The organism is Mesorhizobium sp. RSR380A, from assembly GCF_054719385.1.
In genome coordinates, this window is sequence record NZ_JBTTIB010000001.1 from 5,462,818 (window position 1) to 5,516,351 (window position 53,534).

The 53,534-nt window shown below is 63.2% G+C and carries 60 protein-coding genes (1 of these 60 running past the window's edge); 29 read left to right on the top strand and 31 right to left on the bottom strand.

Features of this window, described 5'->3' with window-relative positions; all coding sequences use genetic code 11:
* The first annotated feature begins 67 nt into the window (after positions 1-67).
* Positions 68-1,171, top strand: coding sequence for a recombinase RecA (recA, locus tag ACYG9Z_RS26485; protein ID WP_023669117.1), 1,104 nt, complete (start codon positions 68-70; stop codon positions 1,169-1,171).
* Between the two features lie 270 nt (positions 1,172-1,441).
* Positions 1,442-4,111: an alanine--tRNA ligase gene (gene alaS / locus ACYG9Z_RS26490; protein ID WP_460222862.1), complete on the top strand. Its 2,670-nt coding sequence runs from the start codon at positions 1,442-1,444 to the stop codon at positions 4,109-4,111.
* A 113-nt stretch (positions 4,112-4,224) separates the two neighbouring features.
* On the opposite strand, the gene ACYG9Z_RS26495 is transcribed toward alaS, so the two are convergent.
* Genes ACYG9Z_RS26495 through ACYG9Z_RS26505 form a run of 3 tightly spaced genes read right to left on the bottom strand, consistent with a single transcriptional unit; the run spans position 4,225 to position 6,660 of the window.
* Positions 4,225-4,809 (bottom strand): demethoxyubiquinone hydroxylase family protein, encoded by a 585-nt coding sequence (locus ACYG9Z_RS26495; RefSeq protein WP_023751447.1) that lies wholly within the window; start codon positions 4,807-4,809, stop codon positions 4,225-4,227.
* Positions 4,810-4,823: 14 nt separating this feature from the next.
* Positions 4,824-5,438 (bottom strand): glutathione S-transferase family protein, encoded by a 615-nt coding sequence (locus tag ACYG9Z_RS26500; RefSeq protein WP_023751448.1) that lies wholly within the window; start codon positions 5,436-5,438, stop codon positions 4,824-4,826.
* 10 nt (positions 5,439-5,448) lie between these two features.
* A complete protein-coding gene (locus tag ACYG9Z_RS26505; protein WP_023669114.1) occupies positions 5,449-6,660 on the bottom strand; it encodes an NADP-dependent isocitrate dehydrogenase in 1,212 nt (403 codons plus the stop codon).
* Between the two features lie 217 nt (positions 6,661-6,877).
* Between ACYG9Z_RS26505 and ACYG9Z_RS26510 the strand changes: the two genes are divergently transcribed.
* The 3 genes from ACYG9Z_RS26510 to murI all read left to right on the top strand — a co-directional run bounded on the left by ACYG9Z_RS26510 (position 6,878) and on the right by murI (position 9,350).
* Positions 6,878-7,726 (top strand): RNA methyltransferase, encoded by an 849-nt coding sequence (locus ACYG9Z_RS26510; RefSeq protein ID WP_023751449.1) that lies wholly within the window; start codon positions 6,878-6,880, stop codon positions 7,724-7,726.
* Between the two features lie 81 nt (positions 7,727-7,807).
* On the top strand, positions 7,808-8,416 hold the full coding sequence (locus ACYG9Z_RS26515) for a DUF805 domain-containing protein (RefSeq protein ID WP_023700860.1): 609 nt from the start codon (positions 7,808-7,810) through the stop codon (positions 8,414-8,416).
* A 145-nt stretch (positions 8,417-8,561) separates the two neighbouring features.
* Positions 8,562-9,350: a glutamate racemase gene (gene murI, locus ACYG9Z_RS26520; RefSeq protein WP_023700859.1), complete on the top strand. Its 789-nt coding sequence runs from the start codon at positions 8,562-8,564 to the stop codon at positions 9,348-9,350.
* An 88-nt stretch (positions 9,351-9,438) separates the two neighbouring features.
* Here murI and ACYG9Z_RS26525 read toward each other — a convergent pair whose 3' ends face one another.
* A complete protein-coding gene (locus ACYG9Z_RS26525; protein WP_023751450.1) occupies positions 9,439-10,821 on the bottom strand; it encodes an RNB domain-containing ribonuclease in 1,383 nt (460 codons plus the stop codon).
* Positions 10,822-10,983: 162 nt separating this feature from the next.
* Here ACYG9Z_RS26525 and ACYG9Z_RS26530 point away from each other — a divergent pair, with 162 nt between their 5' ends.
* On the top strand, positions 10,984-11,172 hold the full coding sequence (locus ACYG9Z_RS26530) for a DUF3008 family protein (RefSeq protein WP_023751451.1): 189 nt from the start codon (positions 10,984-10,986) through the stop codon (positions 11,170-11,172).
* An 83-nt stretch (positions 11,173-11,255) separates the two neighbouring features.
* On the opposite strand, the gene ACYG9Z_RS26535 is transcribed toward ACYG9Z_RS26530, so the two are convergent.
* A complete protein-coding gene (locus ACYG9Z_RS26535; protein WP_023690200.1) occupies positions 11,256-11,456 on the bottom strand; it encodes a hypothetical protein in 201 nt (66 codons plus the stop codon).
* 386 nt (positions 11,457-11,842) lie between these two features.
* Between ACYG9Z_RS26535 and rpsD the strand changes: the two genes are divergently transcribed.
* From rpsD to ACYG9Z_RS26555, 4 genes are all read left to right on the top strand, one after another.
* Positions 11,843-12,460, top strand: a complete 618-nt coding sequence (rpsD, locus tag ACYG9Z_RS26540) for a 30S ribosomal protein S4 (protein WP_023669107.1) — start codon at positions 11,843-11,845, stop codon at positions 12,458-12,460.
* Positions 12,461-12,567: 107 nt separating this feature from the next.
* On the top strand, positions 12,568-13,455 hold the full coding sequence (gene ttcA, locus ACYG9Z_RS26545; RefSeq protein ID WP_023669106.1) for a tRNA 2-thiocytidine(32) synthetase TtcA: 888 nt from the start codon (positions 12,568-12,570) through the stop codon (positions 13,453-13,455).
* Positions 13,445-14,272 carry an inositol monophosphatase family protein gene (locus ACYG9Z_RS26550; protein WP_023700854.1) on the top strand — a complete coding sequence of 276 codons (828 nt, stop codon included), beginning with the start codon at positions 13,445-13,447 and terminating at the stop codon, positions 14,270-14,272. Before ttcA ends, ACYG9Z_RS26550 begins: the two co-directional genes overlap by 11 nt.
* Before the next feature lie 262 nt (positions 14,273-14,534).
* Positions 14,535-14,768 carry a hypothetical protein gene (locus tag ACYG9Z_RS26555; protein WP_245259853.1) on the top strand — a complete coding sequence of 78 codons (234 nt, stop codon included), beginning with the start codon at positions 14,535-14,537 and terminating at the stop codon, positions 14,766-14,768.
* A 57-nt stretch (positions 14,769-14,825) separates the two neighbouring features.
* On the opposite strand, the gene ACYG9Z_RS26560 is transcribed toward ACYG9Z_RS26555, so the two are convergent.
* Together ACYG9Z_RS26560 and grxD are read right to left on the bottom strand one after the other, a co-directional pair.
* Entirely contained in the window at positions 14,826-16,094 is a 1,269-nt protein-coding gene (locus ACYG9Z_RS26560) for a multidrug effflux MFS transporter (protein ID WP_023743137.1), read from the bottom strand.
* A gap of 118 nt (positions 16,095-16,212) precedes the next feature.
* On the bottom strand, positions 16,213-16,548 hold the full coding sequence (gene grxD, locus ACYG9Z_RS26565; RefSeq protein WP_023669102.1) for a Grx4 family monothiol glutaredoxin: 336 nt from the start codon (positions 16,546-16,548) through the stop codon (positions 16,213-16,215).
* A 163-nt stretch (positions 16,549-16,711) separates the two neighbouring features.
* Between grxD and ACYG9Z_RS26570 the strand changes: the two genes are divergently transcribed.
* Positions 16,712-17,542: a phosphodiester glycosidase family protein gene (locus ACYG9Z_RS26570; RefSeq protein ID WP_023751452.1), complete on the top strand. Its 831-nt coding sequence runs from the start codon at positions 16,712-16,714 to the stop codon at positions 17,540-17,542.
* Between the two features lie 12 nt (positions 17,543-17,554).
* Here the strand turns inward: ACYG9Z_RS26570 and ACYG9Z_RS26575 are convergent, their stop codons facing one another.
* The 3 genes from ACYG9Z_RS26575 to purL all read right to left on the bottom strand — a co-directional run bounded on the left by ACYG9Z_RS26575 (position 17,555) and on the right by purL (position 20,640).
* Positions 17,555-17,788, bottom strand: a complete 234-nt coding sequence (locus ACYG9Z_RS26575; RefSeq protein WP_023751453.1) for a BolA/IbaG family iron-sulfur metabolism protein — start codon at positions 17,786-17,788, stop codon at positions 17,555-17,557.
* Positions 17,789-17,887: 99 nt separating this feature from the next.
* A complete protein-coding gene (locus tag ACYG9Z_RS26580) occupies positions 17,888-18,412 on the bottom strand; it encodes a hypothetical protein (RefSeq protein ID WP_023751454.1) in 525 nt (174 codons plus the stop codon).
* Positions 18,409-20,640 carry a phosphoribosylformylglycinamidine synthase subunit PurL gene (gene purL / locus ACYG9Z_RS26585; RefSeq protein WP_023751455.1) on the bottom strand — a complete coding sequence of 744 codons (2,232 nt, stop codon included), beginning with the start codon at positions 20,638-20,640 and terminating at the stop codon, positions 18,409-18,411. Before purL ends, ACYG9Z_RS26580 begins: the two co-directional genes overlap by 4 nt.
* Before the next feature lie 189 nt (positions 20,641-20,829).
* Between purL and ACYG9Z_RS26590 the strand changes: the two genes are divergently transcribed.
* Complete coding sequence (locus ACYG9Z_RS26590) at positions 20,830-20,994, top strand: hypothetical protein (RefSeq protein WP_023669098.1); 165 nt, start codon at positions 20,830-20,832, stop codon at positions 20,992-20,994.
* 29 nt (positions 20,995-21,023) lie between these two features.
* Here ACYG9Z_RS26590 and ACYG9Z_RS26595 read toward each other — a convergent pair whose 3' ends face one another.
* On the bottom strand, positions 21,024-22,436 hold the full coding sequence (locus ACYG9Z_RS26595; RefSeq protein WP_023751456.1) for an aminotransferase-like domain-containing protein: 1,413 nt from the start codon (positions 22,434-22,436) through the stop codon (positions 21,024-21,026).
* Between the two features lie 93 nt (positions 22,437-22,529).
* Here ACYG9Z_RS26595 and ACYG9Z_RS26600 point away from each other — a divergent pair, with 93 nt between their 5' ends.
* On the top strand, positions 22,530-22,769 hold the full coding sequence (locus tag ACYG9Z_RS26600) for a DUF1127 domain-containing protein (protein ID WP_023751457.1): 240 nt from the start codon (positions 22,530-22,532) through the stop codon (positions 22,767-22,769).
* Between the two features lie 12 nt (positions 22,770-22,781).
* On the opposite strand, the gene ACYG9Z_RS26605 is transcribed toward ACYG9Z_RS26600, so the two are convergent.
* The 6 genes from ACYG9Z_RS26605 to ACYG9Z_RS26630 form a co-directional block, all read right to left on the bottom strand.
* On the bottom strand, positions 22,782-23,426 hold the full coding sequence (locus ACYG9Z_RS26605; protein WP_023684887.1) for a Pr6Pr family membrane protein: 645 nt from the start codon (positions 23,424-23,426) through the stop codon (positions 22,782-22,784).
* Positions 23,427-23,430: 4 nt separating this feature from the next.
* On the bottom strand, positions 23,431-23,841 hold the full coding sequence (locus ACYG9Z_RS26610) for a hypothetical protein (RefSeq protein ID WP_023669094.1): 411 nt from the start codon (positions 23,839-23,841) through the stop codon (positions 23,431-23,433).
* Between the two features lie 41 nt (positions 23,842-23,882).
* Positions 23,883-24,551 (bottom strand): phosphoribosylformylglycinamidine synthase subunit PurQ, encoded by a 669-nt coding sequence (gene purQ, locus ACYG9Z_RS26615; protein ID WP_023684888.1) that lies wholly within the window; start codon positions 24,549-24,551, stop codon positions 23,883-23,885.
* Between the two features lies 1 nt (position 24,552).
* Complete coding sequence (purS, locus tag ACYG9Z_RS26620) at positions 24,553-24,795, bottom strand: phosphoribosylformylglycinamidine synthase subunit PurS (protein ID WP_023669092.1); 243 nt, start codon at positions 24,793-24,795, stop codon at positions 24,553-24,555.
* A gap of 88 nt (positions 24,796-24,883) precedes the next feature.
* Entirely contained in the window at positions 24,884-25,678 is a 795-nt protein-coding gene (purC, locus tag ACYG9Z_RS26625; RefSeq protein WP_013532127.1) for a phosphoribosylaminoimidazolesuccinocarboxamide synthase, read from the bottom strand.
* 105 nt (positions 25,679-25,783) lie between these two features.
* The gene (locus tag ACYG9Z_RS26630; protein ID WP_280790911.1) at positions 25,784-25,906 is read right to left on the bottom strand and encodes a hypothetical protein; all 123 of its coding nucleotides are present in this window, start codon (positions 25,904-25,906) and stop codon (positions 25,784-25,786) included.
* Between the two features lie 47 nt (positions 25,907-25,953).
* Between ACYG9Z_RS26630 and ACYG9Z_RS26635 the strand changes: the two genes are divergently transcribed.
* Positions 25,954-26,274, top strand: a complete 321-nt coding sequence (locus ACYG9Z_RS26635; protein WP_023669091.1) for a DUF1476 domain-containing protein — start codon at positions 25,954-25,956, stop codon at positions 26,272-26,274.
* A 127-nt stretch (positions 26,275-26,401) separates the two neighbouring features.
* Entirely contained in the window at positions 26,402-27,175 is a 774-nt protein-coding gene (locus ACYG9Z_RS26640; RefSeq protein ID WP_023669090.1) for an HpcH/HpaI aldolase family protein, read from the top strand.
* 19 nt (positions 27,176-27,194) lie between these two features.
* On the opposite strand, the gene ACYG9Z_RS26645 is transcribed toward ACYG9Z_RS26640, so the two are convergent.
* On the bottom strand, positions 27,195-27,749 hold the full coding sequence (locus ACYG9Z_RS26645) for an RBBP9/YdeN family alpha/beta hydrolase (protein ID WP_023694132.1): 555 nt from the start codon (positions 27,747-27,749) through the stop codon (positions 27,195-27,197).
* A gap of 194 nt (positions 27,750-27,943) precedes the next feature.
* Between ACYG9Z_RS26645 and ACYG9Z_RS26650 the strand changes: the two genes are divergently transcribed.
* Positions 27,944-28,759 carry a VOC family protein gene (locus tag ACYG9Z_RS26650; RefSeq protein WP_023694133.1) on the top strand — a complete coding sequence of 272 codons (816 nt, stop codon included), beginning with the start codon at positions 27,944-27,946 and terminating at the stop codon, positions 28,757-28,759.
* Between the two features lie 15 nt (positions 28,760-28,774).
* Here the strand turns inward: ACYG9Z_RS26650 and ACYG9Z_RS26655 are convergent, their stop codons facing one another.
* From ACYG9Z_RS26655 to ACYG9Z_RS26670, 4 genes are all read right to left on the bottom strand, one after another.
* Positions 28,775-29,503, bottom strand: a complete 729-nt coding sequence (locus ACYG9Z_RS26655; protein ID WP_023694134.1) for a metallophosphoesterase family protein — start codon at positions 29,501-29,503, stop codon at positions 28,775-28,777.
* Positions 29,504-29,511: 8 nt separating this feature from the next.
* Positions 29,512-30,813, bottom strand: coding sequence for an adenylosuccinate lyase (gene purB / locus ACYG9Z_RS26660; protein ID WP_023694135.1), 1,302 nt, complete (start codon positions 30,811-30,813; stop codon positions 29,512-29,514).
* A 59-nt stretch (positions 30,814-30,872) separates the two neighbouring features.
* Positions 30,873-31,292: a hypothetical protein gene (locus ACYG9Z_RS26665; protein WP_245259864.1), complete on the bottom strand. Its 420-nt coding sequence runs from the start codon at positions 31,290-31,292 to the stop codon at positions 30,873-30,875.
* A gap of 101 nt (positions 31,293-31,393) precedes the next feature.
* Complete coding sequence (locus ACYG9Z_RS26670) at positions 31,394-32,119, bottom strand: DUF2259 domain-containing protein (protein ID WP_023751459.1); 726 nt, start codon at positions 32,117-32,119, stop codon at positions 31,394-31,396.
* A gap of 137 nt (positions 32,120-32,256) precedes the next feature.
* Here ACYG9Z_RS26670 and ACYG9Z_RS26675 point away from each other — a divergent pair, with 137 nt between their 5' ends.
* A complete protein-coding gene (locus tag ACYG9Z_RS26675) occupies positions 32,257-32,511 on the top strand; it encodes a DUF2171 domain-containing protein (protein WP_023751460.1) in 255 nt (84 codons plus the stop codon).
* Positions 32,512-32,518: 7 nt separating this feature from the next.
* Here the strand turns inward: ACYG9Z_RS26675 and ACYG9Z_RS26680 are convergent, their stop codons facing one another.
* Positions 32,519-33,538, bottom strand: coding sequence for a P1 family peptidase (locus ACYG9Z_RS26680; RefSeq protein WP_023751461.1), 1,020 nt, complete (start codon positions 33,536-33,538; stop codon positions 32,519-32,521).
* Positions 33,538-34,608, bottom strand: a complete 1,071-nt coding sequence (locus tag ACYG9Z_RS26685; protein ID WP_023751462.1) for a branched-chain amino acid ABC transporter substrate-binding protein — start codon at positions 34,606-34,608, stop codon at positions 33,538-33,540. The genes ACYG9Z_RS26680 and ACYG9Z_RS26685 overlap by 1 nt, the downstream gene beginning before the upstream one ends.
* Positions 34,609-34,790: 182 nt before the next feature.
* Between ACYG9Z_RS26685 and ACYG9Z_RS26690 the strand changes: the two genes are divergently transcribed.
* The 8 genes from ACYG9Z_RS26690 to ACYG9Z_RS26725 all read left to right on the top strand — a co-directional run bounded on the left by ACYG9Z_RS26690 (position 34,791) and on the right by ACYG9Z_RS26725 (position 42,602).
* Entirely contained in the window at positions 34,791-35,318 is a 528-nt protein-coding gene (locus tag ACYG9Z_RS26690; RefSeq protein WP_023751463.1) for a flavin reductase, read from the top strand.
* Positions 35,315-36,244: an AAA family ATPase gene (locus ACYG9Z_RS26695; protein WP_023700847.1), complete on the top strand. Its 930-nt coding sequence runs from the start codon at positions 35,315-35,317 to the stop codon at positions 36,242-36,244. The genes ACYG9Z_RS26690 and ACYG9Z_RS26695 overlap by 4 nt, the downstream gene beginning before the upstream one ends.
* A 4-nt stretch (positions 36,245-36,248) precedes the next feature.
* The gene (locus ACYG9Z_RS26700) at positions 36,249-37,514 is read left to right on the top strand and encodes a vWA domain-containing protein (protein ID WP_023748572.1); all 1,266 of its coding nucleotides are present in this window, start codon (positions 36,249-36,251) and stop codon (positions 37,512-37,514) included.
* Between the two features lie 57 nt (positions 37,515-37,571).
* Positions 37,572-37,910, top strand: a complete 339-nt coding sequence (locus ACYG9Z_RS26705; RefSeq protein ID WP_023700845.1) for an XdhC family protein — start codon at positions 37,572-37,574, stop codon at positions 37,908-37,910.
* Positions 37,911-37,912: 2 nt separating this feature from the next.
* On the top strand, positions 37,913-38,617 hold the full coding sequence (locus ACYG9Z_RS26710; protein ID WP_023748573.1) for an XdhC family protein: 705 nt from the start codon (positions 37,913-37,915) through the stop codon (positions 38,615-38,617).
* On the top strand, positions 38,614-40,224 hold the full coding sequence (locus ACYG9Z_RS26715) for an NTP transferase domain-containing protein (RefSeq protein ID WP_023748574.1): 1,611 nt from the start codon (positions 38,614-38,616) through the stop codon (positions 40,222-40,224). The genes ACYG9Z_RS26710 and ACYG9Z_RS26715 overlap by 4 nt, the downstream gene beginning before the upstream one ends.
* Before the next feature lie 186 nt (positions 40,225-40,410).
* Complete coding sequence (locus ACYG9Z_RS26720) at positions 40,411-41,322, top strand: alpha/beta hydrolase family protein (protein WP_245259854.1); 912 nt, start codon at positions 40,411-40,413, stop codon at positions 41,320-41,322.
* Positions 41,323-41,396: 74 nt separating this feature from the next.
* Positions 41,397-42,602 carry an epoxide hydrolase family protein gene (locus ACYG9Z_RS26725; protein WP_245259855.1) on the top strand — a complete coding sequence of 402 codons (1,206 nt, stop codon included), beginning with the start codon at positions 41,397-41,399 and terminating at the stop codon, positions 42,600-42,602.
* Between the two features lie 36 nt (positions 42,603-42,638).
* On the opposite strand, the gene ACYG9Z_RS26730 is transcribed toward ACYG9Z_RS26725, so the two are convergent.
* Positions 42,639-43,697 (bottom strand): DUF1176 domain-containing protein, encoded by a 1,059-nt coding sequence (locus ACYG9Z_RS26730; RefSeq protein ID WP_023706481.1) that lies wholly within the window; start codon positions 43,695-43,697, stop codon positions 42,639-42,641.
* Positions 43,698-43,821: 124 nt separating this feature from the next.
* Between ACYG9Z_RS26730 and ACYG9Z_RS26735 the strand changes: the two genes are divergently transcribed.
* Positions 43,822-44,328, top strand: coding sequence for a DUF1993 domain-containing protein (locus ACYG9Z_RS26735; protein ID WP_023709324.1), 507 nt, complete (start codon positions 43,822-43,824; stop codon positions 44,326-44,328).
* Positions 44,329-44,386: 58 nt separating this feature from the next.
* Here ACYG9Z_RS26735 and ACYG9Z_RS26740 read toward each other — a convergent pair whose 3' ends face one another.
* Positions 44,387-44,551 (bottom strand): hypothetical protein, encoded by a 165-nt coding sequence (locus tag ACYG9Z_RS26740; RefSeq protein ID WP_023706483.1) that lies wholly within the window; start codon positions 44,549-44,551, stop codon positions 44,387-44,389.
* Between the two features lie 405 nt (positions 44,552-44,956).
* On the opposite strand from ACYG9Z_RS26740, the gene ACYG9Z_RS26745 reads away from it, so the two are divergent.
* The 3 genes from ACYG9Z_RS26745 (at position 44,957) to ACYG9Z_RS26755 (ending at position 47,925) form a co-directional block, all read left to right on the top strand.
* Positions 44,957-45,424, top strand: a complete 468-nt coding sequence (locus ACYG9Z_RS26745; RefSeq protein ID WP_023697588.1) for a hypothetical protein — start codon at positions 44,957-44,959, stop codon at positions 45,422-45,424.
* 118 nt (positions 45,425-45,542) lie between these two features.
* On the top strand, positions 45,543-46,610 hold the full coding sequence (locus tag ACYG9Z_RS26750; protein ID WP_023751464.1) for an aldo/keto reductase: 1,068 nt from the start codon (positions 45,543-45,545) through the stop codon (positions 46,608-46,610).
* Positions 46,611-46,662: 52 nt separating this feature from the next.
* The gene (locus tag ACYG9Z_RS26755) at positions 46,663-47,925 is read left to right on the top strand and encodes a cysteine desulfurase-like protein (protein ID WP_023690167.1); all 1,263 of its coding nucleotides are present in this window, start codon (positions 46,663-46,665) and stop codon (positions 47,923-47,925) included.
* A gap of 4 nt (positions 47,926-47,929) precedes the next feature.
* Here the strand turns inward: ACYG9Z_RS26755 and ACYG9Z_RS26760 are convergent, their stop codons facing one another.
* From ACYG9Z_RS26760 to ACYG9Z_RS26780, 5 genes are all read right to left on the bottom strand, one after another.
* Positions 47,930-48,958 (bottom strand): histone deacetylase family protein, encoded by a 1,029-nt coding sequence (locus ACYG9Z_RS26760; RefSeq protein ID WP_023708623.1) that lies wholly within the window; start codon positions 48,956-48,958, stop codon positions 47,930-47,932.
* Positions 48,955-49,458: a GNAT family N-acetyltransferase gene (locus tag ACYG9Z_RS26765; RefSeq protein ID WP_031193711.1), complete on the bottom strand. Its 504-nt coding sequence runs from the start codon at positions 49,456-49,458 to the stop codon at positions 48,955-48,957. The genes ACYG9Z_RS26760 and ACYG9Z_RS26765 overlap by 4 nt, the downstream gene beginning before the upstream one ends.
* 209 nt (positions 49,459-49,667) lie before the next feature.
* Complete coding sequence (locus ACYG9Z_RS26770; protein ID WP_023706488.1) at positions 49,668-50,597, bottom strand: beta-keto acid cleavage family enzyme; 930 nt, start codon at positions 50,595-50,597, stop codon at positions 49,668-49,670.
* A gap of 10 nt (positions 50,598-50,607) precedes the next feature.
* On the bottom strand, positions 50,608-51,981 hold the full coding sequence (locus tag ACYG9Z_RS26775; protein ID WP_023690163.1) for an aminotransferase family protein: 1,374 nt from the start codon (positions 51,979-51,981) through the stop codon (positions 50,608-50,610).
* A gap of 1 nt (position 51,982) precedes the next feature.
* Positions 51,983-53,534, bottom strand: partial view of a N,N-dimethylformamidase beta subunit family domain-containing protein gene (locus tag ACYG9Z_RS26780; protein ID WP_023690162.1) — the 3' portion only. Its footprint extends 86 nt past the window's final position; the window shows 1,552 of its 1,638 coding nt (coding positions 87-1,638); its start codon lies off the right edge, out of view — the gene reads right to left on this strand; it ends in the stop codon at positions 51,983-51,985.

Consider the following 53,534-nt stretch of genomic DNA (forward strand, 5'->3'; position numbering starts at 1 on the left):
AGTAGTACAAAATGGGCAGGGATTACGGATTGTCCGGCCTTCATTGACGACCAAGGGGTGATGTATCATGGCTCAGAATTCTTTGCGGCTTGTAGAGGACAAAGCGGTGGACAAATCAAAGGCTCTGGACGCGGCGCTGTCGCAAATCGAGCGCGCCTTCGGCAAGGGCTCGATCATGCGGCTTGGCGCCAACGAGCAGGTCGTCGAGATCGAAACCGTGCCGACCGGATCGCTGGGCCTCGACATCGCGCTTGGCGTCGGCGGCCTGCCGCGCGGCCGCATCGTCGAGATCTACGGGCCGGAAAGCTCGGGCAAGACGACACTGGCGCTGCACACAGTTGCCGAAGCCCAGAAGAAAGGCGGTATCTGCGCCTTCGTCGATGCCGAGCACGCACTCGATCCGGTCTATGCCCGCAAGCTCGGCGTCGATCTGGAAAACCTCTTGATCTCGCAGCCGGACACCGGCGAGCAGGCGCTGGAAATATGCGACACGCTGGTGCGTTCAGGCGCCATCGACGTGCTGGTCGTCGATTCGGTGGCGGCGCTGACGCCGCGCGCCGAAATCGAAGGCGAGATGGGCGATTCTCTGCCCGGTCTCCAGGCGCGTCTGATGAGCCAGGCGCTGCGCAAGCTGACCGCCTCGATCTCGCGCTCCAACACCATGGTCATCTTCATCAACCAGATCCGCATGAAGATCGGCGTCATGTTCGGTTCGCCCGAAACCACGACCGGCGGCAACGCGCTGAAATTCTACGCTTCGGTGCGCCTCGACATCCGCCGCATCGGCTCGGTCAAGGACCGCGACGAGGTCGTCGGCAACCAGACCCGGGTCAAGGTGGTCAAGAACAAGCTGGCGCCGCCCTTCAAGGTGGTCGAGTTCGACATCATGTATGGCGAGGGCGTCTCCAAGACCGGCGAACTGGTCGACCTCGGCGTCAAGGCCGGCGTGGTCGAGAAGTCGGGCGCCTGGTTCTCCTACAATTCGCAGCGTCTCGGCCAAGGTCGCGAAAACGCCAAACTGTTCCTGCGCGACAATCCCGACACGGCGCGTGAGATCGAACTGGCACTCAGGCAGAATGCCGGGCTGATCGCCGAGAAGTTTCTCGAAAATGGCGGCCCCGAGCGCGGTGAAAGCGACGACGGCTTCGAGGAAGAATCCGGCGCCATGTAGGGTACGGCCAGAGTTCGGCCATAAATCCGGTCTATTATCCGATGCTTAAGTAACCGAGTTCTTTAGTATTGCGTTTCAAACCGCTGGCCTTCGCGCCGGCGGTTTTCGTTTTTGGGCAGCGTGAAGCCGGCTTGGCAGTTGCCGGATTGGCCCAATTCCGTGTTTCTGGACAGGGTGGGGCGTGCCCGCTAAAAGGCCAAGTCGATCTTCTAAAAGCAGAGACCAGTGTCCGCCGGCCGCGCCGGCGGTTTTCGCGAAAAGGCAGCAGTCATGAGTGGCGTGAACGAGATCCGGTCGACATTCCTCGACTATTTCCGCAAGGAGGGCCACGAGGTCGTCGCGTCGAGCCCGCTCGTGCCGCGCAACGACCCGACGCTGATGTTCACCAATGCCGGCATGGTGCAGTTCAAGAACGTCTTCACCGGCCTGGAGAAGCGGTCCTATTCGCGCGCCACGACCGCTCAGAAGAGCGTGCGCGCCGGCGGCAAGCACAACGACCTCGACAATGTCGGCTACACTGCGCGCCACCTGACTTTTTTCGAAATGCTCGGCAATTTCTCCTTCGGCGACTATTTCAAGGAGCGCGCCATCGAGCTGGCCTGGAACCTGATTACCAAGGAGTTCGGGCTGAACAAGGACAAGCTGCTGGTCACCGTCTATCACACCGATGACGAGGCGGCCGGCTTCTGGAAGAAGATCGCCGGTTTCTCCGATGACCGCATCATCCGCATCCCGACCTCCGACAATTTCTGGGCGATGGGCGACACCGGACCGTGCGGGCCATGCTCGGAAATCTTCATCGACCGTGGCGAGCACATCTGGGGCGGCCCTCCCGGCAGCCCGGAGGAGGACGGCGACCGCTTCCTTGAATTCTGGAACCTGGTGTTCATGCAATATGAGCAGGTCACCAAGGATGAGCGCATCGACCTGCCGCGGCCGTCGATCGACACCGGCATGGGCCTCGAGCGCATGGCGTCCATCCTGCAAGGGGTGGAGAGCGTCTTCGAGACCGACCTGTTCCGCCACCTGATCGATGCGGCGTCATCGGCGCTCGGGCAGGGCCCGGACAAGGAGACGGTCGCCTCCTTCCGCGTCATTGCCGACCATCTGCGCTCGTCCTCCTTCCTGGTTGCCGACGGCGTGCTGCCGTCGAACGAAGGCCGCGGCTATGTGCTGCGCCGCATCATGCGCCGCGCCATGCGCCATGCGCAGTTGCTCGGCGCCAAGGAGCCGTTGATGTGGAAACTGGTGCCTGCGCTGGTGCGCGAGATGGGCCAGGCCTATCCCGAACTGCTGCGCGGCGAACAGTTGATCACGGAAACGCTGAAGCTCGAGGAGACACGCTTCCGCAAGACGCTGGTGCGCGGCCTTGGCCTGCTCTCGGAGGCGACGGAGACGCTTCATGCCGGTGACATGCTGGACGGCGAGACGGCGTTCAAGCTCTATGACACGTACGGCTTCCCGCTCGATCTGACGCAGGACGCACTGCGCCAGCGCAACATCTCGGTCGACCTTGCCGGCTTCACCCATGCGATGGAGCAGCAGAAGGCCGAAGCGCGCAAGCATTGGGCTGGCTCCGGCGACGCGGCCACCGAGACCATCTGGTTTTCGGTGCGCGAGAAGGCCGGCGCCACCGAATTCCTCGGCTACGAGACTGAAGCTGCGGAAGGCATTGTTCAGGCTATAGTTAGCTATGGCAAGGTTGTGGACAGCGCCAGCGTAGGCGAGCCGGGCATATCGGTCATTGTGAACCAGACGCCTTTTTATGCCGAGTCCGGTGGGCAACAAGGAGATCAGGGCATCATCATAGGCGATGGTGTCGTGTTCAAAGTCCTCGATACGCAAAAGAAGGCCGACGGTCTGTTTGTGCATTATGGAATCGTCGAAAAAGGTATCCTCAAGACGGGCGCAGCAGTCGAACTTAAGGTCGACCATGCGCGCCGCACCCGGCTGCGTGCCAACCATTCGGCAACGCATTTGATCCACGAGGCGCTGCGCGAGGTGCTGGGCACCCATGTCGCGCAGAAGGGCTCGCTTGTCGCGCCCGAGCGCCTGCGCTTCGACATCTCGCACAACAAGCCGATCTCGGCTGAAGACCTCGAAGAGGTCGAGCGCATGGCCAACGAAATCGTCGTCCAGAACAGCCCGGTGACGACGCGGCTGATGTCGGTCGATGACGCCATTGCCGAGGGCGCCATGGCGCTGTTCGGCGAGAAATATGGTGACGAGGTGCGTGTCGTTTCGATGGGCACCGGCGTGCATGGCGCCAAGGCCAACCGGCCCTATTCGGTCGAGCTCTGCGGTGGCACCCATGTCCGGGCGACCGGCGATATTGGTCTGGTCCGTGTCGTCTCCGACAGCGCGGTCGCCGCCGGCGTGCGCCGCATCGAGGCGCTGACCGGCGAAGCCGCACGAAAATATCTCGACGAGCAGGACAGACGCCTGAAGGCGACGGCGGCTGTGCTGAAGATCTCGCCGGCCGACGTGCCGGCGCGTGTCGAGACGCTGCTCGAGGAGCGCAAGAAGCTCGAGAAGGAGCTGAGCGAAGCGCGCAAGAAACTCGCGCTGGGCGGTGGTGCCGCGGCCGATGCTCCGGCCACCACCGAAACCGTCGCCGGTATCGGCTTCCTCGGCAAAGCGGTTTCCGGCGTGTCGCCGAAGGATTTGAAGCCGCTGGCCGATGCCGGCAAGACTTCGCTCGGCTCAGGCGTCGTCGTCTTCGTCGGTGCGGGCGAAGACAACAAGGCAAGCGTCGTGGTCGCAGTGACGGACGATCTCGTCGGCCGCTTCAGCGCTGTCGATCTTGTGCGCGTTGCCTCGGCCGCATTGGGCGGGCAGGGCGGTGGCGGACGGCCCGACATGGCGCAAGCCGGCGGCCCGGACGCCTCGAAGGCCAATGATGCGATCGCCGCGGTGAGGGCGGCGCTGGAGGCAGCCTGAAAGCCACCCTATGCCTTATCTGGTTTTGTGTGCGGCTTTCCGGCCTTCGCCGCCGTGCTTGCCATTCTGTGGCTGATAGTGGCAAGCCGGCAATCAGCTCTTAGACGGTCCGTCTAGCTAGTTCTTTTCGCCGCCTTCAGGGCGCGCGTCATTCTGCTGGAATCGCCCCAGGTGGACAGCCAGATCAGCACGTCCGTGGCGATCGAAATCAGCGACCGTAAAAAGTTCAGCGCCGGGCCGGGCGATTTCAGCTGCTCTTCGGCGTGATGGAGATGGGCGAGCTCTTCCTCGCGGATCGCCAGGATGATGCCGTGCAAGTCGTGGTCGCGATTGGCGAGGAAAAACAGCTGATCGTCCAGATGGCGATGCACCGCCGCTTCAACCGCCGCCGTGCAGGCCCAGATGCCTTGCGGACCAATCAGGGCGGTCACAAAACCCAGCAGCCAGCCACCCCAGCTCCAGAATTGCATCACCCGGCACGGTCGCGCCTTCCGCGCCGGCATGGCGGCACGGAAGGCGGCGCAATGCCTGCGCTCGTGCCCGAGCATCTCCGACAAGGATGGCACGCAATCCGGCCAGAAGCGTTTGGCGACAAGAATCTGCGCCGAATAGATCCTGATCGCACCGAACTCACCGGCGTGGTTGACCCTGACAATTCTGGCGATGGTGAGCGCGTCCTGGCGAGATGGGTCAGCCATGGCCCGAACCCATATCAGCCCGCCGCCAGGCTCGGACGTTTTGCGATGCCCTCCCACCAGGCCTGGATGTCTGCGAACGCCGCAAGCAGCTTTTGCCCGTCGGCGACCTTGACGAAATAGGCGATGATGGATGCCGCATGCAGGTCGGCCAGCGTCAGCTGGTCGCCGAGCAGCCACGGCCCGGGAGGCTTGAGTGCGGTGAGCACCCGCAGCACCGTTTCCGCCTGGCGCAGCCCGTTGGCGACCAGTGCCTCGTCTGGCGCTTCCTTCTCAAGCCGCTCGACGGCGACGTCCCAGACCATCGATCTGTAGGCATAGGCGTCGAGCATGCCGATGATCTGGTTCATCGTTGCGCGGGTGCGGGCGTCTTTTGGCTGCAGTGCCGGGCCGTCGAACGCCTCGTCGACATAGCGGGCGATTGCGCTGGTTTCGAACAGGCGAAACCCGTCATGCTCGAAGGCCGGAATGCGGCCGAAAGGGTGATGCTCGAAGTACCAGGCGGGAGCGCCCTCGGCGGCAAAGACATCGACCGGCACAAGGTCGTAGTCGATGCCTTTTTCCGCCAGCACGAGGCGGACGATGCGCACATATACGCTGTAGTCCGCCCCGTAGACGACCGGCTTGGCCATGGCTGCCGGCTTACGCCATCGCCTTCTGCAAATTCTCGTCGATCTTGTCGAGGAAGCCGGTGGTCGACAGCCATGGTTGGTCGGGACCGATCAAGAGCGACAGGTCCTTGGTCATGAAGCCGCTCTCAACCGTCTGGATGCAGACCTTCTCCAGCGTGTCGGCAAACCGCTTCAACTCGGCATTGTCGTCGAGCTTGGCGCGGTGGGCGAGGCCACGCGTCCAGGCGAAGATCGAGGCGATCGAATTGGTCGAGGTTTCCTCGCCCTTCTGGTGCTGGCGATAGTGGCGCGTCACGGTGCCGTGCGCGGCCTCCGCTTCCACCGTCTTGCCGTCCGGCGTCATCAGCACGGAGGTCATCAGGCCGAGCGAGCCAAAACCTTGCGCCACCGTGTCGGACTGGACGTCGCCGTCATAATTCTTGCAGGCCCAGACATAGCCGCCGGACCATTTCAGGGCGGAGGCCACCATGTCGTCGATCAGCCGGTGCTCGTACCACAGCTTCTTCGCCTTGAACTCGGCCTCGAATTCAGCCTCGTAGACCTCCTGGAAAATGTCCTTGAAGCGGCCGTCATAGGCTTTGAGGATGGTGTTCTTGGTCGAGAGATAAACCGGATAATTGCGCAGCAGGCCGTAATTCAGCGAGGCGCGGGCGAATTCGCGGATGGAGTCGTCGAGATTGTACATCGCCATGGCAACACCGGCGCCGGGTGCGTCGTACACGTCGTGCTCGATCACCTTGCCGTCCTCGCCGACGAACTTGATGGTCAGCTTGCCCTTGCCGGGGAAGCGGAAGTCGGTGGCGCGATACTGGTCGCCGAAGGCATGACGGCCGACGATGATCGGCTTGGTCCATCCCGGCACGAGACGCGGCACGTTCTTCATGATGATCGGTTCGCGGAAAATGGTACCGCCGAGAATGTTACGGATGGTGCCGTTGGGCGACTTCCACATCTTCTTCAGCTTGAATTCCTCGACGCGCTGCTCGTCGGGCGTGATCGTCGCGCATTTCACACCGACGCCCCATTTCTTGATGGCATTGGCCGAATCGATGGTCACCTGGTCGTTGGTGGCGTCGCGGTGCTCGACGCCGAGGTCGTAATATTCGAGCTTCAGGTCGAGATAAGGGTGAATCAGCTTGTCCTTGATGAACTGCCAGATGATGCGGGTCATCTCGTCGCCGTCGAGCTCGACGACCGGGTTCGCCACCTTGATCTTCGCCATGAAAAGAATGCCTCGCTTTTGGGGAACTAAACGGCCTTGCCCGCATGGCTTCGGCCGGGGATGCGGAGCGTATATCAAAGCCTATTTGGCCGCGCAAACGCCGATCCGTGCAGAATGGGTCGTCTGTGCCGCGACCGGTGTTTTGCAAAAGCTTCATTTTGCCGAGCGGATGTGGCAGGGAACGCTGAAATGCCGCAAACAGCAGTTCATTGAGATCATGTCCGCCGTCGATCATCCTGAAATCGCATCCGCCGCCGGGCCGGCGATCATCCTGGTCGAGCCGCAGCTCGGCGAGAATATCGGCATGGTTGCGCGCGCCATGGCCAATTTCGGCCTTGCCGAACTGAGACTGGTCAACCCGCGTGACGGCTGGCCGAGCGAGAAGGCGCGCGCCGCCGCCAGCCGCGCCGACCATGTCATCGATGCCGTAACAGTGTTCGGCGACCTGGCGTCCGCCGTCGCCGACCTCAACTTCGTCTTCGCCACCACGGCGCGGGAGCGCGACGGCTTCAAACCCGTGCGTGGTCCGGTCGAAGCGGGCAGGGCGCTGAGGGCGCGTCAGATGGCCGGCCTGCGCACCGGCATCTTGTTCGGCCGCGAGCGTTTTGGGCTCTACAATGACGAGGTCGGGCTGGCCGACGAGATCGTCACCTTCCCGGTCGATCCCGGCTTTTCGTCGCTCAACATCGCCCAGGCCGTGCTGTTGATGTCCTATGAATGGATGAAATCCGGCCTGAAGGACGAGACGGCGACCAATTTCTCCAGCCCTGAAATGAAGCCGGCAAGCAAGGAAGAGTTGCACGGGCTGTTTGCCTATCTCGAAGGCGCGCTCGAAGCGCGCGGTTATTTCCGCCCGGCGCCCAAGAAACCCAAGATGGTCGACAATCTGCGCGCCGTCTTGACGCGCGCCGGTTTCGCCGAGCCGGAACTGAAAGTGCTGCGTGGCATCATCTCGTCGCTCGACCGGTTTTCGCCGGCCATGCCGCGCGGTGACGGCTCGCCGGGAGACGATCCAAGGCGTTTGCCGGCCGCTGCGCGAAAACCCCAGGCAGACAAAGAAGATTAGAAATCGCTAAGCTTCGAACGGCTGAAGTAACCGAATTTTATTTGCCTCTCGTCCATTGTTGTCAAAACGGTGGGGTGGCAAATGTTCACGTCCAAAATCGGCCGTATGCGCTTCTTCTTCTATTCGCTCGGCGTAGCCCTGCTCGAGGCCGTTCTTGCCGTGCTGTGCATCGTTGGCACGATCGGCTTTGAGGGGCTGGTCAACTCGGCGCCCGGTCCATCGCGGCAAGGGATGGCAGGCGCGGTTCTGGTCGTTTCCCTCCTGGCCGTGGTCATGCGTGCCAACATCGCCTGGCGACGCAGCCGCGACGCCAACGGCAAAGCGTGGATCCTGTGGTCCTACATCGTGTTCTGCGCCATCTACGCCTTTCTGCAGGCAGGCACGCTGCTGGTCATCGATTTCAACAATCCGGAAAGCACGTCCAGCGGTCTCAACCTGCTTGCGCTGTCGATCTTTGGCCTTTGGTGCACGATCCTGGTGGCTAAGCCGGTGGCGGGCATCAATATCGACGAACTGACATCGGTTTTCGATTTCGATGGCGATACGCCCATGCCTGCGGGATCCGGCCGGATGGCCAGCAGCACGGCACAGTCTTCCATGCGCAACGCCACACCGGCCACGCGCTCGGTGCCGTCCGCCCAGCCTATGGGCCGCCCGCGGCCCGCCGGCTTCGGCAAGCGCGGGCTCTAGACCGAGGCAAGGTCGTCTTCGCCGGCTTTGCATAGAACTTGCTGACATTCGCCACTTCAAGACCATGATGGTTGCAGATAGAAGAACGGCATTGGCCAATGACCGCCAAGCCTTCTGATCCAGCCTCTTTCATGGTCCGATATCAATGAGCCACCGTCCGATCCTGATGTTCGATTCCGGCGTTGGCGGATTGACCGTGCTGCGCGAAGCGCGCGTGCTGATGCCCGACCGGCGCTTCGTCTACGTCGCCGATGACAAGGCCTTTCCCTACGGCGCCTGGGAAGAGCCGGCGCTGCAGGCCCATATAGTCGAGCTCTTCGCCAAGCTGCTCGACCGTTTTGATCCGGAAATTTCGGTCGTCGCCTGCAATACCGCTTCGACGCTGGTGATCGATGCGTTGCGGGAAGAATTCCCTGGCCATCCCTTTGTCGGCACGGTGCCGGCAATCAAGCCGGCTGCCGAGCGCACCCGGTCCGGGCTGGTCTCGGTGCTGGCGACGCCGGGCACGGTGAAGCGCCAGTACACGCGCGACCTGATCGGCAAATGGGCGCAGAAATGCCATGTCCGGCTGGTCGGCAGCAACAATCTCGCCGGACTGGCCGAGGCCTACATGCGCGAGGGCTTTGTCGACGAGGAGGCCGTGCGTGCCGAGATCGCACCGTGTTTTGTCCAGCATGACGATTTGCGCACGGACATCGTCGTGCTCGCCTGCACGCACTATCCGTTCCTGGCCAATCGCATGCGCAAGACCGCGCCCTGGCCGGTCGACTGGATCGACCCGGCCGAGGCGATTGCGCGGCGCGCTCTGTCGCTGCTTCCGGCTGTCGACGGGCCATTGCCGCAAAGCGAGCCCGACATCGCCGTCTTTACCTCGGGAAAGGCGGACTTCGCCATCAGCCGGCTGATGCAAGGTTTTGGATTGAGCGCGCGCTAGACTAATGCATGTCGCCCAAAAGTGCGCAGCGGTTTTGGGACAACGACATGCATAAAACGAAAAAACTAAAGCGCGTCGCCGACGCGCTTTAGGCAGGCTCGAAGACAATGACGCGCCGATCCGGATCGGCCGAAACAAGCCTTAGCGTCAGGCCATCGCCCTGCCTGAACCCTGAGGCCTTCACATTAGCAACGACAGGCATGTCCGAGAGCTGAACGCGCACACGCTGATCACCGACGTCGGTGACGACGGCCTTGAATGTTTCACCCATGCGCCCCCTCAGCATCACCGCCTCGGCAAGGTCGATGGCCGCGTGGTTGATCTGCGAGGCGCGGGCGCCTGCGCGGCCCATCACCTTCGGCAGTCTGGAAAACGCCTCGGTAACGGCTTGCGGCACCGGCTGGCCGTTGGCGATGGCCAGCACGCAGCGCACGACGTAGCGATCGGCCAGCCGCCTCAGGGGCGCGGTGGCGTGGGCATAGGTCGCGGCCATCGCCTCGTGCCAGGGGACAACGCCTTCTTCATAGGGTTGGTAGGACGCACCGGAGCCGGCGCGGCGGATTTCCAGCATCAGCGCTGCCTGTTGCATGTTGGTCGGATCGAGGGTTCGCTGATAGTCGGACAGGCTGGTCGAAGGAGGCCAGGACAGGCCTAAGGCCCGTGCCGCGCTGCGCAGTCTTTGTACTTTGGAAGCATCGGGCGGCGCCATCACCCGGAACAAGCCGGTCCGGTGTGCCAGCATGGCGTCGGCAATCGCCATGTTGGCGGCCAGCGAAAGTGCTGCGTTGTCTTGCTCGGATTGCAGCAGCGGTCTGAACGCAAGCTGGAACGTGCCATCGGCAAGCTGTTCCACCTCCTGCTCGGGCGGGTCGACGCGCGAAGCGCCGCGACGGTCTTCGGCCGCCGCCATGCGTCGCGCGATTTCGGCGAAGCCGACTGGGACGTCGGCGGCCTGCACGCTGTCATAGGCGAGCTTGGCGCGGCTTTGAATGATTGCCCGCTCCGCGCCATCCAGCCTTACCGCTCCGTCCTCGGCAATCCGGACCGTGAAGATGACAGCCGGACGCGGAGCGCCGGGCAGCAAGCTCGCGGCGCCCTCGGCAATGACCCGGGGATAGAGCCCGGCCTTGCCGTCCGGCAAATATAGGGTTTCGCCCCGCGCCCAGGCTTCGCGATCCACCGCGTCGCCGTCCGCGACGAACCAGGCTACGTCGGCAATCGCATAGTGCAACAGAAGGTCGCTACCGCTCGCTTCGATCGAAAACGCTTGGTCAAGATCGGTGGAAGCCGCGGGATCGAGCGTCACGAAAGGCATCGCCGTGCGGTCGGCATGCTGGTCGGGCACGCGCCTGGCCGCCGTCTGTGCCATGGCCATTACATCAGGGGGAAATCCCTCCGGCACATGGAACTCGGTGCGGATTTTCGCGAGGCCGGTAGCGAGTGCCTGCGAGGGATCGTTCAACGATTTCATGGCGCCGTCCTACACCGGCGTTGCGGGCACGGGAAGGTGGTTTTGCCGGCAGTGCCGGCCGACCATGGGCTGGTATGAGCGCGGAACGGAAGTTGACCGCCAGCGCTGGAACCGTCGCCGGAGCGCAACGTTTCTTCCTCTGGCAGCAAAGGAGGAGCCGATATGCCTGCAACCTCAAAAGCACAGCAAAAGGCCGCTGGCGCAGCCCTGTCGGCCAAGCGCGACGAGACCAGGAAGAGCGAGCTTCAAGGCGCGTCGAAGTCGATGTACAATTCGATGAGCGAAAAACAGCTCGAGGAATTCGCAGAGACCAAGCGCAAAGGCCTGCCGGAGAAGAAATCGGCAGACTGAAACCTTGAACCGAGTTGATAAACAAAGCCCGTGGCCGAAACCACGGGCTTCTTCGGTTCAGGCCAAGCCCGAAACCCCTGACGTCACCAGCAGCGCTTCACCTTGTAGCGGATGACCTTCTTGTGGCCATGCCGCCAGATGACCTTCTTCTTCACCACGACATGGCAGGTCTGACGATGCTTGTGGCCCTGCCAATGCTTGGCCATCGCTGGCTCGGGCACGGCGATCGACATCGTCCCGGCCAGGACGGCTGCACCGACCAACGAGAGGAAAAACTTCTTCATGCGACTTCGGGCTCCTTTGGCTCCAGTCCCTTCCTAAATGCCGTCGGCGCAACAACCTCCCGCCGCATCCGGCACGGCACTCAACGCCAAAGACGTGATATGGTTGCCGGGCCCAGCGCCAGCGACGCGCTTGACTCTGCTCAAATCTCCGTTTAACGAGCGCACCAACACCGGGCCGCAATGCCCGGTTGTTTCTTTTGCATGGCAAGCCCGGGAAAGCAGGTTTATCGTTTCCTGGGTTTTGTCTAGACTGACGTGTCCCGTGGGTTTTCCGCCGCGTTGCGTGGGAAAACCCTGTCAGGCCTCGAAAACGGAGGCCAGAGGAGGGCGCGTTTCCTTCACCCGGACCATGAGGCTCCGGGTGGTTTGTTTTGAAAGGGAATGCGATGAGCAAGCGCGAATCCGCGAAGTACAAGATCGACCGCCGTCTCGGCGAAAACATCTGGGGCCGCCCGAAGTCCCCGGTCAACAAGCGTGAATACGGCCCCGGCCAGCACGGCCAGCGCCGCAAGGGCAAGCTTTCCGATTTCGGCCTGCAGCTGCGCGCCAAGCAGAAGCTGAAGGGTCACTATGGTGATGTCTCCGAAAAGCAGTTCCGCAAAGTCTATGAAGAGGCTGATCGCCGCAAGGGCGACACCTCCGAGAACCTGATCGGCCTGCTCGAGTCGCGTCTCGACGCGGTCGTCTACCGCTCCAAGTTCGTGCCCACCATTTTCGCGGCTCGCCAGTTCGTCAACCACGGCCACGTCAACGTCAACGGCAAGCGCGTCAACATCGGCTCGTACCGTTGCAAGCCGGGCGATGTCGTCGAAGTGCGGGAAAAGTCGAAGCAGCTGGTCATCGTGCTGGAAGCGGTCGGCCTCGCCGAGCGCGACGTGCCGGACTATATCGAAGTCGATCACAACAAGATGGTCGCGACCTTCTCGCGCATCCCCGGCCTGGCCGATGTTCCGTTCGCCGTGCAGATGGAGCCGAACCTGGTCGTCGAATTCTATTCGCGCTAAGCGATCGCTTTTCTGCGATACTGGAAAGGGCCGCCCGTCGAGGCGGCCTTTTCTTTGTCGGCCATGTCCGCTAATCCGGCACTCTCGGCTATGGAAAGCGACAAGCCATGAACATGCTGGCAGACATCGAAACAGTTGAACCGATTGCTGAAGGCGGCTTCCATCCGCTGTTTGCCGACGTGCCGTCTTCCGTCGAGTTCAACAAACTGCGTAAGCGGCTGTTGCGGTTAACCCGTCAGGCGGTCGAGGATTTCGCCATGGCGAGGCCCGGCGACCGCTGGCTGGTGGCCTTGTCCGGCGGCAAGGATTCCTACGGGCTGCTGGCCGTGCTGCTCGATCTCAAATGGCGCGGGCTGCTGCCGGTCGAGCTGCTGGCCTGCAATCTCGACCAGGGCCAGCCGAATTTTCCGAAGCACATTTTGCCCGACTACCTCGATGCGCATGGCATTGCCCATCGCATCGAGTATCAGGACACCTATTCGGTGGTCACCGACAAGCTGCCTCAGGGCAGCACCTATTGTTCGCTGTGCTCGCGGCTGCGGCGCGGCCATCTCTATCGCATCGCGCGCGAGGAGGGCTGTTCGGCGCTGGTGCTCGGCCACCACCGCGAGGACATTCTCGAAACCTTCTTCATGAATCTGTTCCATGGCGGCCGCCTTGCCGCCATGCCGCCAAAGCTGCTCAATGACGACGGCGACGTCATGGTGCTGCGGCCGCTGAGCTACTGCGCCGAGGTCGATCTGGAAAAATTCGCCGCCGCGATGAAATTCCCGATCATTCCCTGCGATCTCTGCGGCAGCCAGGAAGGCCTGCAGCGCAACGCCATGAAGGCGATGCTGGACGATATGGAAAAGCGCATGCCGGGCCGCAAGGATACGATGCTGCGCGCGCTGTCCAACACCAGGCCGTCGCATCTGCTCGACAGAAAGCTGTTCGACTTTGCCGCCCTCAATGGCAGCCTCAGCACAGGACAAGACATTTCCGATGATATTTGACGACCAAGCGATCGACTGGCTGGCCGAGCTTCTCGCCGATGCAGCCAGGGCCGAAATCATGCCACGCTTTCGCCGGCTGGGCGAGGGCGACATCAGACAGAAGACCTCGGCTGCCGACCTGGTGACCGAGGCCGACATCAACGCCGAGCGGCTGATCACGGCCAGGCTGCGCGAGCGCTATCCCACGGCGATGATCGTCGGCGAGGAAGCCTGTTCCGACAATCCGGCGCTGCTTCAGGGGCTCGGCGATGCCGACCTCGCCTTCGTCGTCGACCCGGTCGACGGCACCTTCAACTTCGCCTCCGGCGTGCCGCTCTTCGGCGTCATGCTGAGCGTCGTCGTCAAGGGCGAAACCGTCGCCGGTATCATCCATGACCCCGTAGGCCGGGACTGGCTGATCGGCGCCAAGGGCGCCGGCAGCCATATCCGCCATGCGCATGGCGCGCTGGAGACGGTGCATGTCGCCGATGCCGTGCCGATCTCGCAGATGACCGGCTCCGTCTCCTGGCAATATCTGGCGGAACCGCAACGCTCGCTCCTGGCGCGCAACCAGACCAAGACCCTGTCGCAGTTCGGCTATCGCTGCGCGGCACATGAATACCGTCTTCTGGCCAGCGGCCATGCCCATTTCGTCGTCTACAACAAACTGATGCCGTGGGACCATCTGGTCGGTGTGCTGATCCACGCCGAGGCCGGCGGCTACACCGCGCGGATCGACGGCAGCGCCTATCTGCCCTCGCATGTCGACGGCGGCATTCTTGTCGCCCCGGACAAGGAAAGCTGGCAGGAGTTGCGCAGGGAACTCTGGGCGCAATAATCGGTCCAACTGCTGGTAGAGGCTTTCGTCAAGTATATTGGCTCTGTTATAGTGTCCAATCTCTCGCGAAGTCGGAAGCTGCGAAATGAAACATCGGTCCGCAATTGTTGCAACAGCGCTTGCACTTGCCTTGGCCGCCGCTGGCGCCACTGAGGCAAGATCGCAGGAACGGGCGTGCGGCAGTCGCGATCCCGTCGATACCATAGACGAGATGTTTTCCGCGATCTTTGCCTGTTGGCAGCCGCCGCCTGGAAGTGCTGGCATGACCCTGACGCTGAGTTTCTCAATTCGCAAAAACGGCACGCTGATGGGCAAACCGCGCGCCACTTTCTCCCATATGGGAGATGATGCCTCGCTCAACCGGGTCTTTGTGTCATCCGTGCTCGAAGCTCTCGACAAGGCTCTGCCGATGCCTCTTTCGGACAGCATGGGTGGCGCCATCGCAGGGCGCCCGCTGTTCCCTCGTTTCACGGCAGTGATTGGCGGCGCATCCTGAAACGCGTCGCATAAAGGTGGATGCGGTTTTGAGACCAACAATCTCAAGGCGCGTCGCTCAATGCAGGTCGGTGACGTGCCCTGAAATGGGTGGGTTGTGCGGCTGGAACATCTTGCCGCGCTCGGCGATCAGGATCATCAGCAGGGCCGCAACCGAGACGCTGCAGAACCCTGCGGCCAGCGGTGTCACCGTGCCATTGAAGGCCTGGCCGATCTGCGCGCCGATGATGGCGCCGAGAAAGGTCTGCATGAAGCCCAGAATGGATGCGGCGGTGCCGGCGAGCTCGCCGAGCGGCTCCATCGCGAGCGCGTTGAAATTCGCGCCGAGCCCGCCGAAAGGCAGCATCGCAGAGGCAAAGAAGGTGATGAACAGCCAGAGCGGCATGTTCATTTCGAGCGAGACGACCAGCCAGGCAAGGCTGATGCACAGGAACAGAAGCAGCGCGCCTTGCGACAGCCGGCGCATGCCGACCCGTCCGACCAGCCGCGAGTTGAGGTAGTTCGAGAAGGCCAGCACGCCCGCAACGCCGGCGAAGATGACCGGGAATAGCTCGCCGACGTGGAAGATGTCGATATAGATCTGCTGCGCGGAGATGATGAAGCCGAACATGGCGGCGAAGATGAAGGTGCTGGCGAAAGCATAGCAGAGCGTGAGGCGGTTTGTGAGCACGATGCGGAAGCCGTCGATCACCGAAGAGACAGTCAACGGCCGGCGATGTTCGGGATGAAGAGTCTCCGGCAGGCGCAGCAGCGACCACGCCGACACGATCAGCGCCCCGACCGCCATGGTGACGAAGATCCAGTGCCAGGTTGCGAACAGCATGATGACCTGGCCGATCCCGGGCGCGATCACCGGGATGGCCATGAACACCATGAAGATCAGCGACATCACCTCGGCCATGCGCCTGCCGTCGAACGTATCGCGCACGATCGAGACGGCGATGACGCGTGTGGCGGCAGCACCGATACCTTGCACAAGCCGGCACAGCAACAGGATGGCGAAGGACGGGGCGATGGCCGCGGCCGCAGCCGCCACGACATAGATCGCCAGCCCGGCGACCAATGGCGCGCGGCGCCCGAACCGGTCCGAAATCGGCCCGAAGAAAAGCTGTCCGCCGCCGAAGCCGAGCATATAGGCGGTGATCACATATTGGCGGTGGTTTTCATTTTCGACGCCGAGCGTGGCGCCGATTTGCTGCAGTGCCGGCAGCATGATGTCGATGGCCAGCGAGTTCAACGCCATCAGTGCCGCGCACAGCGCGATGAATTCCCAGCGCGGAATAGGCAATTTGCGTGCCTGTTGCGGCGCTTTTGCTGGCTGGTCCACGGCGGGTCCGATCTTCAAAACGAATATGCGCCGGCATGCCGGCGCATAAGTTCGTCCTCACTCCGATAGGGGGAGGTAACATTTTGCCGGGGCGGGGCTGCCCCGTCTCAACTCAGAATCAGGCTGTCGCTTTGACGCTGACGCCCTTGTCGACGAGCAACGTCTGCAACTCGCCCGCCTGGAACATTTCGCGGATGATGTCGCAGCCGCCAACGAATTCGCCCTTGACGTAGAGCTGGGGGATCGTCGGCCAGTTCGAATATTCCTTGATGCCCTGGCGCAGTTCGGCCGAGGTCAGCACGTCGACGCCCTTATAGTCGGCGCCGATGTAATCGAGGATCTGGACGACCTGGCCGGAAAAGCCGCACTGCGGAAAACCGGGCGTGCCCTTCATGAAAAGGACGACGTCGTTGCCCTTCACTTCGCTGTCGATGTAGTCGTTGATGCCGCTCATGAGATATCCTTTCACGCCTGTGGGAGTCAGGCTCGAAGCATAGCCATCAAATAAACCCATAGATGGGCCGAAACAAGATGTTTGCGCCGCCGTCGCGGAAATGGCGCAAAGGATCGCCTGTCTTGGGCCAAGCATCCGAGCCGATTGCAACCTTCGGAACATGATGAAAAGACGATATGGTGCCGCCCTTCCGATCGCCATCCTGCTGGCGGCGATTGCCGTTGTCTGGTGGCCGAGACGCCCGGAGCCGCCGCCGCTGGTCATTGGCGGTGACCTGCCCGCGCCTTGCCGGAATGTCGCCTTCGAGGCGGTGACCTATGTCGTCTGCGAGACCGATCTTCGCGCCGACAGCATCGGTGTTTTCCACGCCGGCGCCGATGGCAAGCCTTTTGGTTCGCTCGAAGCCTTCGACAAGGCGGTTGCGGGCGAGGGGAGGCCGGTGCAGCTCGCCATGAATGGCGGCATGTATCACGAGGATTTGTCGCCGGTCGGCCTGCTGGTCGAGAACGGCAGCGAAAAGTCACGGCTCAATCTTGCCGACGGCGAAGGCAATTTCTTCCTGAAACCGAACGGCGTCTTTCTGGTGGGCAATGACGGCAAGGCGGCTGTCATGGAAAGCAACGCCTATGCCGTCGCCAAACCCGATGTCGCCTTCGCCACGCAGTCGGGCCCGATGCTGGTGATCGACGGCCAGATTCATCCACGCTTCGAGCGGAACGGAACCTCGCGCTACATCCGCAACGGTGTCGGCGTGCGCGATGAAAACACCGTTGTGCTGGCGATCTCGCGGTCTGAGGTCAGTTTCGGCAGCTTTGCGCGGCTGTTTCGCGACGCGCTACAATGCCGCAACGCGCTGTTCCTCGACGGCGCGGTCTCCGCGCTGTCGGATGGGAAAAGAATGATCGTCGGCGGAAAATACCCGGCGGGCCCGATCATCTCAGTGTCGGCGAAGCCGATCACGTCAGTGTCGGCGAAGCAGCCGCAGAAACAGTAGGCCAGTCTGGCTTCACTCCGGCACGCTGGTCTGCAGGGCCAGCGCGTGCAGCACGCCGCCCATATTGCCCTTCAGCGCATCATAGACCATTTGGTGCTGCTGGACGCGGCTCTTTCCGCGGAAGCTTTCGGCCACCACTTCGGCTGCATAGTGATCGCCGTCACCGGCGAGGTCGCGGATCGTCACCTTGGCGTCCGGAATCCCGTCCTTGATCAGTTTTTCGATGTCGTGGGCATCCATTGCCATGGCAAAATCCTGTTCTGGGCGGCTAGGCACGAGTGACTCGCACGGCAGCCTAAAGCCTTTCTGGTTCGGGTTGAAGCCGTTCTGTCGGCGACGCAGTGTCTAAGGGCCATCCTGCCGCGGGTGAACCACACCATCTTCGGTAATGTCGTCGCGGGTCGAGAACCCCCGGCCAAGGCTGAACACCAGGACATAGAGCGGGATGTTGAGCGCCAGGTTGATAATCGGGAGATAGCTGGTCATCTGCCACAAGGGCGAAAAGAATGGTTGGCCATAGCCGTCGCAGATCAGCGATGACCCGTATTCCCACAGCGCGCCGGTAATGACCGCAATCGCAAAGAGCTTGATGCAGGTGGCGACATGCCTTGCGCGCGCCGGGTTCGGCAAAAGGCGGCTCCACAGCACCAGGCAGACGATGGGGATCGCATAGATCAGACTTTGCAAGGCCAGCATCTGCAGTGTGCCATTGGCCGCCTCAAGGAACTGGTCACGCCTTTCCAGCAGCGGACAGACCTCGCTCGAGGTCGTCGACAGCAGGAAAAAGACGAACGGCCCAAGGAACCAGAAGAAGAACAGCGACGGCCAGAAGACGACTGCGATCAGCGTCCGGGCTGCCAGGCTGGTCAACTGGACTTGTCCATGAAGTTCGGGAACCAGCCTTCGTGGGTGGCGGTCAATTCGCTGACCGGGATCGCCCTGGCATCGCCGAGCTTCAGTTCGTTTCCACCGGTCGAGCCGATCCATGGCGCAAAGATGCCGAGCTTGCTCTGTTCCTCGCGGATGGCGTCCCATTCCTTGCTCTGCGGATCGACGGACAGCGTCAGGAGGTAGCGGCCCTGGTCTTCGCCGAACCAGACCGGGATCGGGTCGGTGCCGGCGAGCCCCGGAATGGTGGCGCCGATGCCGGACGCGATCGCCATTTCGGCTAGGGCCACGGCAAGGCCGCCATCGGAAAGGTCATGGGCCGCGGTCACGACGCCCGACGCGATCAGCGCGCGCACATGGTCGCCGACGCGCTTTTCGTGGGCGAGGTCGACGGGTGGCGGCGGCCCGTCGGTACGGCAATGAATGTCCCTGAAATAGGCGGACTGGCCGAGATGGCTGCCCCAGCTTGCGGGTGCGCCCACCAGCAGGATCATCTGGCCCTCGGCGGCGAAGCCGATACGGGTCATCTTCGACCAGTCGGCGATCAGCCCGACGCCGCCGATGGTCGGCGTCGGCAGGATGCCTTGGCCATTGGTTTCATTGTAGAGCGAGACATTGCCCGACACGATCGGGAAGCCGAGCGCCCGGCAGGCATCGCCAATGCCTTTCACCGCGCCGACCAGCTGGCCCATGATCTCAGGCCGTTCCGGATTGCCGAAATTGAGGTTGTCGGTGGCCGCCAGCGGCAGCGCGCCGGTGGCGGTCAGGTTGCGCCAGCATTCGGCCACCGCCTGCTTGCCGCCTTCGTACGGGTCGGCCTCGCAATAGCGCGGCGTCACGTCGGAGGAGAAGGCGAGCGCCTTGGTCGGATGGCCTTCGACGCGCACCACGCCGGCGTCGCCGCCCGGAAGCTGCAGCGAATTGCCCTGGATCAGCGTGTCGTACTGCTCCCACACCCAGCGGCGCGACGACAGGTCCGGCCCGCCGAGCAGTTTCAACAGCGCGTCGGCGACATCGGCCTTCGGCGCATCGCCGGCGGCAAGCGCCGCAGGTTTCTTCGGCTCGACCCAGGGGCGGTCATATTCCGGCGCCTTGTCGCCAAGGTCCTTGATCGGCAGGTTGGCGACCTCGTCACCCTGGTGAATGACGCGGAAGCGCAGATCGTCGGTGGTCTTGCCGACAATGGCGAAGTCGAGGCCCCATTTGTGGAAGATCGCCTCGGCTTCCTTTTCCTTCTCGGGGCGCAGCACCATCAGCATGCGCTCCTGGCTCTCCGACAGCATCATCTCATAGGCGCTCATGCGCTCTTCGCGCACCGGCACCTGGTCGAGGTGAAGCTCGATGCCGAGGTCGCCCTTGGCGCCCATCTCGACCGCCGAACAGGTGAGGCCGGCCGCACCCATGTCCTGGATGGCGATGACGGCGCCGGACGCCATCAGCTCAAGGCAGGCTTCGAGCAGGCATTTTTCGGTGAAGGGATCGCCGACCTGCACGGTCGGGCGCTTCTCGTCGATCTTGTCGTCGAACTCGGCCGAGGCCATCGTGGCGCCGCCGACGCCGTCGCGGCCGGTCTTGGCGCCGAGATAGACGACCGGCAGGCCGACGCCCTTGGCTTCCGACAGGAAGATCGCATCGGTCTTGGCGAGGCCCGCGGCAAAGGCGTTGACCAGGATGTTGCCATTGTAGCGGGCGTCGAAATTGACCTCGCCGCCGACCGTCGGCACGCCGAACGCATTGCCGTAGCCGCCAACGCCGGAAACCACGCCGCTGACAAGGTGCCTGGTCTTGGGATGGTCGGGTGCGCCGAAGCGCAGCGCGTTCATCGCCGCAATCGGCCGCGCGCCCATGGTGAAGACATCGCGCAATATGCCGCCGACGCCGGTCGCCGCACCCTGGTAAGGCTCGATGTAGGAGGGATGGTTGTGGCTCTCCATCTTGAAGACGACGCAGTCGCCGTCGCCGATGTCGACCACGCCGGCATTCTCGCCCGGACCCTGGATGACCTGCGGCCCTGTGGTCGGCAGCGTGCGCAACCATTTCTTCGAGGATTTGTAAGAGCAGTGCTCATTCCACATCGCCGAGAAGATGCCGAGTTCGGTAAAGCTCGGTTCGCGCCCGACCAGGTCGAGGATGCGCTGGTATTCGTCGGGCTTGAGCCCGTGGGCGGCAATGAGTTGGGGAGTGATCGGCACGGAATTGGAAATGGTCATGGGCGGCGATTTGTGTCCATGGGGAGAGGGGAATTTGAGTCCCCTCATATCGCAAGCTTTGGCGTGATACACCCCATTGGATGACGAAAAACGCCGGAAAACCACAGGGCGACGATGGTAGCGGGGAGCCGCTGGGGAACGCTATGGCATCCCGGCCGTTAGGCCTCAAAGCAATCAGGAGATTTCGACATGGCCACCAAGCAAGGCAAGAAAGACAATCGCCTCTCCGACAAGGAGGCCATGCATATTGCCGAGACCACCGACGTTTCGCCCAAGCAGGCCAAGGACCTGGCCGAGAAGCACGGCAAGGACAAGGGCGCGAAGGAAGCCAAAAACTTCAAGGCAGAGGGCTGAACCTGAGATCGGGATACAGGAGGACCGAGTCAGGACGAACTGTCGTAGCCGGCGCGGCCTTCCTCCAGCAGCCGCCGGATCACCGCGACGCCACCGGTGATGTCCTCGCGCCGCCTTGGCTGCGAGACGCCGAAACGCACGCCGTGAAAAACCTGCTCGGAACGCCCCGCCTTGAACTCGTCCTCGTCGTCGAGGAGCACGCCATTTTCGAGGCATGCGCTCCTGAACGTGCCGGACAGCCAGGGATCGGGCAGCATCAGCCAGACGAAGGGCACGCTGCCGTGTGACTTGAAGGCGAAACCCGCCAGTGTCTCGCGCACGATGGCGATGCGGGCGGCAATTTCGGCAATGCTGCGTTTGCGGATATCGCCAGCCTGCCCAGACAGCACCAGCCGCGCATTCACCTCCGCCAGCAGGAACGGCATCCCGCCGGTCATCATCTTGTGGGCGACGCGGATGCGATGGCGATAGGCGGGCGGGCAGGAGAGCCAGCCGCCGCGAACACCTGCCGCGACCGATTTCGACAGACCGCCGGCGACAATGGTGCGCTCGGGCGCATATTCGGCAATGAGCGGCGTCGGATCTTCGGTCAGGCCGCCATAGAGATCGTCCTCGATGACGATGACATTGTACGCGCGCGCGACCCGGGCGATCGCCTCGCGGCGCGAAACCGACAGGATCGCCAGGGTCGGGTTCTGCACCGTCGGCATCAGGAAGATCATCTTCGGGTGCTTTTGCGCGCAGACGCGTTCGAAATCCTCAGGATCGAGGCCTTCTTCGTCCGATGCCACCAGTGCTATGCGCCGCCCGATCAGCCCGGCGCTGCGGGCGATCTGCGAATAGGTGAGGTGCTCGAAGACGACATAGTCGCCCGGCGTGGTCAGCGCCGCGATCGCCGCCATCACCGCGGCATGGGTGCCCAGCGTGGGAACGATGGTCTCGGCGGCAGGGCGGAACGAATTGCGCGATAGCCAGCGGGCGCCGGCCTCGAACCAGCGCTCCGGAAAATCCCTGGTGTAGCTCGAAATCTCGTGCGGATGATCCTGAACCGTGCGAAGCAACATGTCGGCAACAATGGCGCCCTGGCCGATGTCGGGCGCGGCAGTGCTGTCGAAGCGCAGCTTGCCCGGCGGTGCATCGACATAGCGCGTGCCTTGCACGGCGGGCTCGGCGAATTCGGGTGACGCCGCTTCCGATTGCTGCGCCAGCACATAGGTCCCGCGTCCGACTTCGCCGCTCACCAGCCCGCGTTCGCGCAGCAGCTGATAGGCCCGGCCGATCGTGCCGACCGTCGTGCCAATGTCATAGGCGAGATCGCGCTGCGGCGGCAATTTTGCCCCGGCATCGATAACGCCCTTGTCGATGTCCGACTCGATGCTGTCGGCAAGGCGCTGGTAAAGCGGGCCGGAACCGGTGGTGAGGTCAGGGAGCCAATTTGTCATGGTGACAATTCTGTATATTGCACCAGATCGGGTGTCAATGCATATCAGAACCGTACCAAGATGGGTACAATTTGCAAGGTTGGCAGAAAGACAATGGATACAATCGAGACAATCCGCTGCGCGGGCATTGAATTGGTCGGGCCGTCCAGCCGGCGAGGCTTTGTCGGCCGGATTGTGCATGTAGTCAGATCGCTGGCGCGATGGATCGACGTGCTGATCGAGCGCCGTCGCGGCCGCCTGGCTTTGCTCGAAATGACCGACGAGCAGCTCAGGGACATCGGTGTGTCGCGTGACGACGCTCACCGCGAAGGCATCAGGCGATTCTGGGACTAACTTGTAGTCTGGTCAGCGGCGTGTGCCCGGAGCCCTGAGGCGTGAGACGCCCTTATCGGCAAGCACGGCGAGGATGCACAGCACCAGGAAAACACCGGTGACGGCCAGCGCCGCAAGGGCGACGTTGGCCGCGCCGTTTTTCGCAACGTCGAGGAACGGGTAGGGCACTTCGCCTGCGATCGGTGCGCGCGCCAGCGCATAGGCGAGATAGGCGATCGGATAGGCCATCCACCACGAAATGTCGCTCCAGCGTGTCCTGCCGTCAGCGCCTGCAACAAGCCACCACAGCACGAACAGCACCGGCGTCACATAGTGCAGCAGCACGTCACAGAGCAGGAACAGCCCCTGCGGCTGCCAGAGCTGCGCCAGAACCGTCGCGTAGACGATGAAGACCAGGGCGATGGAAGCCGCCACGCCCGCCCGCATCCGCGGCCCGGCAAAGGCCGGCAGCCAGGCGTAGCCCGAAGGCGACAGCAGCGAGACATGGACCAGCACTGCACCGATGTTGGTCAGGATGGTGAAGAAGCTGAACAGAAAGACGATGGAGCCGAGAAAACTGCGGCCGGCTTCCATCGATGCCGGGATGGTGATGCACGCTTGCAGGACAAGCCCGGCCAGACCGATGATCAATCCCGCAAACTGCAGGAAGCGGCCCATGGCGTCAGGCGGCCGCGTTGCAGGAGGGGTTGCCCGTTTGCCAGCGCGCAATGTCGGATCCGATGCGCGCGCCGAGCGGATCGTCCATCAGCGGACCGAACACGTCGACGCGGCTGGAATTGCCTTGCGCCTGGACGACCAGCAGCGGCTTGCCGCCATAATGCTTGGCCGGCACCAGCAGGAAGCGGGGCGTGCCGCTGAACGAATTCAGCTCATTGGCCATCTGATAGGATTTGAAGGCGGGATCCTTGCTGGCGATCCAGCATTTGTGGGCCGATATCGCTACCTGTTCCATGGCCAGCAGCGAAGCGCTCTTGCCCGTGGGGACCGGCGCGCTCTTCGGGCTGGACTGGCAGGACGCCAACGCCAAGCCGGCAGCAGCCAGGGGACCTAGGCGAACAATCGTCAGTCTCATGGTCAACCGCCCCCGCGTTTTGAAAGGAATTCGAAGAGATATCAGGCGGCGATGCCGAGTGCGCCTTCGAACAGCGCCCGGCCGTCACTGCCGCCATGCGCGGCCTCGATCAGGTTTTCCGGATGCGGCATCAGGCCGAGCACATTGCCCTTCTCGCTGATGATGCCGGCAATGTCGTTGATCGAGCCATTGGGATTGGTGCCTTCGGCATAGCGGAACACAACCTGTCCTTCGCCCTCGAGGCGCGCAAGCGTGTCGGCATCGGCGAAATAATTGCCGTCATGATGCGCAACCGGCGTGCGGATGATTTGGCCCGGCTGATAGCGGCGGGTGAACATGGTGTTGGCGTTGGCGATCTGCAGCTTCACCTCACGGCAAACGAATTTCAGCGAAGCATTGCGCATCAGCGCGCCGGGCAGCAGGCCGGCCTCGACCAGAATCTGGAACCCGTTGCAGACGCCAATGACCATGACGCCCTTGGCGGCCTTTTCAGCGACTGCCCGCATCACCGGCATCCGCGCGGCAATGGCGCCGCAGCGCAGATAATCGCCGAAGGAGAAGCCGCCGGGAATGGCGATCAGGTCGACATCGGGGATTTCAGTGTCGGTCTGCCAGACGGTCGCCGGCGCCTGCCCGGAAATCTTGGTCAGCGCCGCAATCATGTCGCGGTCGCGGTTGAGGCCGGGGAGAAGAACGACAGCTGATTTCATATCAAGCGATCTCCACCGCGTAATTCTCGATCACCGTATTCGCCAGCAGCTTGTCGCACATGGCTTTCAGATCGGCTTCAGCCTTGGCCTTGTCGGTCTCCGAGAGCTCGAGGTCGAAGACCTTGCCCTGCCGCACCTGGCCGACGCCGCCGAACCCCAGTCCGGACAGAGCGTGCTCTATGGCTTTTCCCTGCGGGTCGAGCACGCCGTTCTTGAGGGTGACGGTGATGCGGGCCTTGATCATGCTGGACAGGTTCCTGTTCGAAGACTTAGCAATTCCAGGAAAAGTGTGAAGCGGTTTTCCGTCCGGAATTGCGTCAAGAAATGAAGACTTAATGCGGCTTGCCTTTGAGGCCATCGGTCGAGGCGACGAGCACCGGGCCGGTCGGGCGCGGCGGCTCGTTCTCGTTCATGATGCCAAGGCGGCGGGCAACTTCCTGATAGGCTTCGACGAGGCCGCCCATATCGCGGCGGAAACGGTCCTTGTCGAGCTTGTCCTGCGTTGCCACGTCCCACAGCCGGCACGAATCCGGCGAGATCTCGTCGGCAACGACGATGCGCATCATGTCGCCCTCGAACAGGCGGCCGCATTCGATCTTGAAATCCACGAGCTGGATGCCGACACCCATGAACAGGCCGGAGAGGAAGTCGTTGACGCGGATGGCCAGCGCCATGACGTCGTCGATCTCCTGCGGGCTTGCCCAGCCGAAAGCGGTGATGTGCTCTTCCGACACCATCGGATCGTCGAGCGCATCGGCCTTGTAATAGAATTCGATGATCGAACGCGGCAGAACGGTGCCTTCCTCGATGCCGAGGCGCTTGGACAGCGAGCCGGCGGCGACATTGCGCACCACCACTTCGAGCGGAATGATCTCGACTTCCTTGATCAGCTGCTCGCGCATGTTGAGCCGGCGGATGAAGTGGGTCGGAATGCCCATGCGGTTCAGATGGTTGAAGATGTACTCGGAAATGCGGTTGTTGAGCACACCCTTGCCGTCGATGACCTCATGTTTCTTCTTGTTGAATGCGGTCGCATCATCTTTGAAGAACTGGATAAGCGTGCCCGGTTCCGGTCCCTCATAGAGGATCTTGGCCTTGCCTTCATAAATGCGGCGGCGATTTTTCATCTGATTTTTCTCTGGATTTGCGGGCAGGCGGCAAGCGACCAGTTCCTGTCCGTCTGCCTAAATTGGTGCGGCGACGGGTGGGGTTCAATGCCGGGTCTATCCCAATCACAGCGTTTGCTCAATCGGCAAATCCTTTCCATCGACCGCTTTCAGGAATGAAATGCCGCAGCGCAGCAAGTGATGTAGCATATTGACCGGCCCGCGCCCTTTTGGTTTGTGCTGCGGCAACACACATATCCATCGCCAACGCGAATCGATTTCATCGGAGGGAAGCCATGAGCAGCATGAAAGACCGCGAAGAGGGTTTTGAGCGCAAATTCGCCTTCGACGAAGAACTTCGCTTCAAGGCTTCCGCACGCCGCAACAAGGCGCTCGGTCTGTGGGCCGCCGAAAAGCTGGGCAAATCCGGCACTGACGCCGACGCCTATGCCAAGGAAGTTGTGGTTTCCGATATCGAGGAAGCCGGCGATCACGACGTATTCCGCAAGATCCGCAAGGATTTCGACGCCGCCGGCGTCGACCAGTCGGATCACCAGATCCGCCGCACCATGGACGAACTGATGGCGCAGGCGATCGAGCAGATCAAGAACACCTAGAGCGAGTAGCGCTGGACCAATCGACCGCCCGGTCCAGCCGGGCGGTTTTTCTTTGCCTTTTCAGCCTTTTCCGGCTGAAACTGTGCGTAGGCCTGTTACAAGGCTCTACCCAACGAGGAAAGCACCCATGTCCCTGAAGTCACGCCTGGCGGCGGATGAAACGCTGTTCACCGCCTGGTCCGGCGTTCCGGACGCTTTGACGGTCGAAATCATCGCCAAGCAGGGTTTTGACGCCGTCACCCTCGATATGCAGCATGGCGGACACCACGAAGACTCGGTCTTGCGCGGCCTGGTGCCGGTGCTGGCCGCCAACAAGCCGGCGCTGGTGCGCATTCCGGTCGGCCGCTTCGACATGGCCAGCCGCGCCCTCGATTTCGGTGCCGAGGCGGTGATTGCACCGATGGTGAATTCGGTGGCCGATGCAAAACTCTTTGCCGCGGCGATGAAATATCCGCCGATGGGCGAGCGCTCCTGGGGCCCGACCTATGCTTTTCCGCGCCATGGCAAAGGCGACCACGCCGAATGGCTGCGCGACACCAATCAACGCACCATGGCCTTTGCCATGGTCGAAACGCGCGCCGCACTCGATGCGCTGGACGGCATCCTCGACACGCCGGGCATTGACGGCATCTTCCTCGGCCCATCGGATTTCTCCATCGCCTGGTCGAATGGCGCCACCGTCAATTCGACGCTGGAAAGCATGATGGAAACCGTCGCCTCCATCGCCGAGCGGACGCGCAAGGCGGGCAAGCATGCGGCAATCTACGTCGTTGAGCCGGCGATTGCCGGCCGCGTCGTGGCGATGGGCTACCGGCTGCTGGCGATGGGCTCGGACCATGCGCTGATTTCGCTCGGCGCAAAGATACTCATCAAAAGCATGAACGATTCGATCAAGGGCTGAGGCGTGGTGCCTTGCCCGGTCAGGCCTTGAGGTCGGTCAGGAACTTGGCGAAGGTCATCGACCCTTCCGGCCACGGGCCGAAGCCGGCATCCTCATTGAGGTGACCGGTTTCGCCGGCATCGATGAACAGCGAACCCCAGGCGCCGGCAATGTCCTCGGCAACCTCGAAGGCGCAGAACGGATCGTTGCGGCTGGCGATGACGATGGACGGGAAGGGCAGCGGTTCGCGTGCATAGGGGCCAAAGGTCATCAGGTGACGCGGCCTTATCTCCGGGTTGGCGACGTCGGGCGGCGCGACAAAGAACGCACCGGCGACCGGCTTCCTGAACTGCGGAATGGCCTGCACCGCGGCCGCCACGCCCAGGGAATGGGCAACGATCACCACCGGCCGCTCGGCCTCGTTGACAGCGTTCGCCACGCTCGCCGTCCAGTCCTCGCGCACCGGCTTCGACCACTCCGCCTGCTCGACCCGGCGCGCCGTCGACAGTTTCGACTGCCAGCGTGTCTGCCAGTGTTGGGGGCCGGAATTGGTGTAGCCCGGCACGATCAGAATATCTGCGTCTTTGACTTTCATGGCGCTGAGATAGCGAGCGGCCGTGTCTCGTGCAACCCGCGCTGACGCATGCGGTGCATCACAATCGTGAACAACCTGTTCGATTCTTTCCATCTTGTGTGAACGATCAGGATCGACGATTTGAGGCAGGAAGAGATGGACAACAGAATAGACTGGTGGCGCGGCCTGGGATAACGCGCTGAACGGAGAGTTTTATGAGCGAACTGCCTTTTGCCGCGACGACCCCCGTCAGCGTGTCACGCGTGGGCCTGAAGGCGCGCGACGCCGAAGGACTTGCCGATTACTACCGGGCTGTTGTCGGCCTGCAGGAATTGAGCCGCGCCGATGGCGCCATCACGCTGGGCGCTGCCGAGCGCCCGCTGCTGGTCATCGAGCCTGACGCAGCGGCCAAGCCCGACGATCCGCGCAGCGCCGGCCTTTTCCACACCGCTTTCCTTCTGCCCAGCCGCGCCGATCTCGGCCGTTGGATAAACCATGCCGCCGCCAACAAGATCCGCATCGAGGGCGCCTCCGACCATCTGGTCAGCGAGGCTTTGTACCTGACCGACCCCGAAGGCAACGGCATTGAAGTCTATAGGGACCGTCTGCCGCAGGAGTGGAAGTGGAACGGCGACAAGATCGCCATGGCGACCGAGCGGCTGAATCTGGCCGCCGTGGTTGGCAGCGTGCCGGCCGGTGACGCCGGCTGGCAGGGCGCGCCGCAAAACAGCATTATCGGCCATGTCCATCTGCGCGTCGGCCGGCCGGAAGATGCCGAGGCCTGGTGGCACGACGAATTTGGCTTCGACACGGTCGCTAAGTATGGAGGGCAGGCGGTGTTCCTGTCGTCGGGAGGCTACCACCATCATATCGGTGGCAATTCGTGGCACAGCGCCGGCGCCGGCCGCCGCGATCCGTCCCGCTCGGGTCTGGCCTGGGTCGAGATGCGGTCGGACAAGACAACCGCTGAAACCACGCGGGAAGATCCGTGGGGCACGGTTATCCGCACCGTGCCGGGCGCCGCCGGCTGAGCGCCCGCTCGGTTCTTACAAGGAAGTGGCGGCGTAGCCCGTCAGCAGCCCATGCGCCCAGCTGTCGAAGCCGGTGGCTGTCGCGCGGGTGGACGCCTCGGTCCAGTCATAGCTGACCGTATGATGGCTGAACGACCATTGTCTGTCCTTGCGCGTGGCAAGGGCATAGCGGGCATCCGGACTGCCGGTCACAGTCAAACCTGGGAATGCCTGGACGCCGACACTGCCGGGATTGAGGATTGTCCGGTTGTCCGACAAGCGCACAACGCGCGGCGTATGTGTATGGCCGCACAAGGTCAGCCCGGCGCCGGCGCTGCCCAGCTTGTGCCTGATCTGCTTTTCATTGGACGGGTGGAAGTGGCTGCCTCCGTCTTCCTCGAGCAGGAACACGTCGTCGTCACTGGGGCTGCCATGGCAAAGCAGGATGTCCTGGGCAGGCGACAGGGTGACCGGCAATGCGGAGAGCCAGGTCAATGACGCCTGGGACAGGCATTGGTGGGTGAAAGCATCGACGTCTTCCAACCCGGAAGCAGGCGGCTCGACCAGCACACGGTCGTGATTGCCGCGCACGGTCGGCCAATTCTGTGCCATCAGATATTGCGCGGTTTCTTCAGGCCATAGCGGCCCGGAGAGACAATCGCCCAGATTGACGATGATGTCGGGAGAAGCGTCTTTGATCTGCGCATGAACCGCCTCAAGCGCGCGCAGATTCCCATGGATGTCGGAAAGGACAGCCAGCCGCATGGAAGATCCTATCCGAAAACCCGCTTGAAGATCGTGTCGACATGCTTGGTGTGATAGCCCAGGTCGAATTTCTCGCGGATCTCGGCTTCGGGCAGCGCTGCGGTGACTTCCTTGTCGGCCAACAATTCCTCAAGGAAATCAGCGCCATGTTCCCATACCTTCATGGCGTTGCGCTGCACCAGGCGGTAGGCATCCTCGCGGCTGACGCCGGCTTGCGTCAGCGCCAAAAGCACGCGCTGCGAATGCACAAGGCCACGGAACTTGTTCATGTTCTTCAGCATGTTGTCGGGATAGACCAGCAATTTGTCGACGACGCCGGTGAGCCGCGACAGCGCGAAATCCAGCGTTACCGTGGCGTCCGGCCCTATCATGCGCTCGACCGAGGAATGCGAGATGTCGCGCTCGTGCCAGAGCGCCACATTCTCCATCGCCGGCAGCGCCATGGAGCGCACCATGCGGGCAAGGCCGGTGAGGTTTTCGGTCAGCACCGGGTTGCGCTTGTGCGGCATTGCCGACGAGCCCTTCTGGCCCGGCGAAAAATACTCTTCCGCTTCCAGCACCTCGGTGCGCTGCAGATGGCGGATCTCGGTCGCCAGCCGCTCGACCGACGAGGCGATGACGCCGAGCGTGGCAAAGAACATGGCATGGCGGTCGCGAGGGATGACCTGCGTCGACACCGGCTCCGGCTTCAGCCCAAGCTTTTTCGCCACATGCTCTTCGACATAGGGATCGATGTTGGCGAAGGTGCCGATCGCGCCCGATATGGCGCAGGTGGCAATATCCTCCCGTGCGTGCACCAGCCGCTCGCGGCAGCGTGAGAACTCGGCATAGGCCTGCGCCAGCTTGACGCCGAACGTGGTCGGCTCGGCATGAATGCCGTGGCTGCGGCCGATGGTGACGGTGTCCTTGTGCTCGAAGGCCCGGCGCTTCAGCGCGGCGAGCAGGCCGTCGAGGTCGGCCAGCAGGATATCGCTGGCGCGGCCGAGCTGCACCGCAAGGCAGGTGTCGAGAACATCCGATGAGGTCATGCCCTGGTGGATGAAACGCGCATCCGGCCCGACGAATTCGGCGAGATGGGTGAGGAAGGCGATGACGTCGTGCTTGGTGACGGCCTCGATCTCGTCGATCTTGCCGACGTCGAATTGGGCGGCGCCGCCTTTTTCCCAGATGGTCTTGGCGGCTTCTCTGGGGATGACGCCGAGCTCGGCCAGCGCATCGCAGGCATGGGCCTCGATCTCGAACCAGATGCGGAAGCGGGTTTCCGGCGACCAGATGGCGACCATTTCCGGCCGGGAATAGCGAGGGATCATCCGTCAGTCCTGATATGTCGGTGGTTAAGTGCGCCTCCTATCAGAGGCGGACCGAATGCTCAACGCTGCCGGCGTGCAAACCACACGCTGGCGGCGGCAAGCGCGATGAATCCGAGCGGAAAATAGAGCCTGATACCCAGCACCACGAACTGGTAGAGCGCCGTCAGCGAGGTGAAGACCAGTTCGAACGCCCACCGGGCGGTGAAGGCCTCCGCGTGCCATTCGGCATAGTAGGAGCGGTATTGCAGCGCAAACAACCCGCCGGTGAAGGCGAGCGTCGTGGCAAGCAGGCAGACGAAGGCGGCGGCGAACGCCACCTCCCAATGCCGGTCGAGCGAGACCAGCCGCGCCGCGAACAACCCGACGGGAAAGGCCAATGCCGCGCCGGTCGCAAACAGCAGGACGACGAAGCGGATCTTTTCCGGGGTCTCCCAATTGTCGAGCCAAAGACCGGTCAGCGCGCTGGCGCCCATGGCCATCGCCCACAGCAAGGCGCCGACAAGCGCCGTGCCCGTCGCTGGTACGGCGCGGCTGACGCGATTTCCGGCGCGCTTGCGCCAACTGGATTGATCGAGCGATGTCACAGGCGTCCGGTCACGGCGATCCAGCGAAAATCCGGTCCTTCGAAGCCGTATTGGCGCACTGCGATCAGCACCGCATAGGCGCTGATGCTGTCCATCGAGAACGTCTGCACCGCGCCGATCCTGTAGCCGTTCGGGCAGCCACGGCTTTTCGGGATCGATTTATCCTCATGCAGCAGATGGGTCTGGCCGCCATCCCTGGCCTCGATCCGCAGCAGGCGAAAACCGTTGACCTCGCCCTGGCTCTGGCAGCTTTCGGTGTCATTCATGCCGATCTCGTCCAGCCGGAATTCCAGCGGCGGGTCGACCGGCGAAAAGATCGGCCGTGGGTTCACCACCATGCGGAACGGGTCGGCCGACAATTCGGTCACCGGGTTGAAGCCGGCGGTGATGCCGCGGTTTGCGGTGAGTTCGGCCTGCACAACGACGGCTTCCCCCTTCTGCCTGGTCTGCTGACGGGCCGTCTCGAGCGAGGCGGTCTCATCCTCCAGCCGGACCCGGATTGGCGTGCCCTTCAGGAACGTGTCGTCGGCGGTGTTGATGTAGTAGCGATTGGCATAGGGAAAGCCCGAACCGTCTGCCACACCATATTCCTCGAAGGCGAAGACGCTGCCATCCTTGCTGAAGCCGAGGATTTCAAGCTCGGCGACATCGCCCGCTCGGGCGGCCATGGCGGATGCCAGATGGACCAGCAGGCAAACGCCAATCAGGACGAGATTTCGCATCGGGGTTCCGCTCCGCCTGCCGTGGTTCGATCGTTCCCTATCACGAGACAGTCAAAACATCGTGCTATTCAAAAGGCGATGCATCCAATTTCGCCTCTGTTTGTTATCGTCGATCGTTTTCAAAAGGAGAACACCCCATGACTGAGGCCAGCAAGATTCGCGAGCATATGGAAGTGGTCGGCGCCGACGGCGTTCACATCGGCACCGTCGACAGGGTCGATGGCGAGCGGATCAAGTTGACCAAGGCCGACAGCGGCGAGGGCGCCCATCAGGGGCATCACCACTACATTCCCTTGAGCCTGCTTGCCGAGATCGAGGGCCAGAAAGTCTGGCTGTCGGCGAATTCGGATGTCGCGGTCAGCTTCGAGGAAGAGGAGTCCGACCCGACCTGACTGAAAGTCAGCGCGACGACCACACCGGAAACAGATCGCCATCGGCCGGCGTCGCGGCATGGATGCCGCGGCTGATGGCGCGCGCCATGGTGGCGCCGGCGGCGGCAAAGAAATCGACGGCATCGTCGGCGCTGAGTTCTATGCCGCTCTTCCCCGTCGCCAGCGCGAACACCAGATCGCCGTCGGCCGGCGTGTGCACCGGCCAGATGGCGCGCACGAAGCCGTCATGCGCTGAAATGGCCAGCCGCTTGGCTGCCGCCTTGGTCAGCACGGCATCGGTGGCGATGACGGCGATGGTGGTGTTGCCACCGGCCTCGGCTTGTCCACCGACACGCTTGTCGCGGTGTTTCAATAGGATCCGCCTGGCGTCGTCCGGCATCGGCGAGGGATAGCCGAGGCCTCCGAATTCATCGCCGATCTCGAAGGGTGCTGCCCAGAAATAGCGGGTCCGCGCGATCGTTACCGAGCCGGTCGGGTTGGCGGCGGCGAGTGCGCCGATGGTGACGCCGCTGTCGAGCACAGTCGAGGCAGAGCCAAGGCCGCCCTTCAGCCCGGAACTCAGCGCCCCGGTGCCGGCGCCGATTGTGCCGAGCGGAAAGTCGACTGTTGCCGCCTGAGCTGCTTCGTAGCCGAGGTCGCGGTAGGGAGGATAACGGCCCCAATCCTTGTCGCCGCCATTGCGCAGGTCAAACAGGATCGCCGCCGGCACGATCGGCACCCGAAAGCCGCCAACATCGATGCCAACGCCTTTTTCACGCAACGCCGCCTGCACGCCCGATGCGGCGTCGAGGCCGAAGGCCGAGCCGCCCGAAAGCACGACGGCGTGAACCGCCTCGATGGAATTGTGCGGTTCGAGCAAATCGGTCTCGCGCGTGCCCGGCGCGCCGCCGAGGATCTGCACGCCACCGACCGCCGGTTCGTCGCACAATACGGTGGTGACGCCCGATTTCAGCTTGGCGTCCGACGCGTTGCCGACGCGCAGGCCGGCGACATCGGTGATCAGATTGCGCGGCCCGGTGCGAAACATCAGTTCGTCTCCGCCGGCACGAAACGCGTCCCGTCGAAGCGGAAGGCGCGATAGAGGTTTTGGCTCAGATCGCCTTTGTCGTCGAACCGCAGCGGGCCGATCGCGGTGGTGAAATCGTGCCCGGTTAGCGCGTCGGCCAGCCCCTTGCCGGAGCCCTCGGACACCGCCGAGGCCGTCTTGGCGATCTCCACCGCCGCATAGGCAGGCAAGGAATAGCCATCAGGCGCGATGTTTTTGGCCGTAAACGCCGCCAGCACCTTGGGATCGGCGACATCGGCCCATTCCGGCGGCGCGATCATCAGCGTGCCGACGGCGTAAGGCACATCGCCGGGTGGCGTGCGCAAATTCTCGCCGCCGGCAAAGACAATGCCGGCCTCGAGCTGGCCGGCGTCGCGGCCCATAATGGCGATGTCGTCGCCGTCGCCACCGGCAAAGACATGCGTGGCGCCCGCCTTCTTCAGCCGGCCGATCAGCCCGATCTGGTTGTCGAGCTGGGGCCGGAACGTGTCTGTGAAGACCGGCTTCAGCGCCGCCTGTTCGGCCGCGGCGCGCAGCGTCTCGGCGATTTCGCGGCCATAGATGGTGCCGTCATCGACGATGGCGAACAATTCGCTCTGCCACAGCCGGGTCAGGATGCCGGCCACGGCATTGCGCTCGTCGTCGCCGCGCGGCCCCAGCCGATAGACCGGCCAGCCGGTCTTGGCGCGGCGGTCGGTCAGGCTTTCGGTGCGCACGCCAACGGTGATGACCGGTATGTTGGCATCCTTCAGGATCGGCAGCGCCGCCTGGATCGCCTCGGTGCAGAGGAAGCCGACGACGATATCGACCTTCGCAGCCGCGAATTCCCTGGCGGCGGCAGCCCCGCCATCGGCGGTGCAGGCATCGTCGACCGTCCTGATCTCGGCGCCGTTGGCTTCTGCTGCCAGGGCAGCACCCGCCTCGATCTGCTTGCCCAGGATCGCCGACGGACCGGACAGGGGTGCGGCGACGCCGACAAGCAAAGTCTGCGCGCCGGCGCTTGCCGGCAGCAGCCAGAGCAGTGCCGCTATTACAGCTGTTGGGGGTCGCATTCTGACGACGAATTCCTCCGTGCCGGTCGCATGCTTCCAGCGTCTCTTCCGCCAAGACCTAAAGGCTGCCCGCCCCAGGCGCAACACGGGAATTTGCGGATTGGCGTCAACCACTTCGCTTGTGGCCTATTGTGTGCCGCCATATATATAACGCTTGGATTCCCGCTTATGGAAAATCATCGGTGTTGAAGTTGAACGACATAGGGCCTCAGGCCTATCGCGACGCGATGGCGCATTTTGCCGGCCACGTCCATGTGGTGACCACCGACGGGCCCGCCGGCAAACGCGGCACGACGGTGATTGCCGCCTGTTCGGTGTCGGACACGCCGCCGACGGTTCTCGTCTGTCTCAACCGCGAGAATGCCAAGAACGAGCTGTTCATGCAAAACGGCCGGTTTGCGCTGAACACGCTGGCTTCGCACCAGCAGCCCCTATCGGTGGCGTTTTCAGGCCTGACCGGGCTGTCGGCCGATGAGCGTTTCGCGCTTGGCGAGTGGGATGTCATAACGACGGGCGCGCCTACCCTGAAGGGCGCTCTTGCGGTTTTCGACTGCGAATTGATCGACACCAAGGATCTCGCCACCCATCGTGTGCTTTTTGGCAAGGTGACAGGCCTGCGCATGGGCGATAATTTGCGGCCGCTGATCTACCACGCCCGCGACTACCACGTGCTGCAGAGCGGAGCAGAGGCGGCAACGGAGAAAGAATGACCGAGCTGAAACCGCGCCCCGCGCCGCGGACGATCGACGAAACGCTCGATCTCCTGACCGGCGCGGACTATGTCGCGGACCGCTCGCTCGCAACGGTGCTGTTCCTGTCGCTGCGCATGCAGCGGCCGCTGTTCCTTGAAGGGGAGGCCGGCGTCGGCAAGACCGAGATCGCCAAGGTGCTGGCGCAGGCACTCGGCCGCCGGCTGATCCGCCTGCAATGCTATGAAGGGCTCGACGTCTCGTCCGCTGTCTATGAGTGGAATTACGCCGCGCAGATGATAGAGATCCGCATGGAGGAGGCGGCAGGCTCGGTCGACCGCTCCGACATGGAGCGCAATGTCTTTTCCGAAAAATACCTGATCCGCCGGCCGGTGCTCGATGCGCTGACCGGCAAGGCGGGTGCGGCCCCGGTGTTCCTGATCGACGAGCTCGACCGCACCGACGAAGCCTTCGAGGCGTTCCTGCTCGAAATCCTGTCCGATTTCCAGGTGACGGTGCCCGAGCTTGGCACGATCAAGGCGGAGGAGCCGCCGATCGTCATCATCACCACCAACCGCACCCGCGAAATCCACGACGCGCTGAAGCGGCGCTGCCTCTATCACTGGGTCGACTATCCCAATGCCGAGCGCGAGCTGGAGATCGTGCGCCGCAAGGTGCCGCAGGCCAACAGCCGACTTTCCGCGGAAGTGGTGTCGTTCATCCAGAAGCTGCGCCGGGTCGAGCTGTTCAAGGCGCCGGGTGTCGCCGAAACCATCGACTGGGCCGGCGCGCTGACCGAACTCGACAAGGTGGCGCTCGATCCCGAGACCGTCTCCGACACGATCGGCGTTTTGTTGAAATACCAGGACGACATTGCCCGCATCGGCGCGGGCGAGGGCCGGCGCATCCTCGATGAGGTCAAGGCCGAACTGGCGGCGGCGGAGTAGGGCAGTGAAGGCGCCGGGTGCTTACCCCAAAGAGACCGACCCCAGAGAGGCGACGGAAGACGGGCGCATCGCCGACAACATTGTCTATTTCGCCCGCACGTTGCGCAAATCCGGCATGCGGGTCGGGCCGGCTTCGGTCAAGGATGGGATCGAGGCGGTGCTTGCAGCCGGCATCGGTTCGCGCGACGATTTCTACTGGACGCTGCATGCCGTGCTGGTGTCGCGGCACGAGGATCACCCTGTTTTCGACGAAGCCTTCCGGCTGTTCTGGAAATCGCGCGAGCTGATCGAGAAACTTCTGGTGATGTTCTCGCCGGTGGCGCCCGACACCAGGGAGAAGCAAAAGCCGCGCGCGGCAGAAAACCGCGTCAGCCAGGCCATGTTCGAAGGCCACGAGAAGAATCGGCCGGTCAGGGAAATCCCGGAGATCGAAGTCGACGCCCGGCTAACCTTCTCCGGGAATGAAGTGCTGCGCGGCAAGGACTTTGCCCAGATGAATGCCGACGAGATGGCAGACGCCAAGAAGGCGATTGCCCGGCTGCGGCTGCCGTTCGACATGGTCCGTACCCGACGCTTCAAGGCAGACCTGCATGGCCGCCGTATCGATCCACGCGCCATGATGCGCTCGGCCGCGCGCACCGGCGGCGAACTGATCCTGCCGAAATTCCGCTCAGCCCGCGAAGTGCATCCGCCGCTGGTGGTTCTCGCCGATATCTCCGGTTCGATGAGCCAGTACACGCGCATCTTCCTGCACTTTCTGCATGCGCTGACCGAAAAACGGCGGCGCGTGCACACCTTCGTCTTCGGCACGCGACTGACCAATCTCACGCGGCAGATGCGCCATCGCGACCCCGATGCCGCCCTTGCCGACTGCTCGGCGGCGGTGAAGGACTGGTCGGGCGGCACCCGCATCGGCGATACGCTGGCGGAGTTCAACAAGCACTGGTCACGCCGCGTGCTCGGGCAGGGCGCGGTGGTGCTTTTGATCACCGACGGTTTGGAGCGCGACGATGTTTCCGGCCTGTCGGAGGAGATGGATCGCCTGCACAAAACCTGCCGGCGGCTGATCTGGCTGAATCCCCTATTGCGCTTCGACGGTTTCGAGGCCCGCGCCCGCGGCGTCAGAGCGATGCTGCCTCATGTCGACGAGTTCCGCTCGGTGCACAATCTCGATGCGCTGGCCGACCTCTGCGCCTCGCTGGACAAGAAATCCGCCGCTTCGGTCGATCCGCGTCGCTGGCTGGACGCTGGTGTCAGGCGCGCCGCATAGCCATATTGGATTCCGAAAACAGGCTCCCAGAGAAAACAGACTTTGAGGCAAGCGATCATGGACAACAGCATCTATCTCGATGAGGCCCGCGACCCCTTGATCATCGCGGAAGGTTGGATGAAGGACGGCAAGGATGTTGCCATCGCCACGGTGGTCGAGACCTGGGGTTCGGCGCCGAGGCCGGTCGGCAGCCACTTGGTCATCGACGCCGAAGGCAATTTCCACGGCTCGGTCTCGGGCGGCTGCGTCGAGGGTGCTGTGGTGAGCGAGGCGATGGACGTCATCGACTCGGGGAAAGCGAAGATGCTGGAGTTCGGCGTTGCCGACGAAACCGCCTGGCAGGTCGGCCTGTCCTGCGGCGGCCGCATCAAGGTCTATGTGGAGCGGCTTGGTTAGGCATGGATCCCTACGCTCTCAAAACGCTCAATGCCGAACGCCGGGCCCGCCGCGCCGCGATCCTGGTCACCGATCTCGGCGACGGCCGCGACCGCATCGTGCGCGAAGGCGACCAGGTTGCCGGGGAACTCGGGCAAGCGATCGCCAAGGCATTTCGCACCGGCAATTCCGGTTCGGTCGAGGCTGAAGGGCGCACCTTCTTCCTCAACGCGCATTTGCCGCAGCCGCGCCTGGTGGTAGTCGGCGCCGTCCATATCAGTCAGGCGCTGGCGCCGATGGCCAGGATCGCCGGCTATCCCTTGGAGATCGTCGATCCGCGCACCGCCTTCGCCACCCCGGACCGTTTTCCCGATGTAGCCCTGCATGCCGAATGGCCGGAGGATGTGGTGAAGCGCCAGCCGCTCGACAGCTATACGGCGCTCGCCGCCGTCACCCATGATCCGAAGATCGACGATTTCGCACTGAAGGCCGCGCTCGACGCCAACTGTTTCTATGTCGGCGCACTCGGCAGCCGCAAAACACACGCCAGGCGCGTCGAGCGCCTGCTGGCGCTCGGCGCCAGCGCCGACCAGATCGCCCGCATCCACGCACCGATCGGTATCGACATTGGCGCGGCGAGCCCGGCCGAGATCGCCGTCGCCATCCTGGCGCAGACGATCCACGCCTTTCGCTCGCGCGGTCTCGAAGCCAAAGGCGCGGCGGCGTGAAGTTCGGGCCGATCGCGATCGATCAGGCGCAAGGCGCGGTGCTGGCGCATGCCACGACGGCGGGCGAGCGGCGTTTCCGCAAGGCGCACAGGCTGAGCACGCAGGACGTGGCGGTGCTGAAGGCGGCCGGCATTACCGAGATCGTCGTGGCGGTGCTTGCCGCCGATGACCTCAGCGAGGATGCGGCGGCCGAAAAGATTGCTGCCAGCATGGCCCACCGCAACATCGAGGCAAAACCGGCCGCGACCGGCCGCGTCAACCTCCATGCCAAGGCCGCCGGTCTCTTCACCGTCGATGCCGCCATGATCGACGCCATCAATGCGGTCGACCCGACCATCACCATCGCCACGCTGGCGCAGCACGCACCTGTCGAGACGGGGCAAATGGTGGCGACGGTCAAGATCATCCCGTTCGCTGTTGCCACGGCTCTGGTCGACAAGGTGACGAAGATCTGCGCCGGCGGCGAGATCTTCGCCGTCAACGCCTACCATCCGGTGCGCATCGGCGTCATTCAGACGATGCTGCCCGGCATCAAGCCCAGCGTGCTCGACAAAACGCTGCGCGTCACCGAAGCGCGGCTGGCACGCTCCGGCGCCCGGCTGACGACGGAGCGCCGCACGCCGCACGAGATTGCGCCCGTCGCCGATGCAGCGGCCGCGCTGGCGCGCGACAACGACATGGTGGTGATCTTCGGCGCCTCGGCGATGAGCGATTTCAACGATGTCGTTCCGGCGGCGATCGAGGCAGCAGGTGGCACGGTGATCCGCGCGGGCATGCCCGTCGATCCCGGCAATCTGCTGGTGCTGGGCACGCTCGACGGCAAGCGCGTCATCGGCGCGCCCGGTTGCGCCCGCAGCCCCAAGGAGAACGGTTTCGATTGGGTGCTCGACAGGCTGATCGCCGGTCTCGACGTCACCGCCAAGGACATCGCCGGCATGGGCGTTGGCGGCCTCTTGATGGAAATCCCGACCAGGCCGCAGCCGCGCGAGCCGCTGCCGGCGAGAGCCGGGCTGAAGGTCGAGATCGTGCTTCTGGCCGCCGGTCGCTCCAGCCGCATGGGCGGGCCGAACAAGCTTCTGGCGCTGTTCGACGGCAAGCCGCTGGTGCGCCGCACCGCTGAACGGGCGCTCGATTCCAAGGCTTCTGCCACCGTTGTCGTCACCGGCCATCAGCGCGAGCGGGTGCACGCCGCTCTCTCGGGCCTCGACGTGATCTTTGCCGACAACCCGGATTTTGCCGACGGCCTGTCCTCGTCTCTAAAAGCCGGCATTGCCCGCGTTGGAGCCGAGGCGGCCGGCGCCATGATCGTCCTCGGCGACATGCCGGGTATCTCATCGGCCGATCTCGACCGGTTGATCGAGGCCTTCCGTAGGGACGGCGGCCGCTCAGTGGTGCGTGCCGCCCATGACGGCCGCCGCGGCAATCCGGTGCTGCTGCCACGCGCGCTGTTTGGAGGGATCGCTCACCTCGAGGGCGACACCGGCGCCCGCCATCTGGTCGAGGCCGAGGGACTGGATGTCGTCGACGTCGAGATCGGCGACGGCGCGTCGATCGATGTCGACACCCGCGAGGCGCTGGAAGACGCCGGCGGCGTGTTGCAGGATTGACAAAGCGAAGCCGAAAAACGCATGCCATGCAGTATGGCTCTCTCTTTACTTGCCTTAGCGCTTCTACCCCCCTCTGGCCTGCCGGCCATCTCCCCCTCAAGGGGGGAGATCAGCAGCCTCGATGGCGGCGTCTATCCTGCAGCTTTGAAGATTGGCGGAAGGCGGCGTGATATCCAATCTCCCCCCTTGAGGGGGAGATGGCCGGCAGGCCAGAGGGGGGCGGCCGCGCTCCATAGCCTTCTGATTTCGCTCTTTTTCCTGTTCTCCGCCTCTCACGCCGACGCCCTCGAACTAAAACCCTACAAGGATGACCTCTTCGCCTATCCGGCGACGCTCTCGTCCACGGACAAAGGCGCCTACACCGTCATCGACTATCGCGAGATGCGCGACATCAACGACCGCGACGAAGTGCCGGAAAAGCGCGTGCAGGCTAAGTATACCGACACCGGCGTGCGCAAGGTGCAGCGGGATTTGATGCTGAAAACCGATGCCGGCGATGTCAGGCATGTCGCCGTAGGCAAGACCGAAGGCGCCGGTATCATCGTGCTTTACCTGCACGGGCAGGGCGGCAGCCGCAAGCAGGGCGTCGACGACTTCACCTTCGGCGGCAACTTCAACCGAATCAAGAACCTGATGGCCGGCAATGGCGGCCTCTATCTCTCACCCGATTTCACCGATTTCGGCGACAAGGGCGCGGCCCAGGTCGCGGCGCTGATCGGCCACTATGCCGAGGCCTCGCCGGACGCGAAAATCTTCGTCGCCTGTGGCTCGATGGGCGGCGCGCTGTGCTGGAAGCTGGCCGGCCGCAGCGATACGGGACGGCGCATCAACGGGCTGCTGCTGCTCGGCTCGCTGTGGGATGACAGTTTCCTGTCGAGCCCGGCCTACAGGCGCCATGTGCCGGTGTTCTTCGGCCAGGGCAGCAAGGACCCGGTCTTTCCCGTGGAGAAGCAGGAGGCCTTCTTCCGCTCCATCATTGCGAACTCGAAAGCCTATCCGACCCGGTTCGTCCGGTTCGAGACCGGCACCCATGGCACGCCGATCCGCATGGTAGACTGGCGCCAAACGTTGAACTGGATGCTGTCGAAAGCGCCCTGAGGCATATGGCCCCGAGGTGCCCGTTGGTTTTGGCGATCATGGTTCGGCCGATATCCTTACTGGGGTAGGCTGATATGATCCAACAGATCGGAAGCACAGCGATGGACGCCCACCCCTTCAAGATCCAAATTCCGAACGAACAACTTGAAGATCTCCAGCGCCGGCTTAGCGCAACACGATGGCCAATTCCGCTAAGCGAAGCGGGCTGGAGCGATGGGGCCGAGCTGCCGTTCATCAAGCGCCTTGCGGATTACTGGCGAGACCGCTTCGACTGGAGAGTGCAAGAGGCGCGGCTGAACCGGCTGCCGCAATATCTGACGAGGCTGAACAACCTAGATGTCCACTTTGTCCACCAGCCAGGCAACGGACCGGCGCCGCTGCCGCTGATCATAACGCATGGCTGGCCCGGCTCGTTCATCGAAATGGAACACGTCATTCCATTGCTGGCAGACCCAGCTGCCCATGGTGGTGACCCGGCCGACGCTTTCCACGTGGTAGTTCCCTCCTTGCCCGGATACGGCTTTTCCCAGGCGCCGACGGAACCAGGCTTCCATTCCGGCCGTATCGCGGAGTTATGGGTACAGTTGATGCGGGGGCTCGGCTACGACCGCTTCGCTTCCCAAGGAGGCGACATCGGCGCGGGCGTTTCCGCCTGGATGGCACGGCTCCATTCCGAAAGCGTGCTTGGCGTCCACGTCAATTACATTCCCGGGAGCTATCGGCCACCCTTGGGTGCAGGTCTGCCACCTGTCACCGTTGAGGAGCAGGCCTTTCTGGAAAAGGCCGCGGCCTGGACGGCAACGGAGGGCGCCTATGCCCATCTGCAGGGCACGAAGCCTCAGACGCTTGCTTATGCTCTGACAGACTCGCCGATCGGTCTCGCAGCCTGGATGATCGAGAAGTTCCGTAGCTGGAGCGATTGCGACGGTGACGTGGAGCGCACCTTCGGCATGGACACGCTCCTTACGGATGTTTCTCTCTATTGGTTCAGCAACGCGCTCACCTCGTCCTTGCGACTCTACAAGGAGAATCGACTGTTCCCTCTTGCGTTCGAGACGCTGGAACGCGTTTCGCCGCCATTTGGGGTAGCGCTTTTCCCTCGCGAGTTGCCGATGCCGCCTCGATCCTGGGTGGCGCGGGTCTTTGACGTTCAGCGATGGACATCGATGCCGCGAGGGGGCCATTTCGCTGCGCTGGAGGAACCGAGTCTTCTGGTCGAGGACATTCGCGCCTTCTTCCGGCCGATGCGTTCCCGGCCTGAAACGAGAAGGCGAATGTGAAGGACTGCTTGAGCGCGGCGGTTCCTGATAAGATCCCTACGGCGCGGTGTTGTAGTCGACCACCGTCTGCGGGTTCTCCTCGCCATCGTAAGACGCGTCCACATCATATTGGACGAGGGAAAAATCGCCGTTACGGAACAGGTATATCCCCTTGTCCGAGGCGTCGCCGATGCCGCGCCATTTGTTGAACGTGGTCAGCGTCTTGGCGTCTTCGTCATATTCGGAATTGGCCGCCCAGCCGGATGTGCGGAAGCCGATGATATCCATGCCCAGCAGTTTGCCGTCGCTGTCATTGTTCTCGTAACGGATATCCATTTCGGGCTCGGTGAACTGCAACTGCCGCACGCCCGATACTTCGTCGGTCATGTAGTAGACCGAACTTGCGTTATAGGCTGCCGCTTGGCAGTAGAACTCGAAAAGCCGCGTTTCCTTGTCGGGATCGCTGGCAGCCGCGTCCTTTGCCTTGTATTTGATCGAAAAGATGTTCGGCTCCTCGCCGAGAAATTGCTTGTCACACTGATCGCCATAATCGGCGGCGAACAGTTTCTTCACCTGCTCGAGTGCGGTGTCCTTCTTCGGCGGCGGCGGCCCGTCACCACAGCTTGGCGGCAGCGCCTCCTCGAAATCGGCCTTGGACGGCTTCAGCGCGCCCTTGTCGATAAAGATCGGGCGGAATGGCGGGGCCTGGATCTGAGCGCTGACCTGGCGCAGCGTGTAACAGCCTGCGAAGACCGCCTCGTTGCCGTCCTTGCCGGTGGCGCGGATGGCGACCGGAACGCTGTAATAGATGCTGCCGGCCGCGCCCTCATCGGAAACGGCGCCGGTTTCGGCATCGACCTTGTCGGTGCCGTCATAGCCCTTGACGAATGTGTCGAAATCCTTTGCCGGCTTTGTATCGCCGTAGTAAGCCCAGGCGCGGGCGAATTCGTGCCGGTTGATGGCGCTGTAGAGCGAGCGGATGACGGCTGCGGCATCCGACCTGTCATCGACGTAAGGGGCTTGGTCATCGGCTGCCGGTTCATCATCGGCGAACACAGCCTGGCCGGATGCGGCAAGGGAGCAAAAGGCGGCCGCTGCCAGAAAGACGCGTCTCATCGGAGAATCTCCACCACGAAGGAGTCTATCATAGAGATTGCGGCGACGTGGTGACGCTTGAAAAATCCTCCGGGAAGGCGCTACGTCCCGCCGTCGGCGCTTCAGCCGCAATGGAGATTTGAACGTGACACTATCAATGTACGAGGCCTCGGTGCCGGTGTTTTCGGCCAGGCTGAAGGCGCTGTCCGGCGTGCTGTCGGCGGCCGAACAGAATGCAACTGAACGCAAGATCGATCCGCAAGTCTTTTTGACCGCAAGGTTGGCGCCCGACATGTACGCGCTGGTCCGGCAGGTGCAGGTCGCCACCGACCACGCCAAGGGCGCGCCGTCGCGGCTGGCCCGCCGCGAAGTGCCGAAATACGAAGACAATGAAGCCACCTTCGCCGACCTTCAGGCGCGCCTTGCCAAGACGCTCGAGCTTTTGGCGTCGTTCTCGGCCGCCGAATTCGATGGCTCGGATGACAGGGTGGTCGAACTGAAATTTGGCCAGCGCGAGGCTTCGATGCCCGGCATGCAGTATTTGCTGCATGTCGCCATGCCCAACTTCTATTTCCACGTGACCACGGCTTACGACATCCTGCGCCACAATGGCGTGCCGCTGACCAAGGGTGCCTATCTCGGGAATCGTTGACGAATTCGGCATTCCGAGGTTTCCCGGTCGCTGCCGGGAAACCTCGTCTCGCGCTGGTTCAGCGCACGGACATTTCGCGGGCTATGCGCGGGAAGTCGGCCGGCTTGATGCCGATGTCGGCGCGGTCGGCATTGCTCATCGAATGCAGCAACGCCAGTGCGGAACGATAACGCAGATGCTCCTGCGGACGCGGACGGGCAAACATTTCAGTGAAGAACCCCATGATTCGGCCCCTTGTTGATCCTCCACGGCGCCGAGTATAGGAAAATTGTGAAGATTGTGCAGTGCAGCATTTGCATGGCAGCCATTCCAAGCGAATTTTTTTCGGCACAATTGCCGCGTGCGCTGAAACTTGTGGCGCATCCCCACCGTATGCATAGACGCTGGCACATGGCCGGCTTTTCCTCGCCACTCCTGGCGAATTTCCGGACTGCATGCAAATGCAGTCCGGCTTTTTGTTGGGTCTTGCACATCGCCAACCGGGCCCGCGCAAGCCTCGCAAACGCCTAAACTGGTTAAGATCAGCGGCATTCATTTTTAACGAGCCGGTTCTATGCTGCGACCGGCTCTGTTCGCACGCTTAAACGAGGGGGAGGCTGACATCGGCGCGAAGCGGGATTTCGCTTCCTTGCTCGACGATCTGTTCGTTGCCTCCGACAAGGATGAGGCGGCGGAAGAGACGAGCGCCCGGCCGTCGATCCCGTTCGACTATCTCTCCGTGGCCGACGAGCTTCATTCCGGCCGCATCAAGGTCTCGGGCGAAACATTCGCCGCCGAATACCGCGAGGCGGGAGCCGATCTGGCCGCAGAATTTGCCGCCCTTCTCGATCATGCCAAGCTGGCGCTGGCCGGCGAGGAGGCAAAGCCCGAGGAAAAGCTGCCGCCGATCGACCCTGACGCGATCGCCGTCGAGCTCGGCCTCGATCATCCAGTCAAGAACGCCGATCTCGGCCGCATGCGCCGCAGCTTCGCCTTCGCCAACCACCCCGACCGCGTCGCGCCGCATCTGCGCCAGCGCGCCATGATCCGCATGCAGGTGGCCAATATGCTGATCGATGAGGCCAAGCGGCGCGCGCTGGCCGGCGTCCGGCGCTGACTTTTCCAGGGTTCACGCAAAAGTCGGGTTCCCTGAGGGTTGGAGAGCGGCGCCGCTTTCCCTATACATGCGGCTTCCTTCCCGCGTAGCCGCGCAAACCTCCCGCCGGAGAAACCCCATGCACAAACGCCGTCTCGGTCGGACCGATCTTCTTGTTACCCAGATCTGCCTGGGGTCGATGACCTGGGGCCAGCAGAACACCGAGGCCGATGGCCATGCGCAGATGGATCTGGCCTTTGCGCGCGGGGTCAATTTCATCGACACGGCCGAGCTCTACCCGATACCGCCCAAGGAGGAGACGCAGGGGCGGACGGAGAAGTTCATCGGCAGCTGGATGAAGGCCAAGGGCAATCGCGACAAGGTCATCCTGGCCTCGAAAGTGGTCGGCCGCACCGCCAACCGCTGGTTTCGTGGCGACCGGCCGTCAAAACTGGTGCGCGCCGACATCTTTGACGCCATCGACAAATCGCTTGCCAAGCTCGGCACCGACTATCTCGACCTCTACCAGATCCACTGGCCGGAGCGCGACATCCCCTGGGGCGCCAACCCGACCCGCGTGGGTGCTGTGCCGCGCCGTGCCGATGCCGTTGGCGCGCCGCCCGGCGAGACGCCGATCGCCGAGACACTCGCAGTCTTCGAGGAACTGGTGAAGGCGGGAAAGATCCGCCATCTCGGCCTGTCGAACGAAAGCTCCTGGGGCGTCATGCGCTTCATCGCCGAGGCCGACAAGGGCGTCGGCCCGCGCATCGTTTCGCTGCAGAACGCCTACAATCTGGTCAACCGTACCTTTGAGGTGAACCTGGCCGAAGTCTGCGGGCGCGAGGATGTCGGCTTCCTCGCCTATTCGCCGCTGGCGCAGGGCTATCTCACCGGCAAATACGACCATGGCGCACGGCCGCAGGGTTCGCGCTCGCAGTTGTTCAACCGCGGCCAGCGCTACGAGACGCCAAATGCGGCGGAGGCGCAGCTCGAATACAATAAACTGGCGCGCTCCTTCGGCCTCGAACCGGCGCTGTTCGCCAACGCCTATGTCGCCAGCCGACCCTTTGTTACCTCCAGCATCATCGGCGCGACGACGATTGCCCAGCTCGAGATGGCGCTGTCTTCAGTCGACGTGACCTGGACCGACGAGATGCAGAAGGCCGTCGACGCGATCCACCAGCGCGTGGGCAATCCTTGTCCGTAAGCGGGCACTCCGGGCGGAATTCCGTAGAAAACACAAGGGGAAGGGGACAGCAATGGATTTTCCGATCGAGACCGTCAGGGGAAAATTTCCGGCGCTGGACCTGACCGACAAAGGCCGCCGGCGCATCTATCTCGACAATCCGGCCGGCACGCAGGTGCCACAGGCGGTTGCCGATGCGGTGGCGCGCTGCCTCCTCACCACCAACGCCAATCTCGGCGGCTATTTCGAAACCACGCTTGCCGCGCAAAAGGTGTTCGACGACGCCCATGAGGCGATGGCCGATTTCCTGGGTGCAGCGAGCGCGGAGGAAATAATCATCGGCGCCAACATGACGACGCTGACCTATCACATGTCGCGCACGCTCGGCCGCGGCTTCAAGCCGGGCGACGAGATCATCGTCACCCGCATGGATCATGAGGGCAATGTCTCGCCCTGGCTGCAACTGGCCGAAGATCTTGGCCTCTTGGTGCGCTTCCTGCCTTTCGACGAGAACAGCTGGCAGGTCGAGGAGGCGGCGCTCAGCGCTCTGCTTACCGACAGGACAAAACTCGTTGCGCTGAACTATGCCTCGAACCTCACCGGCTCGATCAATCGGGTGAAAGCGCTGACGGCCATCGCCAAACAGGCCGGCGCGGTGGTCTATGTCGACGCCGTGCAGTTCGCGCCGCATGGGCTGGTCGACGTGCAGGATCTCGGCTGCGACTTCCTGATCTGCTCGGCCTACAAATTCTTCGGCCCGCATATGGGCATATTGTGGGGACGCCGCGACATCATCGATGCGCTGCAACCCTACAAATGCCGTTGCTCTTCCAATGGCCTGCCGGAGCGCTTCGAACTCGGCACGCCGCAGATCGAACTGATGGCCGGGCTTACCGCAGCGGTCGATTACTTCGCCGAACTCGGTGCTGCGGCCGGCGAGGGCGGTTCGCGAAGGCAAAAGATCGCAAAGGCATACGAAGTGTCGATCGCCTACGAAAACCCGCTGGCGCTGAGGCTGATCGATGGGCTGTCCGCCATTGAGGGCCTGACCATCCGCGGCATCACCGATCAGAAGCGTGTCATTGAGCGCGTGCCGACCGTGTCCTTCACCGTCGACGGCATCGTGCCAGAGACGATCGTGCGGCAGATGAATGCCGAGAACATTTTTCTATGGTCGGGTCACAACTACGCCTGGGAGATCGTCCACCATCTCGGCATTCCGGCCGAGCAGGGCGTCGTGCGCATCGGTATTGCGCACTACAACACGGCGGCAGAGATCGACGAGACGTTGGAAAGCGTGCACCGGGTGATCGCCATGCTGAGGCAGCAGCGCTAGTCAGCTATCGCTGTTTGCCGCCGAAACCGGTGAGGAACGCCGTGAGATTGTCGCCGAGCGCGTCGCAAAGATAGCCGCCTTCCTGGACGATAACCGTCGGCAGGCCGAGCTTGGCAATTGCCTCGCCGATCCGCGAGAAACCGGGCGTGGTCACCGAAAGCCCGCCGAACGGATCGCCCTCGAACGCATCGAGACCGAGCGCCACGACCAGCGCGTCCGGCGAAAAGGCGCGGATACGCTGGAACGCCACTTCGAGGGCCTCCAGAAACGCCGCGTCGGCTGATTTGCGCGGCAATGGCAGGTTGAAATTATAGCCGAGGCCCGGACCTTCGCCGCGCTCATCGGCATGGCCCCAGAAGAACGGATAGAAGCGCACCGGATCGGCGTGCAGCGACACCGTCAGGACGTCGGAACGCGTATAAAAGATGCCTTGCGTGCCATTGCCGTGATGCAGGTCGACATCGAGGATCACCACCCGCGCTGCCTGCTTGCGCAACACCTGGGCCGCGACCGCTGAATTGTTGATGAAGCAGAAGCCGCCGGCGACATCGGCAAAGGCATGGTGCCCGGGTGGCCGGCAGAGCGCATAGGCGGCGGGCGCGCCAGCCATGACGGTTTCAGCCGCCTCGACCGCGCTCCAGGCGCTCCACAGCGCGCTCTGCCAGGTCTCGGCCGAAATCGGGCAAGCGGTGTCGGCCATGTGGTAGCCGGCCTGGCCGACCGCCGAGGCCGGATAGGACCCTGTGCGGGCCAGTGGATGGATGTTGGGGATGACTTCCGCGGATGCGCTCTCGATGCGCTGCCAGCGCGCAAAAATGTGTTCGAGGAAGGCGAGATACTCCGGCGTATGCACGGCCGCCACCGGGCCTAGGCCATGTTCCCTGGGCCGCTCGATCATCAATCCGGCGGATTTTGCGCCGGCTAACAATCGCTCTACCCGCTCCGGCTGTTCGGGATTGGGCTGCGGCGTACCGCTGGACAGAAAGGCCTTCGGGTCGTGGCGTTTCTGCTCCTCGGCAAAGAAGGCTTTCATTCCGCGTCCCCATCCTGCGCTGCATCGGCAAAGGCGAAAAAGGCATCGCCAACAATCTTCTGCGTCTGCTCGTAGCTCGACCAGGCGATGCCCAGCCGCTCATAAAAAGCCTTGGCGCCGTCATTGTCGGTGTCGACGGACAGCCTGAGATAGGCGCCGCCATCCCGGCGGCAGTCGAGCGCGACCCGGCGCAGCAGTCTTTCGCCGATCTTGCGGCCGCGAAACCGGTCCTCGACATAGAGGTCCTGGATATAGACGCCGGGCCGCCCCATCCATGTCGAGAAGATCGGGAAATGCAGGCAGAGCCCCGCAAAATCGCCGCCGATCTCGGCGATCAGGGTGGAGAAGGCGGGTTTGTCGCCAAAGCCGTAGCGGCGGAGATCGTCGGCAGTGGACGTGATCTCCTGATGCGCGCCGATATGGGTGCCGAGCTTGAGCAGCGCGGCATGGATGGTGTCGACGTCGTCGATGGTGCCGGGGCGGAGGGTGACTGTACTCACGATAGGCAAGGCGCCCAGGCACCCCCCTCTGTCCTGCCGGACATCTCACCCTCAAGGGGGGAGATTGGCAGCTTTGGCGCTGCCATCCATTTTGCAACGATTGAGATTGGCGAAGGCCGCAGTGACATCCGATCTCCCCCCTTGAGGGGGAGATGGCCGGCAGGCCAGAGGGGGGTGTGCCAGAACGCCATCATCGCAGATCAATCATCTCAAAACGCCACCCTATCGCCACCCTTCAGCGCCAGCATCTCGCGCGCCTCGGTCGGCGTTGCGACTTCCAGCGACAACCCGTCGAGAATGGCGCGTATCCTGCGCACCTGATCGGCATTGGATTTCGCCAATTGCCGTCCATCGTAGAGACTGTCCTCCAGCCCGACGCGGACATTGCCGCCCATCGCCGCCGCGATCGAGATCAGGGGCATCTGATGGCGGCCGGCGGCGAGCACCGAGAACTGGTAGCTGTCGCCGAACAGCTTGTCGGCGATGCGCTTCATATGGATGAGATTGTCGGGATCGGCGCCGATGCCGCCGAGAATGCCGAGCACGAACTGGATGAACAGCGGCCCCGACACCAGCCCGCGGTCGCGAAAATGCGCCAGCGAATAGAGATGGCCGACATCGTAGCATTCGAACTCAAAGCGCGTGCCGCAGCCCTTGCCGAGCTTTTCGAGCACGCCTTCCATATCGGCAAAGGTGTTCTTGAAGACGGTGTCGCGCGTGGCTTCGAGCAGCTTTGGTTCCCACTCGTGCTGCCACTCCCTTGGCTTGTCGAGCATCGGGAACAGCGCGAAATTCATCGAGCCCATGTTGAGCGAGCACATTTCCGGCTCGGCCCGCAGTGGTGCCGCCAGCCGCTGGTCGAGCGTCATCAGCGACGAACCGCCGGTGGTGATGTTGATCACCGCATCGGTCGCTTGCTTGATGCGCGGCAGGAACTGCATGAACACCTCAGGATCGGCGGTCGGCCGGCCGTCTTTGGGATCGCGGGCGTGGAGATGCAGGATTGAGGCGCCAGCCTCGGCCGCCGCGATGGCGTCGGTCGCGATCTGGTCCGGCGTCACCGGCAGATAGGGCGACATGGACGGGGTGTGCACCGAGCCAGTGACCGCGCAGGTGATGATGACTTTCCTCGGCGCCATTCTTTAGCCCTCAGCCTTCGACCGGCAGGTCGAGTTCGGCGGCCAGAACTTCCAGCGAATCGCCGATGATGGAAATGATCTCGCCGACCTCTTCAGCCGTGACGATCATCGGCGGCGCCACCATGAAATTGTCGCCGTCGACACCGCCCTTGACCCTGCGGCCGTAGATGATCAGCCCGCGCTCGTAGGCGAGGTCGAGCAGGCGCTGCGTGGCTTTCTTGCCCTGTTCGATCGGCCGTAGAGTTTCGGGATCGGCAACCATCTCGGCGCCGGTGAGCAGGCCTTTGCCTCGGACATCGGCGATGAACGGAAAACGCTTCGCCAGCCCTTTCAGCCCGTCCATCAGCACGTCGCCCATCGCGGCGGCATTGGCGATCAGGTCGAGGCGGTCCATCTCGCCGAGCACGGCGAGCCCGGCCGCGCAGGCGAGCGGATTGCCAGCATAGGTGTGGCCATGCTGGAAGCCGCCCGACGCCAGCAGCGGCTCGACCAGCCGCATCGGGGCGGCCAGCGCGCCGAGCGGCGCATAGCCGGAGCCAAGCCCCTTCGACAGCGCGACGATGTCGGGCTTGCAGTTCCAATGGTCGCCGCCAAGGAATTTTCCGGTGCGGCCGGCGCCGCTCATCACTTCATCATGGATGAGCAGGATGCCGTAGCGGTCGCAGATCTCGCGTATACGCGGATAATAGCTGTCCGGTGCGACGAGGGCCGAAGTCGCCGCACCGCCGATCGGCTCCATGATGAAGGCGAGCACGCTGTCCGGGCCCTCGGCCTGGATCTTCTCCTCCAGCATGTCGGCATAGCGGACGCCGCGCTGCTCCATCGAAAGATTGTCGCGGTCGCGCCATGCCGTCGGCGCCGGCACGGTCGGCATCACCCGCATCATCGGTGTGAACGTTTCGGCCAGCGCATCGTCGCCGGTTATCGAAAGCGAACCCAGCGTGCCGCCATGATAGGAGGGAAAACGCGTGATAACCTTCCAGCGCTTCGGCTGGCCGGTCGCGACCGCCCATTGCCGCGCCAGCTTGATGCAGGATTCCGTCGCCTCCGAACCGCCGGAGACGAAGAAGATTCGGTCCATGCCCTCCGGCAGTTTGCCGGCGAGCTCCCGCGCCAGTTCTTCCGCCGGTTCGTTCTCGAAATGCAGCCGGTAGGCGAAGGTGGCGCGGTCCATCTGCCGCTTCATGGCATCGAGCACGTTGCGGTTGGAGTGACCGATATTGGCGACCATCGGCCCGCTCGATCCGTCGATGAAGCGGCGGCCGTCCTGCGTCCACATATAGATGCCTTCGGCGCGGTCGATCAGCGGCCGGCGCAGGCTGGAGAGGTAGAACAGGTGCGATGGCGCGCGCGTTTCTGAACCAGTTGATGAGGGCTTCTGCATGTCAGGACTTTCCGAGGTAGCGATCGATTACATTCCTGGTCACGCGCTCGACCATCGGATCCTGCCTGAGCAGGCCGGCCACCCATTCGCAGCTTCCGGCGTGGAAAACCTCGCCCTTGCCGCGCGGGAAATTGACGATCATGCCGTTGCCGCGTTTGACTTTTTCCAGATTGGCGTCGGTCGCCTCGCCAAATAGCGTTTCGGCCGTAAAGCGGCCATCCTCGTCGGTGAGAAACTGGTCCTCGATCGGGATGTCGGCGCTTTCCTCGACCTGGCTCGCCATGCCGACGGCCAGCACCTGCAGCCCGTCAGGCGCACCGCTGTCCGGTGTCGGATAGGGCAGGCCGCCGCGGATCTCGAAATCGAGCCCGTCGACCTCATAGCCATAGACATGACTGTCGGCGCCAAGCAGGTCGCCATAGTACATGCCGGTGCCGGCAAAGGCCCAGTGCTCGGGCCGATAGACCGGAAAGCCGCGCATGCCGCGCGGTGCGCATCCGCCCCAGCCGGCATAGACGCCGCGCGTCGCGTTGAGGCCGAACGTCATTGCGCCGGGACGACCGATCTCAGGCGCTTCCCAGGAGTTGGTGGCGCGGGTGACGTCGCCGCCATAGGCCGGGTCTTCGGCGCGCGCCCGGTATTTGTAGCAGACCTGCCGCCGGCCTTCGTCCTCGAGCCTGGTCTGCCACATGAAATTGCCGGCAAAGCGCGCCGCATGACCGCCGCGCTCGACGTAGCTGTCGACGGCGTCTCGCATTTCCCAGGTCCAGTACTCGTCATGGCCGACGAAGACCACACAGTCGTAGCCGTCGAGAATCTCGGGCGAGAAGTGCAAATCGTGCTGGCTGGCGAGATCGACGCCATAGCCGGCCCGCTCGGCAAAGCGGAAGAAGTGGCTGTCATAGCTCGCCCAGCCGGAGGAGGTGTATTTCTTCGAATGTCCGGTGGCGTACGCCCATTCCATGTGCGGATAGCGCGGCACTGTTTTCGGCGGCACCGCAACCTCCAGCGGCACGCGCGGCGCATCCTTGGGCAGCACCACGAAGCCGCGGCACCAGGGCCGCTGCGTCGACACCATGCGCGCATATTGGTCGCGGCCCGGGCCGGTGATGCCCTGATAGGCGTTGGAGCCGCCCCAGGTGTTGTAGGACAGCCAGGTGCCCGTCGCCGCCACCTGCAGCACGCGACCGGGCTTTTTGCCGGGCAGGGGCGCGACGATGATGAGGTGGTGGCAGTGGATCGGCTTGCCGTCGCCGCCGTCCGCCGTCAGCGTCAGCCGGTAGGCGCCGGACGGCCAATCCTTGCCGATGCTGAATTGAAACGACGCCTCCCAGCCGCAGCCTTCGACCGAGCACTGGTCGGGCGTATCCTGCCAGCGCGCCGAAAGCCCCGTTTGCTCGAAGACTTTTGTCTCGCTGCCGCCGTCGCGGACAATGACAATGCTGAAGCGCGGCACTCTCGAACTGACATGCAGCGTCACGGTCTCGCCGGCGCGGTAGGAAAAGCGGTTGGAATAACACCAGATCTCGCCGCGCTCGCCGTCCATTCCCGGC

Excerpts from the sequence above, each read along its gene's own strand:
- recA (WP_023669117.1), top strand. The coding sequence starts at position 68 with ATGGCTCAGAATTCTTTGCGGCTTGTAGAGGACAAAGCGGTGGACAAA.
- alaS (WP_460222862.1), top strand. The coding sequence starts at position 1,442 with ATGAGTGGCGTGAACGAGATCCGGTCGACATTCCTCGACTATTTCCGC.
- ACYG9Z_RS26495 (WP_023751447.1), bottom strand. The coding sequence starts at position 4,809 with ATGGCTGACCCATCTCGCCAGGACGCGCTCACCATCGCCAGAATTGTC.
- ACYG9Z_RS26500 (WP_023751448.1), bottom strand. The coding sequence starts at position 5,438 with ATGGCCAAGCCGGTCGTCTACGGGGCGGACTACAGCGTATATGTGCGC.
- ACYG9Z_RS26505 (WP_023669114.1), bottom strand. The coding sequence starts at position 6,660 with ATGGCGAAGATCAAGGTGGCGAACCCGGTCGTCGAGCTCGACGGCGAC.
- ACYG9Z_RS26510 (WP_023751449.1), top strand. The coding sequence starts at position 6,878 with ATGTCCGCCGTCGATCATCCTGAAATCGCATCCGCCGCCGGGCCGGCG.
- ACYG9Z_RS26515 (WP_023700860.1), top strand. The coding sequence starts at position 7,808 with ATGTTCACGTCCAAAATCGGCCGTATGCGCTTCTTCTTCTATTCGCTC.
- murI (WP_023700859.1), top strand. The coding sequence starts at position 8,562 with ATGAGCCACCGTCCGATCCTGATGTTCGATTCCGGCGTTGGCGGATTG.
- ACYG9Z_RS26525 (WP_023751450.1), bottom strand. The coding sequence starts at position 10,821 with ATGAAATCGTTGAACGATCCCTCGCAGGCACTCGCTACCGGCCTCGCG.
- ACYG9Z_RS26530 (WP_023751451.1), top strand. The coding sequence starts at position 10,984 with ATGCCTGCAACCTCAAAAGCACAGCAAAAGGCCGCTGGCGCAGCCCTG.
- ACYG9Z_RS26535 (WP_023690200.1), bottom strand. The coding sequence starts at position 11,456 with ATGAAGAAGTTTTTCCTCTCGTTGGTCGGTGCAGCCGTCCTGGCCGGG.
- rpsD (WP_023669107.1), top strand. The coding sequence starts at position 11,843 with ATGAGCAAGCGCGAATCCGCGAAGTACAAGATCGACCGCCGTCTCGGC.
- ttcA (WP_023669106.1), top strand. The coding sequence starts at position 12,568 with ATGAACATGCTGGCAGACATCGAAACAGTTGAACCGATTGCTGAAGGC.
- ACYG9Z_RS26550 (WP_023700854.1), top strand. The coding sequence starts at position 13,445 with ATGATATTTGACGACCAAGCGATCGACTGGCTGGCCGAGCTTCTCGCC.
- ACYG9Z_RS26555 (WP_245259853.1), top strand. The coding sequence starts at position 14,535 with ATGACCCTGACGCTGAGTTTCTCAATTCGCAAAAACGGCACGCTGATG.
- grxD (WP_023669102.1), bottom strand. The coding sequence starts at position 16,548 with ATGAGCGGCATCAACGACTACATCGACAGCGAAGTGAAGGGCAACGAC.
- ACYG9Z_RS26570 (WP_023751452.1), top strand. The coding sequence starts at position 16,712 with ATGAAAAGACGATATGGTGCCGCCCTTCCGATCGCCATCCTGCTGGCG.
- ACYG9Z_RS26575 (WP_023751453.1), bottom strand. The coding sequence starts at position 17,788 with ATGGCAATGGATGCCCACGACATCGAAAAACTGATCAAGGACGGGATT.
- purL (WP_023751455.1), bottom strand. The coding sequence starts at position 20,640 with ATGACCATTTCCAATTCCGTGCCGATCACTCCCCAACTCATTGCCGCC.
- ACYG9Z_RS26590 (WP_023669098.1), top strand. The coding sequence starts at position 20,830 with ATGGCCACCAAGCAAGGCAAGAAAGACAATCGCCTCTCCGACAAGGAG.
- ACYG9Z_RS26595 (WP_023751456.1), bottom strand. The coding sequence starts at position 22,436 with ATGACAAATTGGCTCCCTGACCTCACCACCGGTTCCGGCCCGCTTTAC.
- ACYG9Z_RS26600 (WP_023751457.1), top strand. The coding sequence starts at position 22,530 with ATGGATACAATCGAGACAATCCGCTGCGCGGGCATTGAATTGGTCGGG.
- ACYG9Z_RS26605 (WP_023684887.1), bottom strand. The coding sequence starts at position 23,426 with ATGGGCCGCTTCCTGCAGTTTGCGGGATTGATCATCGGTCTGGCCGGG.
- ACYG9Z_RS26610 (WP_023669094.1), bottom strand. The coding sequence starts at position 23,841 with ATGAGACTGACGATTGTTCGCCTAGGTCCCCTGGCTGCTGCCGGCTTG.
- purQ (WP_023684888.1), bottom strand. The coding sequence starts at position 24,551 with ATGAAATCAGCTGTCGTTCTTCTCCCCGGCCTCAACCGCGACCGCGAC.
- purS (WP_023669092.1), bottom strand. The coding sequence starts at position 24,795 with ATGATCAAGGCCCGCATCACCGTCACCCTCAAGAACGGCGTGCTCGAC.
- purC (WP_013532127.1), bottom strand. The coding sequence starts at position 25,678 with ATGAAAAATCGCCGCCGCATTTATGAAGGCAAGGCCAAGATCCTCTAT.
- ACYG9Z_RS26635 (WP_023669091.1), top strand. The coding sequence starts at position 25,954 with ATGAGCAGCATGAAAGACCGCGAAGAGGGTTTTGAGCGCAAATTCGCC.
- ACYG9Z_RS26640 (WP_023669090.1), top strand. The coding sequence starts at position 26,402 with ATGTCCCTGAAGTCACGCCTGGCGGCGGATGAAACGCTGTTCACCGCC.
- ACYG9Z_RS26645 (WP_023694132.1), bottom strand. The coding sequence starts at position 27,749 with ATGAAAGTCAAAGACGCAGATATTCTGATCGTGCCGGGCTACACCAAT.
- ACYG9Z_RS26650 (WP_023694133.1), top strand. The coding sequence starts at position 27,944 with ATGAGCGAACTGCCTTTTGCCGCGACGACCCCCGTCAGCGTGTCACGC.
- ACYG9Z_RS26655 (WP_023694134.1), bottom strand. The coding sequence starts at position 29,503 with ATGCGGCTGGCTGTCCTTTCCGACATCCATGGGAATCTGCGCGCGCTT.
- purB (WP_023694135.1), bottom strand. The coding sequence starts at position 30,813 with ATGATCCCTCGCTATTCCCGGCCGGAAATGGTCGCCATCTGGTCGCCG.
- ACYG9Z_RS26665 (WP_245259864.1), bottom strand. The coding sequence starts at position 31,292 with ATGGCCATGGGCGCCAGCGCGCTGACCGGTCTTTGGCTCGACAATTGG.
- ACYG9Z_RS26670 (WP_023751459.1), bottom strand. The coding sequence starts at position 32,119 with ATGCGAAATCTCGTCCTGATTGGCGTTTGCCTGCTGGTCCATCTGGCA.
- ACYG9Z_RS26675 (WP_023751460.1), top strand. The coding sequence starts at position 32,257 with ATGACTGAGGCCAGCAAGATTCGCGAGCATATGGAAGTGGTCGGCGCC.
- ACYG9Z_RS26680 (WP_023751461.1), bottom strand. The coding sequence starts at position 33,538 with ATGTTTCGCACCGGGCCGCGCAATCTGATCACCGATGTCGCCGGCCTG.
- ACYG9Z_RS26685 (WP_023751462.1), bottom strand. The coding sequence starts at position 34,608 with ATGCGACCCCCAACAGCTGTAATAGCGGCACTGCTCTGGCTGCTGCCG.
- ACYG9Z_RS26695 (WP_023700847.1), top strand. The coding sequence starts at position 35,315 with ATGACCGAGCTGAAACCGCGCCCCGCGCCGCGGACGATCGACGAAACG.
- ACYG9Z_RS26705 (WP_023700845.1), top strand. The coding sequence starts at position 37,572 with ATGGACAACAGCATCTATCTCGATGAGGCCCGCGACCCCTTGATCATC.
- ACYG9Z_RS26710 (WP_023748573.1), top strand. The coding sequence starts at position 37,913 with ATGGATCCCTACGCTCTCAAAACGCTCAATGCCGAACGCCGGGCCCGC.
- ACYG9Z_RS26725 (WP_245259855.1), top strand. The coding sequence starts at position 41,397 with ATGATCCAACAGATCGGAAGCACAGCGATGGACGCCCACCCCTTCAAG.
- ACYG9Z_RS26730 (WP_023706481.1), bottom strand. The coding sequence starts at position 43,697 with ATGAGACGCGTCTTTCTGGCAGCGGCCGCCTTTTGCTCCCTTGCCGCA.
- ACYG9Z_RS26740 (WP_023706483.1), bottom strand. The coding sequence starts at position 44,551 with ATGGGGTTCTTCACTGAAATGTTTGCCCGTCCGCGTCCGCAGGAGCAT.
- ACYG9Z_RS26750 (WP_023751464.1), top strand. The coding sequence starts at position 45,543 with ATGCACAAACGCCGTCTCGGTCGGACCGATCTTCTTGTTACCCAGATC.
- ACYG9Z_RS26755 (WP_023690167.1), top strand. The coding sequence starts at position 46,663 with ATGGATTTTCCGATCGAGACCGTCAGGGGAAAATTTCCGGCGCTGGAC.
- ACYG9Z_RS26760 (WP_023708623.1), bottom strand. The coding sequence starts at position 48,958 with ATGAAAGCCTTCTTTGCCGAGGAGCAGAAACGCCACGACCCGAAGGCC.
- ACYG9Z_RS26770 (WP_023706488.1), bottom strand. The coding sequence starts at position 50,597 with ATGGCGCCGAGGAAAGTCATCATCACCTGCGCGGTCACTGGCTCGGTG.
- ACYG9Z_RS26775 (WP_023690163.1), bottom strand. The coding sequence starts at position 51,981 with ATGCAGAAGCCCTCATCAACTGGTTCAGAAACGCGCGCGCCATCGCAC.